This window comes from Actinoplanes sp. NPDC049598 (assembly GCF_040675435.1).
Lineage (GTDB): Bacteria > Actinomycetota > Actinomycetes > Mycobacteriales > Micromonosporaceae > Actinoplanes.
In genome coordinates this window covers 1-57,671 of the sequence record NZ_JBFAOX010000020.1, presented here as the reverse complement: position 1 = coordinate 57,671, position 57,671 = coordinate 1, and the positions used below count along the sequence as shown (strand labels likewise).

At 71.7% G+C, this 57,671-nt stretch carries 45 protein-coding genes (1 of these 45 running past the window's edge); 21 read left to right on the top strand and 24 right to left on the bottom strand.

Annotation, left to right across the window (positions count from 1 at the left end):
* The 5 genes in view from AB0J66_RS35470 to AB0J66_RS35450 are tightly spaced (each overlapping or abutting the next) and all read right to left on the bottom strand, a layout consistent with a single transcriptional unit that may run on beyond the window.
* Positions 1-891 carry the 5' portion of a glycosyltransferase gene (locus AB0J66_RS35470; RefSeq protein WP_364670371.1) on the bottom strand. Its footprint begins 330 nt before the window's first position, so only the first 891 of its 1,221 coding nucleotides appear in the window; its start codon is at positions 889-891; its stop codon lies beyond the left edge, outside the window.
* Complete coding sequence (locus AB0J66_RS35465; protein WP_364670369.1) at positions 876-1,802, bottom strand: glycosyltransferase family 1 protein; 927 nt, start codon at positions 1,800-1,802, stop codon at positions 876-878. Before AB0J66_RS35465 ends, AB0J66_RS35470 begins: the two co-directional genes overlap by 16 nt.
* Positions 1,799-3,508, bottom strand: a complete 1,710-nt coding sequence (locus AB0J66_RS35460; RefSeq protein WP_364670366.1) for an HAD-IIIA family hydrolase — start codon at positions 3,506-3,508, stop codon at positions 1,799-1,801. The genes AB0J66_RS35465 and AB0J66_RS35460 overlap by 4 nt, the downstream gene beginning before the upstream one ends.
* The gene (locus AB0J66_RS35455; RefSeq protein ID WP_364670363.1) at positions 3,505-4,653 is read right to left on the bottom strand and encodes a glycosyltransferase; all 1,149 of its coding nucleotides are present in this window, start codon (positions 4,651-4,653) and stop codon (positions 3,505-3,507) included. Before AB0J66_RS35455 ends, AB0J66_RS35460 begins: the two co-directional genes overlap by 4 nt.
* Positions 4,650-6,278, bottom strand: coding sequence for a carbamoyltransferase C-terminal domain-containing protein (locus tag AB0J66_RS35450; RefSeq protein WP_364670360.1), 1,629 nt, complete (start codon positions 6,276-6,278; stop codon positions 4,650-4,652). Before AB0J66_RS35450 ends, AB0J66_RS35455 begins: the two co-directional genes overlap by 4 nt.
* Positions 6,279-6,407: 129 nt before the next feature.
* On the opposite strand from AB0J66_RS35450, the gene AB0J66_RS35445 reads away from it, so the two are divergent.
* Positions 6,408-7,814 (top strand): aldehyde dehydrogenase family protein, encoded by a 1,407-nt coding sequence (locus tag AB0J66_RS35445; protein ID WP_364670357.1) that lies wholly within the window; start codon positions 6,408-6,410, stop codon positions 7,812-7,814.
* Here AB0J66_RS35445 and AB0J66_RS35440 read toward each other — a convergent pair whose 3' ends face one another.
* The 5 genes from AB0J66_RS35440 to AB0J66_RS35420 all read right to left on the bottom strand — a co-directional run bounded on the left by AB0J66_RS35440 (position 7,815) and on the right by AB0J66_RS35420 (position 11,549).
* Positions 7,815-8,645, bottom strand: coding sequence for a glycosyltransferase (locus AB0J66_RS35440; RefSeq protein WP_364670354.1), 831 nt, complete (start codon positions 8,643-8,645; stop codon positions 7,815-7,817).
* A 37-nt stretch (positions 8,646-8,682) separates the two neighbouring features.
* Positions 8,683-9,633 carry a TIGR03557 family F420-dependent LLM class oxidoreductase gene (locus AB0J66_RS35435; protein WP_364670351.1) on the bottom strand — a complete coding sequence of 317 codons (951 nt, stop codon included), beginning with the start codon at positions 9,631-9,633 and terminating at the stop codon, positions 8,683-8,685.
* A 64-nt stretch (positions 9,634-9,697) separates the two neighbouring features.
* Positions 9,698-10,324, bottom strand: a complete 627-nt coding sequence (locus tag AB0J66_RS35430; protein ID WP_364670348.1) for a DUF3618 domain-containing protein — start codon at positions 10,322-10,324, stop codon at positions 9,698-9,700.
* Complete coding sequence (locus AB0J66_RS35425; protein ID WP_364670345.1) at positions 10,300-10,716, bottom strand: phage holin family protein; 417 nt, start codon at positions 10,714-10,716, stop codon at positions 10,300-10,302. Before AB0J66_RS35425 ends, AB0J66_RS35430 begins: the two co-directional genes overlap by 25 nt.
* On the bottom strand, positions 10,713-11,549 hold the full coding sequence (locus tag AB0J66_RS35420; protein ID WP_364670342.1) for a hypothetical protein: 837 nt from the start codon (positions 11,547-11,549) through the stop codon (positions 10,713-10,715). Before AB0J66_RS35420 ends, AB0J66_RS35425 begins: the two co-directional genes overlap by 4 nt.
* Positions 11,550-11,719: 170 nt before the next feature.
* Here AB0J66_RS35420 and folP point away from each other — a divergent pair, with 170 nt between their 5' ends.
* Complete coding sequence (gene folP, locus AB0J66_RS35415; protein ID WP_364670339.1) at positions 11,720-12,586, top strand: dihydropteroate synthase; 867 nt, start codon at positions 11,720-11,722, stop codon at positions 12,584-12,586.
* A 4-nt stretch (positions 12,587-12,590) separates the two neighbouring features.
* Here the strand turns inward: folP and AB0J66_RS35410 are convergent, their stop codons facing one another.
* Positions 12,591-13,145, bottom strand: a complete 555-nt coding sequence (locus AB0J66_RS35410) for a TetR/AcrR family transcriptional regulator (protein ID WP_364670336.1) — start codon at positions 13,143-13,145, stop codon at positions 12,591-12,593.
* Positions 13,146-13,211: 66 nt separating this feature from the next.
* Between AB0J66_RS35410 and AB0J66_RS35405 the strand changes: the two genes are divergently transcribed.
* The 4 genes from AB0J66_RS35405 to AB0J66_RS35390 all read left to right on the top strand — a co-directional run bounded on the left by AB0J66_RS35405 (position 13,212) and on the right by AB0J66_RS35390 (position 20,480).
* Entirely contained in the window at positions 13,212-14,615 is a 1,404-nt protein-coding gene (locus tag AB0J66_RS35405) for an MFS transporter (RefSeq protein WP_364670333.1), read from the top strand.
* A gap of 1,988 nt (positions 14,616-16,603) precedes the next feature.
* Positions 16,604-16,927: a hypothetical protein gene (locus AB0J66_RS35400; RefSeq protein ID WP_364670330.1), complete on the top strand. Its 324-nt coding sequence runs from the start codon at positions 16,604-16,606 to the stop codon at positions 16,925-16,927.
* Entirely contained in the window at positions 16,924-19,119 is a 2,196-nt protein-coding gene (locus AB0J66_RS35395) for a bifunctional polysaccharide deacetylase/glycosyltransferase family 2 protein (protein ID WP_364670327.1), read from the top strand. The genes AB0J66_RS35400 and AB0J66_RS35395 overlap by 4 nt, the downstream gene beginning before the upstream one ends.
* Positions 19,120-19,148: 29 nt before the next feature.
* Complete coding sequence (locus AB0J66_RS35390) at positions 19,149-20,480, top strand: serine/threonine-protein kinase (protein ID WP_364670324.1); 1,332 nt, start codon at positions 19,149-19,151, stop codon at positions 20,478-20,480.
* A gap of 4 nt (positions 20,481-20,484) precedes the next feature.
* On the opposite strand, the gene AB0J66_RS35385 is transcribed toward AB0J66_RS35390, so the two are convergent.
* Positions 20,485-22,242: a LamG-like jellyroll fold domain-containing protein gene (locus tag AB0J66_RS35385; RefSeq protein ID WP_364670321.1), complete on the bottom strand. Its 1,758-nt coding sequence runs from the start codon at positions 22,240-22,242 to the stop codon at positions 20,485-20,487.
* 142 nt (positions 22,243-22,384) lie between these two features.
* Between AB0J66_RS35385 and AB0J66_RS35380 the strand changes: the two genes are divergently transcribed.
* A complete protein-coding gene (locus AB0J66_RS35380) occupies positions 22,385-22,819 on the top strand; it encodes a hypothetical protein (RefSeq protein WP_364670318.1) in 435 nt (144 codons plus the stop codon).
* A gap of 8 nt (positions 22,820-22,827) precedes the next feature.
* On the opposite strand, the gene AB0J66_RS35375 is transcribed toward AB0J66_RS35380, so the two are convergent.
* A complete protein-coding gene (locus AB0J66_RS35375; RefSeq protein ID WP_364670315.1) occupies positions 22,828-24,249 on the bottom strand; it encodes a gluconate:H+ symporter in 1,422 nt (473 codons plus the stop codon).
* A 59-nt stretch (positions 24,250-24,308) separates the two neighbouring features.
* Here AB0J66_RS35375 and AB0J66_RS35370 point away from each other — a divergent pair, with 59 nt between their 5' ends.
* Positions 24,309-25,937, top strand: a complete 1,629-nt coding sequence (locus AB0J66_RS35370; RefSeq protein WP_364670312.1) for an FUSC family protein — start codon at positions 24,309-24,311, stop codon at positions 25,935-25,937.
* 2 nt (positions 25,938-25,939) lie between these two features.
* Here the strand turns inward: AB0J66_RS35370 and AB0J66_RS35365 are convergent, their stop codons facing one another.
* Both AB0J66_RS35365 and AB0J66_RS35360 read right to left on the bottom strand, forming a co-directional pair.
* Positions 25,940-26,287, bottom strand: a complete 348-nt coding sequence (locus tag AB0J66_RS35365; RefSeq protein WP_364670309.1) for an EVE domain-containing protein — start codon at positions 26,285-26,287, stop codon at positions 25,940-25,942.
* A complete protein-coding gene (locus AB0J66_RS35360; RefSeq protein WP_364670306.1) occupies positions 26,287-26,442 on the bottom strand; it encodes a hypothetical protein in 156 nt (51 codons plus the stop codon). The genes AB0J66_RS35365 and AB0J66_RS35360 overlap by 1 nt, the downstream gene beginning before the upstream one ends.
* A 134-nt stretch (positions 26,443-26,576) precedes the next feature.
* Between AB0J66_RS35360 and AB0J66_RS35355 the strand changes: the two genes are divergently transcribed.
* Positions 26,577-28,061 carry an MFS transporter gene (locus AB0J66_RS35355; RefSeq protein WP_364670303.1) on the top strand — a complete coding sequence of 495 codons (1,485 nt, stop codon included), beginning with the start codon at positions 26,577-26,579 and terminating at the stop codon, positions 28,059-28,061.
* Positions 28,058-28,648, top strand: a complete 591-nt coding sequence (locus AB0J66_RS35350) for a TetR family transcriptional regulator (RefSeq protein ID WP_364670300.1) — start codon at positions 28,058-28,060, stop codon at positions 28,646-28,648. Before AB0J66_RS35355 ends, AB0J66_RS35350 begins: the two co-directional genes overlap by 4 nt.
* Here AB0J66_RS35350 and htpG read toward each other — a convergent pair.
* Together htpG and AB0J66_RS35340 are read right to left on the bottom strand one after the other, a co-directional pair.
* Positions 28,645-30,477: a molecular chaperone HtpG gene (gene htpG, locus AB0J66_RS35345; protein WP_364670297.1), complete on the bottom strand. Its 1,833-nt coding sequence runs from the start codon at positions 30,475-30,477 to the stop codon at positions 28,645-28,647. The genes AB0J66_RS35350 and htpG overlap by 4 nt on opposite strands.
* Before the next feature lie 99 nt (positions 30,478-30,576).
* Positions 30,577-31,860 (bottom strand): citrate synthase, encoded by a 1,284-nt coding sequence (locus AB0J66_RS35340; RefSeq protein WP_364670294.1) that lies wholly within the window; start codon positions 31,858-31,860, stop codon positions 30,577-30,579.
* Positions 31,861-32,024: 164 nt separating this feature from the next.
* On the opposite strand from AB0J66_RS35340, the gene AB0J66_RS35335 reads away from it, so the two are divergent.
* The 8 genes from AB0J66_RS35335 (at position 32,025) to AB0J66_RS35300 (ending at position 42,731) form a co-directional block, all read left to right on the top strand.
* A complete protein-coding gene (locus AB0J66_RS35335) occupies positions 32,025-32,882 on the top strand; it encodes a universal stress protein (RefSeq protein WP_364670291.1) in 858 nt (285 codons plus the stop codon).
* Positions 32,883-32,921: 39 nt separating this feature from the next.
* Complete coding sequence (locus tag AB0J66_RS35330) at positions 32,922-35,198, top strand: EAL domain-containing protein (RefSeq protein ID WP_364670288.1); 2,277 nt, start codon at positions 32,922-32,924, stop codon at positions 35,196-35,198.
* 229 nt (positions 35,199-35,427) lie between these two features.
* Positions 35,428-36,201 (top strand): exodeoxyribonuclease III, encoded by a 774-nt coding sequence (locus AB0J66_RS35325; RefSeq protein WP_364670285.1) that lies wholly within the window; start codon positions 35,428-35,430, stop codon positions 36,199-36,201.
* Positions 36,202-36,289: 88 nt separating this feature from the next.
* Positions 36,290-37,993 (top strand): PP2C family protein-serine/threonine phosphatase, encoded by a 1,704-nt coding sequence (locus tag AB0J66_RS35320; protein WP_364670282.1) that lies wholly within the window; start codon positions 36,290-36,292, stop codon positions 37,991-37,993.
* Positions 37,990-39,024 carry a cobalamin-dependent protein gene (locus AB0J66_RS35315; RefSeq protein WP_364670279.1) on the top strand — a complete coding sequence of 345 codons (1,035 nt, stop codon included), beginning with the start codon at positions 37,990-37,992 and terminating at the stop codon, positions 39,022-39,024. The genes AB0J66_RS35320 and AB0J66_RS35315 overlap by 4 nt, the downstream gene beginning before the upstream one ends.
* A 293-nt stretch (positions 39,025-39,317) precedes the next feature.
* Positions 39,318-39,548 (top strand): hypothetical protein, encoded by a 231-nt coding sequence (locus AB0J66_RS35310; protein WP_364670277.1) that lies wholly within the window; start codon positions 39,318-39,320, stop codon positions 39,546-39,548.
* Positions 39,549-41,907: 2,359 nt separating this feature from the next.
* Positions 41,908-42,261 carry a metalloregulator ArsR/SmtB family transcription factor gene (locus AB0J66_RS35305; protein ID WP_364670274.1) on the top strand — a complete coding sequence of 118 codons (354 nt, stop codon included), beginning with the start codon at positions 41,908-41,910 and terminating at the stop codon, positions 42,259-42,261.
* On the top strand, positions 42,258-42,731 hold the full coding sequence (locus tag AB0J66_RS35300; protein WP_364670271.1) for an SRPBCC family protein: 474 nt from the start codon (positions 42,258-42,260) through the stop codon (positions 42,729-42,731). Before AB0J66_RS35305 ends, AB0J66_RS35300 begins: the two co-directional genes overlap by 4 nt.
* 145 nt (positions 42,732-42,876) lie before the next feature.
* Here AB0J66_RS35300 and AB0J66_RS35295 read toward each other — a convergent pair whose 3' ends face one another.
* From AB0J66_RS35295 to gsmA, 6 genes are all read right to left on the bottom strand, one after another.
* On the bottom strand, positions 42,877-43,968 hold the full coding sequence (locus AB0J66_RS35295; protein ID WP_364670268.1) for a LamG-like jellyroll fold domain-containing protein: 1,092 nt from the start codon (positions 43,966-43,968) through the stop codon (positions 42,877-42,879).
* Between the two features lie 206 nt (positions 43,969-44,174).
* The gene (locus tag AB0J66_RS35290; RefSeq protein ID WP_364670265.1) at positions 44,175-44,555 is read right to left on the bottom strand and encodes a DUF6401 family natural product biosynthesis protein; all 381 of its coding nucleotides are present in this window, start codon (positions 44,553-44,555) and stop codon (positions 44,175-44,177) included.
* Between the two features lie 75 nt (positions 44,556-44,630).
* Positions 44,631-48,545, bottom strand: a complete 3,915-nt coding sequence (hrpA, locus tag AB0J66_RS35285) for an ATP-dependent RNA helicase HrpA (protein WP_364670262.1) — start codon at positions 48,543-48,545, stop codon at positions 44,631-44,633.
* Positions 48,546-48,603: 58 nt separating this feature from the next.
* Complete coding sequence (locus tag AB0J66_RS35280; RefSeq protein ID WP_364670259.1) at positions 48,604-49,377, bottom strand: aldo/keto reductase; 774 nt, start codon at positions 49,375-49,377, stop codon at positions 48,604-48,606.
* Positions 49,378-49,399: 22 nt separating this feature from the next.
* Positions 49,400-51,727 carry an ATP-binding protein gene (locus AB0J66_RS35275; RefSeq protein ID WP_364670256.1) on the bottom strand — a complete coding sequence of 776 codons (2,328 nt, stop codon included), beginning with the start codon at positions 51,725-51,727 and terminating at the stop codon, positions 49,400-49,402.
* 67 nt (positions 51,728-51,794) lie between these two features.
* Positions 51,795-52,937 (bottom strand): sporangiospore maturation cell wall hydrolase GsmA, encoded by a 1,143-nt coding sequence (gsmA, locus tag AB0J66_RS35270; RefSeq protein ID WP_364670253.1) that lies wholly within the window; start codon positions 52,935-52,937, stop codon positions 51,795-51,797.
* 229 nt (positions 52,938-53,166) lie between these two features.
* Between gsmA and AB0J66_RS35265 the strand changes: the two genes are divergently transcribed.
* The 3 genes from AB0J66_RS35265 (at position 53,167) to AB0J66_RS35255 (ending at position 56,667) form a co-directional block, all read left to right on the top strand.
* Positions 53,167-54,057 (top strand): phosphatase PAP2 family protein, encoded by an 891-nt coding sequence (locus tag AB0J66_RS35265; RefSeq protein ID WP_364670250.1) that lies wholly within the window; start codon positions 53,167-53,169, stop codon positions 54,055-54,057.
* A complete protein-coding gene (locus tag AB0J66_RS35260) occupies positions 54,054-54,617 on the top strand; it encodes a general stress protein (RefSeq protein WP_364670247.1) in 564 nt (187 codons plus the stop codon). Before AB0J66_RS35265 ends, AB0J66_RS35260 begins: the two co-directional genes overlap by 4 nt.
* Positions 54,618-56,271: 1,654 nt before the next feature.
* Positions 56,272-56,667: a hypothetical protein gene (locus tag AB0J66_RS35255; RefSeq protein WP_364670244.1), complete on the top strand. Its 396-nt coding sequence runs from the start codon at positions 56,272-56,274 to the stop codon at positions 56,665-56,667.
* An 860-nt stretch (positions 56,668-57,527) separates the two neighbouring features.
* Here AB0J66_RS35255 and AB0J66_RS35250 read toward each other — a convergent pair.
* The coding region (locus AB0J66_RS35250; protein ID WP_364670598.1) for a sigma-70 family RNA polymerase sigma factor at positions 57,528-57,671 on the bottom strand (144 nt) is incomplete at its 5' end.

Genomic DNA, 57,671 nt, shown 5'->3' with positions numbered 1-57,671 from the left:
CGCCGCCACCACGTCGGCCGAGCGGTACCAGGCCGGCATCTCGTGGGCCGGGACCGCGCCGGTCAGCCGGACCCGGTCGGCCACCCGGCACCTCTCGGCCAGGGTCAAGAGCTTGCGGGCGTACGGGTCGCCGTCGAGCTCGTCGAGCGGCGGCCCACCCACCACGACCAGCTCCGCCCGCGGGACGCCGGGCAGTGCGCGGATCAGATCCTCGACGCCCTTGCGCTCGACCAGCCGGGCCACGGTGAGGATGCGCGGCCGCTTGGCCCGGGTCCGCACCGGGCCGTCGGGCCGGAACCGCTCGGTGTTGACGCCGGAGGGCACCAGCGACATCCGCGACCGCGGCACCCCCATCCGGATCAGCTCCTGCACCTCGTCCTGGCACTGCACGACGACCCGGTCGACCGCCCGGCCCAGCTCCCGCTCGTAGGCGATCCGCCGCGCCGGGCTGGTGTCGGCCGCGCCCTGGTGACGCCGCTTGACCGACCCGAGCGCGTGGTAGGTCTGTACGACCGGCACGTCGCAGGCGTTGCCGGCAGTGACCGCGGCCAGCCCGCTCATCCAGAAGTGCGCGTGGGCCACGTCCGGCCGCCACTCGTCGCGCCAGTCGGCGGCGAGGCACTCGGCGAACCGGCCCATGTGCGGCAGCAGCTCGTCCTTGGGCAGCGGGGCGGCCGGCCCGGCGGGCACGTGCACGACGTCGATCCGGGCCGCCATCGGCACCACGGCCGGCTGCGCCGGGTCGTCCCGCCGGGTGTAGACGCGCACCTCATGGCCGTCGGCCGCGAGCGCCCCGGCGAGCTCGGCCACGTGGGTGTTCTGGCCGCCGGCGTCGATGCCACCCAGGGTGGCGAGCGGGCTGGCGTGCTCCGAGATCATCGCGATGCGCATGTTTCCTCCTCCAGCAGGCGGTCCCAGTCCGCGAGGAACCGGTCCAGGCCGTAGCGGGCCAGCGCGACCTGGCGGGCCCGGGCCCCGAGGCTGCGGGCGGCCTCGGCGTCCTCGAGCAGCCAGTGCGTGGCCTCGACGAGCGTGCTGACGCGGGTGTCGAGCACCCCGGCGTCCGGTGGCACCGCGACCACGGCCTCGGTGGTGGCCAGTCCGACGACGGGCATGCCCATCTGCATGGCCTCGATGAGGCTGAGCCCCAGCGACGTCCAGCGGGTCAGGTGCAGATAAATCCGCCGTCGGGCGACTTCCTGGTGCATGACATGCTGCGGCGGGTCGTCGTAGGGCGTGATCCGCGGCCCCCGCAACCCCTCCACACCCATGCCGAACACGTCCAGCGGCGCCACCGCGGCGAACCGCGGGAACAGGTCGGTGCCGGTGACCCGATGACGCCGGATCGGCTCGTTGGTCACCACGGCCAGGTGGGGCAGGTCCCCCGACCACCGGGCCGCGGGCTCGACGATGCCGTGGTCGATCACCGTCGTCCGGGTGCCGCCGGTGTCCCAGAACAGCGCGTTGAAGTCGGTGACGTGGGCGACGATCAGGTCGTCCCGGTCGGCCATCGGATGCCGGCTGTTGGGCACGTCGCCCTTGGGCGTGTTGTGCTCCACATAGATAACCGGCACGCCGCGCGGCACCAGCTCGAGCTCCTCGGGCCGCTGCACGATGGCCACATCGACGTCGCGGATCTCCTCCAGGGGCAGCTCCTCGGCCGAGGCCGGCCAGTCGAAGGTCCGTGCCCGCCCGCGGCCCATCGCGTCGCGTGCCTCGTTGACCGGGATCAGGTAGCGGTGCTTACCGTGGACGAACGAGGTCGTCCAGGATCCGTGCACGTGCCAGAGCAGAATGTTCACGCTGCGACCTCGGTGCTTTCGTGAGCCCCGGCGGTCAGCCGCCGGACGGCCGCCACCACCTCGCCGGGCTCGATGTCGGACAGGCAGGGGTGCCCGGCGACCGGGCAGACGGTCGCCCGGGTGTCCCGGCAGGCCGCGCCGGCGTCGCCGAGCCGCACGTTCGGGACCCGGTAGGGGCCCCACTGGCCATAGGGGACGGTGGGGGCGTAAAGACTGACGACGGGGGTGCCGACGGCGGCGGCGAGATGCGCTGGTCCGGTGTTGCCGACGACCAGGCAGCTCGCTTCCGCGAGCAATTGCGCCATCTCACCCAGGGTGGTCCGGCCGACCTCGACCCCCAGGCCCCCGGAGACGTACGCGGCCAGGTCGCGCTCCCCCGCTCCCCCGGTGACCAGCACGCGATGCCCGTCAGCCACCAGCGCGGCCACAATGCGCCGCATGGTCCCGGGCGGGCAGGAGCGCGCTTCACAGCTGGCCCCCGGATGAACCACGACGTAGCCGGCGCCACCCTGCTGGCCGCCGATCTCCCGCAAGCCACCCTGCTGGCCGCCGATCTGCCGGAGGCCGTCGCGCTGGCCGCCGATCTCCCGCAAGCCACTCTGCTCGCCGCCGACCTCCCGCAGGCCGTCGCGCTGGCCGCCGATCTCGCCCAGGCGGTCGTCGCGCACGCGGAGGCGGCCGTCGTCGCCGGGGGGCAGGGCGAAGCCGGCCGCCGCCGCGACGCTGCGGGCGCGCTCGGCCTCCGGCAGGCCCGGCTCCACGCGGTGACGGACGTCGAGCAGGGAGCCCGGGTAGTCTTCGCTGATCGCGGTGATCCGGCCGACCCCCGCCACCCGCAGCAGCAGCGCGAGCGGCAGTGCCGACTGATGGAACGACGTGAAGATCACCGCTTCATCGGCCGCCACCTGACGCAATGATTGCGTCAATGCGTCAATTGATGGCGCGTCAACCGGCGCCGGATGGGCGTCGATCCAGGGCAGCGTCCACTCGATGATCTCGTCGACGCCTGGCAGCAGCTCGGCCGCTGCCCGCCCGCGCGGCCCGCAGAGCATGACGACGCGCTCGGCGCCGTGGGCCACGGCCCGGATCGCCGGGCCGGTGACCAGCACGTCCCCGGCCGAGTCGGAGCGGACGACCAGCACGGTCCCGGCCGGGCCGGGCCGGGCGGCCGGGGTGACCAGGGCTTCGCGGCGCAGGATCAGCTCGGCCGCGTCGAGCAGGGTGGAGGCGACCGCGGGGGCGGCGGCAACCTCGGGGGCCAGGGTGACCGGGGTCGGTACGAGCACGCCCGCGGCCCCGGCGGCCTGGGCGGCGCTCATGTCGCGGCCGATGTCACCGATGACCACGCAGCGGGCGGGCGACGTGCCGAGCGCCTCGGCCGCCGCGAGGACGAGGCCGGGCGCCGGCTTGCGGCAGGAGCAGCCCGCGGTGTCGTCGTGCGGGCAGTACTGCCAGGTGTCGAAGCCGCCGAAGATCTCATCGACCCGGCGGTTGACGGCGGCCAGCTGATCGGCGGTGAAGCGCCCCCGGGCCAGGCCGGACTGATTGGTCACCACGCCCAGCCGCAGCCCCGCGGCGCGCAGCCGCTGAACCGCCTCGACGGCGCCCGGCATGGGCTCCACGAGGGACGGATCGCCGTTGTAGGGGACGTCCACGATCAGCGTGCCGTCCCGGTCGAACAGAACCGCGTCGAACAGCTCGGTCACAGGCTCGCCCCCACCGGCGTCTCCGCCGCCACGAGCGGTCGCGCCCCGCGCCACCGCCACGCCCCGCGCAGCCAATGCGTGATCGCCACGGGTGGGATGATCGTGCTGGTCACCAGCATGGTGGCTATCTCCCGCGGGGTGCGCGGCCCGGGTACGATCCGCGCCGCGGCGAACTCCGCCGTCCCGGCCGCCCAGACAAGCCCGGCCCCGATCGCGGTCGCCGCCGCGGCTTTCGACCGCCAGGAGCCGACCCCGTCACGGCCGCCAAGCCCACCTCGCGCCACCGCACCGCCAAGCCCACCTCGCGCCACCGCACCGCCAAGCCCACCCCGCGACACCACGCCACCGAACCCACCCCGCGCCACCGCGCCGCGGCGGCCGGGGGTGCCGCGCTGGGACAGGCCCCAGCTCAGCGCCGCGCCGAGCGCGACAAAACCGGCGGCAGCCACGGCGGCGTGGCGGGAGCGGCGGCCGGGTGGGATCTCCAGGAGCTCGCGCCACTGGGGGCCGTAGAGGCGGCGCAGCAGCGCGTCGTCGGCGTTGCCGCGCTGGGTGCGCACGCTGACCCACAGGCTTTCGGGGCGGACCGGGTGGGTCACCCGGCGCTTGCCGCGGGTCAGGGTCCAGCCGTCGCGGCGTACCCGGTAGGCGAGGTCGGCGTCCTCCCGGAAGGCCCGCGGCAGGCGTTCGTCGAAGCCGCCGCAGCGGGCCAGCGCGGCCCGCCGGTAAGCCATGTCGGCGGTGATCCAGGCGCCGTCGGCCAGGCCGGCGGTGACGCGCTCCCAGTCGGTGGGGCGGCGGTGGTCCGGCAGCGGCACCCGCAACTCGCCCTGCACGCCGCCGACGTCGTGGCCCGCCGAGGCCAGATCCTCGGTCAGCCGCATGATCCAGTCGGAATCGGGCACCACGTCGTCGTCGAGGAACGCGATCCACTCGCCTTGCGCGGCCCGGAAACCGGCGTTGCGGGCGGCGGCCGGGCCGCGGGCCGGGCCGGCCACCACCCGAGCGTCGATCGCCAGGGGTGGGTGCGGCGCCGGGCGGTCGTCGACCACGATCAGCTCCGCCTCGGGTGGGAGGGGGCCGAGGGCGGCGAGCAGCGCGGCCAGGCTGGGGCGGCCCAGCGTGGGCACGACTATGGAGATCACGCGGCGAACGCCTTCGCGCGGTGCACGGCGAACGGGCCGAGCGCGAGCAGGTCGACCGGGGCCGAGCCGAACAGCTCCATCGCCTCGCGCGGCGTGTCGACCATCGGCCGGCCGGCCGTGTTGAGCGAGGTGTTGACGACCACCGGCAGGCCGGTGAGCTGTTCGAACTCGGCCAGCAGCGACGCCACCAGCGGCTCGGTGTCGGTGTGGACGGTCTGCACGCGGGCGGTGCCGTCGACGTGGGTGACCGCCGGGATGCGGTCCTTCCACTCGGGCTTCACCTTGTGCACGAAGAGCATGTACGGGCTCGGGTAGACGCCTTCGAAGATGTCGGCGAACCGTTCGGCCCGGACCATCGGCGCGATCGGGCGGAACTGCTCGCGGCCCTTGACGTCGTTCATCCGGGTCTGGGTGTCCTTGTCGCCCGGGTGGGCGATCAGGGAGCGGTGCCCGAGCGCGCGCGGGCCGTACTCGCTGCGCCCCTGGTACCAGGCGACGATGCCGTTGCCGGCGAGGACGCGGGCGGCCTCGGCCGCGATCGACTCGGGCCGGGTGTAGGGCAGGGCGGCCCGCTTGAGCTCGGCCTCCAGCTCGTCGTCGCTCCAGCCGCGGCCGAGCGCGGCCGTGCCGAACGGGATGTTCTGCTTGCCGACGGCCAGGGCGGCGCCGAGCGCGGTGCCGGAGTCGCCGGCCGCGGGCTGCACCCAGACCCGCTCGTACGGGCCCTCGGCCGCGATCCGCGCGTTGGCCACGCAGTTGAGCGCCGTGCCACCGGCCATGGCCAGGGTTCTCGGGCCGCCCGCGGCGTCGTACGTCCAGCGGGCCAGATCGAGCATGACCTCCTCGAGCCGCACCTGCACGCTGGAGGCCAGGTCGGCGTGGGCCTCGGTCATCTCGCCGTCGGCCGTGCGCGCCTTGGCCAGGGCGTCCCAGTCGATGCGCTCGACGGTGAAGCCACCGTCGTCGTTGGCGTGCACGAGGTCGCGGAGAAGACCGAGGAACTTGGGCGTGCCGTACGAGGCGAGCGCCATCACCTTGTACTCGTCGCTGGAGTGCAGGAACCCGAGGTGGCGGGTCAGGTCCTCGTAGAGCAGGCCGAGCGAGTGCGGCAGCTCCTGGCTCTTGAGGATCTCCAGCTCGCCCCCTCGGTAGGCGCCGGCCAGGTGACTGGCCACCTCGCCGCGCCCGTCGAGCACGAGCACCGCGCTGTCCTCGGGCACCGACAACCCGGCCGAGGCGGCGTGGGCCACGTGGTGCGGCACGAAGGTGACCTGGGACGGGTCGAGGCCGGGCAGGGCGGTGGCCAGGAACTGCGGGGCCCGGCGGGCGTAGTCGACGCGCATCGCGTCGGACGGGTCGCTGACGCCGAGGCCCGCCAGGTCGCGGGTCATTCCGGGGTCGAACGAGTAGGCCACCGCGTCCAGGTCCCCGGGGCGCAGGCCGGCCTCCTCCAGGCACCACGCGGCGGCCTGTTCGGGCAGCTCCCAGGCGGCGAACGGGACGGGCCTCTTGCCGTGCTTGCGGCGGCTGAACCGCTCTTCCTCGGCGGCGGCCACGACGCGGCCGTCGACGATCAGCGCGGCGGCCGGATCGTGGAAGATGGCGTTGATTCCCAGGACACGCATGGGCCGCCGGATACCCCGGCGGAAGAGAAGTACTCGCATGATCATTGACTTCTCTAAAAAATAAAATCTGGCCTCCCACCTGCACTGATAGCAGGTTTGGAACCCTTGCTCCCGGGCAAACGCCCGCTCATGTATGACGTGGAGCAGCACATCGCCGGGCGCTGGGAACCGGGCAATTCGGACCGCCGACTGTCCGTTGTGAACCCGGCCGACGGCACCCCGGTGACCACCGTGCCGGTCTCCTCCGAGACCGATGTCGCGGCGGCCGTGGCGGCCGCCCGCGAGGCCGCCGCCCGTTGGGCCGGCACCGCCCCGGCCGCCCGCGCGGCCGCCCTGCACGCCGCGGCCACCGCCCTCGAGGCGGCCGCCGACGAGCTCGCCGAGATCATGAGCGCCGAGATGGGCAAGCCGGTCGGCGGCGCCCGCGAGTCGATCGGGGCCGGCGTCGGCACCCTGCGGCAGTACGCGGAGCTCGGCCCGGCCCACCGCGGCCGCTCGCTGGCCGGCGACGACGAGGCGATCGACCTGATGGCGTACGGGCCGCGCGGCGTGGTCGCGGTCATCACCCCGTGGAACGACCCGGTCGCGGTCTCCTGCGGGCTGCTCGGCGCGGCCCTGGTCACCGGCAACACCGTCGTCCACAAGCCGAGCGAGCGCACCCCGGCCACCGGCTGGCGGCTCGTGCAGGTGCTCGCCCCGCACTTCCCGGCGGGCGTGCTCAACCTGGTCAACGGCGACGGCGCGGTCGGCGCCGCGCTGGCCGCGGCCCCGGTCGACGTGGTCGCCCAGGTCGGCTCGACCGCCACCGGCCGCTCGATCGCCGCCGCGTGCGCCCGGACCGGGGCCAAGGCCCTGCTGGAGAACGGTGGCAAGGATCCGGTCATCGTGGACGCCGGTGTCGACCCGGCGTGGGCCGCGCAGCAGGTGGCACTGGGCGCGTTCGTCAACTCCGGGCAGATCTGCGTCGCCGTGGAGCGGGTCTACGTGCACCGCGACGTGGCCGGCGCGTTCCTCGACTGCCTGGCCACCGAGGCCGACCGGTGGGCGGCGGAGATCGGCCCGATGGTCGACCGCCGGATGCGCGACGCCGTCGACGAGCAGGTGCAGCAGGCGGTCAAGGACGGGGCCCGGGCGGTACGCGGCGGGGCCGTCCCCGCCGGTCCGGGCGCCTTCTACCCGCCGACCGTGCTGGCCGACTGCACCGACGACATGACTGTGATGCGTGAGGAGACGTTCGGCCCGGTCGCCCCGGTCATGGTGGTCGACTCGTTCGACGAGGGCCTGCGCCGGGCCGCCGACTCGCCCTACGGCCTGGCCGCGACCGTGCTGACGACCTCGATGAGCCACGCCCAGCAGGCCTGGCGGGCGCTGCCGACCGGCACGGTCAAGGTCAACGCGGTCTTCGGCGGAGCGCCGGCCGGGGCCGCGCACCCGCGTCGCGGCAGCGGGCAGGGCTTCGGTTACGGCCCGGAGCTGCTGGACGAGATGACGGCCACGAAGGCGGTGCACATCCAGGCGCCGCCCTCGGGCTGGTAGTCACAGCTTGCGCAGGGCCGCTTCCACCTCCGGCGGGAGCGGCCGGCGCCGGCTCAGGGCCCAGGGCAGGTCACGCAGGGCGTCGGTCACTCCGCGCGGGCTCTGCCGTACGGCTTGACGAAGCGTTCCCGCCACGACGCGGGGCGGGCGGCGCAGCAGCGCGGTCAGCACCCGGTTGCGGGTCTCCCGGCGGGCCCGGGCGCCGTTGTCCCGGCCGGCCGGCTGCGGCAGGTGCCGCACGACGAGCTCGTCGGCGTACGACAGCTCGTACCCGGCCGCCGCCAGGTCCATCGCCAGCAGGGCCTCCTCGCCGTAGACGAACAGGCGTGGCTCGAAGCCGCCCACGGTCAGGAACGCCTCCCGCCGCACGATGATCGAGCAGGCCAGGAAGCCGAGGACGGCCGGCCCGGTCTTGTTCTGGCCCAGCACGCCCTCGGCCATCGCCGCCGACACCGGGTCGAGCCGGCGGTCCTCCCCCACGAGCACGCGGGCCGCCAGCACGGCGGCCCGCGGATGCGCGTCCATGATCTCAGCGGCCCGGGCCAGCGAGCCCGGCGTCCAGTACGAGTCGTCGTCGGCGAAGGCGACGTACGGCGTACGGGCCCGCTCGACCCCGATGTTGCGGGCGGCAGCCCCGAGGTTGTCGCCGAGCCGGACCACGTCGACGCCGGGGAGGTCGGGCAGCGGCTGGTCGGAGGCGTTGTCGACCAGGATCGTCCGGGCCCGGTGCCGGGGCATCGTCTCGCGCAGACGGTCGGCCCGATTGCGGGTGGCTACCACAACGGTGACGTCGTCGGTCTCCACCATATTTTTTTGCACGTCCAGCGACATGGCGTCGCCGATACCCCGGCCGGGCCCACAAGAATCGTTATCCGAGTCGCCCTTTCAGGTCTTTTTCGAAAAAGTCGAGGAATCCGTCGGGATCGGGCCCGGCATTCATCAGGACGATGTGATCGTATCCCGCTTCCGTGTACTCCTTGACCGATTTCACGTAAGGCTCCGGATCGGGTCCGTGCGCGAAGGCCTCCGCCACGTCCTCCGGGCGTACGGTGGCCGACGCCGCCTCGAAATTGACCGGATTCGGGAGTTCGGCCATGACCTTCCAGCCGGTGACGCCCCAGCGGCTCGTCTCGTGCGCGGCCTTGATCGCGGCCTCGGCGGTCGGCGCCCACGCCACGGAGACCTCGGCGTACTTCGGACCTTTGCCGCCGCTGCGGGCGTACGTCTCGACCAGGTCCTTGCGGGGCTCGGTGGCGAACAGGCCGCCGCCGTGCGTGGCCGCCAGCTCGGCGGCGTTGTTGCCGCCGGCCGCCACCGCGATCACCGGCAGCTTCTCGGGCAGGTCGAACACCTGCGCGTCCTCGAGCTGCAGGTGCTTGCCCTCATAGGACTGGTAGCCGCCCTGCCAGAGCAGGTTGATGATGTCCAGGGCCTCCACGAGACGCTCGTGGCGCCCCCGCACGCTGGGGAAACCCTGGCCGACGACATGCTCGTTGAGCCGCTCGCCGGCGCCGATGCCCAGCGTGAACCGGTCGTCCGAGATGATCGCCAGCGTCGCCGCCGCCTGCGCGATGATCGCCGGGTGGTAGCGCACGGTCGGGCAGGTCACGCCCGTGGCCAGGCCCAGCCGGTCGGTCCGCATGGCGATCGCGCTCAGCACGTTCCAGGCGAACGGCGAATGGCCCTGCACGTCGAGCCAGGGGTGGAAGTGGTCGCTGATCTCCACGAAGTCGAATCCGGCCTGCTCGGCCCGGACCGCCTGGCGGATCAGCTCCTTGGGGCCGAAGCCCTCCGCGGCCAGCTTGTATCCGAGTTTCATACCCGTACAGCTTCCCGGCCCGGAGCCTCGCAAACGCGCTGGTCCGAGCCGGGATGATGCGTTGTCAGGATGCGGCCGAGCGCGCCTGGTCGCGTACGTCCTGGGCGTTGCCCTTGGCCGTGTCCTTGGTCGTCTGGACCGCGTCCTGGGCGGTCTCCTTGACCTGGCCGAGCGCCTCCTGGGCCGTGCCCTGAAGGTCCTCGCGCAGCTCCTGGGTGGCGTCCTTGACCTTCTCGGTCAGGTCGCCGCTGTGCTCCTTGATCGCCGCGCCGGCGTTCTTCTCGGCCTCGGTGACCGGGATCAGCGTGGCCGCCAGCATGCCCACGCCGAACGCGATGATGCCGGCCGCGAGCGGGTTGCCCTGGGTCTGCTGGACCACCGCCTGCGGCGCCTGCTTCACGGCGTCCGCCGCCTGGTGGGCCTTCTCGCTGGCCACGTCGCTCGCCTGCGAGGCCTTGTCGCTGACCGCGCTGCCGACCTGGCTCGCCTTGTCGCTCACCGTTCCTCCTACGTCCGACGCCTTGTTCGACGCGCTGTCGCTGACGCCCATGACCTTTTCCTTGACTGCCGTCCAGCGCCGCTGGGCCACCTTGGTGGGGCTCGTCTTCTCGGCGAGCAGGTCGACGTCGCGGGTCAGCGAACGCCGGGTGTTCTCGATGTCCTGCTTCAGCCGGTCGGGTTCTTCAGCCATTGGGCGTCCTCCTTGAGCGTGTCGACGGTGCGGCGGGGCATCGGGTCGACGTTCTTGAGCTTCTTCTTGCCGTTCGCGTAGAGGACGCCACCGACGATGCCCCAGACAGCGGCCACGATCAGGGCGGCCCACCCGGCGGGCATGACGGCATCCAACGCGAACACCGCGGCGAGGCTGAGGAACAGCACCGCGAGGTATCCGGCGAAACCGGCGCCGCCGAGCATCCCGGCGGCCTTGCCGGCCTTCTTCGCCTCCTGCTGCACCTCGGCCTTGGCCAGCTCGACCTCTTGCCGGAAGAGCTGGGACAGGTCGTTGCTGATGTTGCCGATCAGCTCGCCGACCGAGGTCTCGGAGACCTCCTCGGCCCGGTCGTGCTGGTACGGGGTGGTCATCGTGGACGCTCCGGGCTGTCCACGACGTACTCGTTGGTCACGGCGGGCGTGCCGGTGCCGGTCGAGGTGTACTCGGTGGCGCTGGCGTAGCCGCCGGTCGGCGCGGTCGTCACCGGCCCGGACGCCGGGTAGGTCGGCGTGGTCGGGTAGCCGGTGGCGTACTCGGCCGTGGTGTCGGTCTGCGTGCTGGACACGAAGGAGTCGCTGTCCGGCTTCGGGGCGCTGCTCGCGCTCGGCTCGGCCTTGGCCACGCTCTTGCCCAGCCGGCCGACCACGAAGCCCGCGGCCAGCGCGGTGGCCAGGAACGCGCCGGGACGCCGGCGGGCGAAGTCCTGCACCTCGCGCAGCACGCCCTCGGGACCGTTGCGGTCCAGGTAGTCGGCGAACTGGCGGCCGCCGTCGGCGATCCGGGTCACGACCTGCGCGGCCGGGGTGTCGCCCCGATCGCCACGCATCTGGTCGAGCTGGTCGGCCGTGTCCCGGATCGACCCGACGAGCTTCTGGTTCTGGGTGTGGGCCTGCTCGTTGACGCGGCCCTTGACGTCCGAGGCGAGGTTGCTCACCTGCGCCTTGGCCTCGGAAGCGACCCGGCCGGCCTGCTCCTTGGCGGTGTCCTTGACGTCGGCGGCGGCCTCGCCGGCCGCGTGGCCGGTCTGGGAGGCGACCTCCTTGGCCTTCTCTTTGGCCCCACCGCCGGAGCTCTGGCCTCCGGAAGGCGCGGAATAGGTCTCGGCGTAGGTCTCAGTCGTATACGTCTCGGCCGGGTACGTCGCCGGCACCTCGACGGGATCGACGGCGCCCGGTCCGCGAACGCCCGATGGCACGTCACTCATGTGATTCCTCCAGAGGGGATTTCGACGACCAATCAACTACCCTTCCCCGCGACCGTCCATTCTCAATTCGCGCCGCAGAATTAAGCGAATTTTGGTCCGCATGATTCGCTCCACGACGGGTACGCGACCGCTTCTGCCCTGCGTACGGCCGCCTGTTACGCTCGCGAATCGTGAGCGAGAAGAACGGTCGGCGGGTCATCGGCGGGCGCCCATTTGATTTCACCCGGCAGGTGGCCGTGATGGCGATCGTGAACCGGACGCCCGATTCGTTCCACGATCGCGGCCGCACGTTCGCCCTCGGCCAAGCGGTGGAGGCCGTGCAGACCGCGGCCGACGCCGGCGCCGACTGGATCGACGTCGGCGGAGTGCCGTTCGCGCCCGGCCCGGAGGTCAGCCCGGCCGAGGAGCTCGAGCGCGTCCTGCCGGTGGTGGAGGCGGCCCGCTCCCGGACGGTCGTCTCGGTCGACACCTACCGGCCGGCGGTGGCGGCCGAGGTGATCAAGGCCGGGGCGGCGGTCGTCAACGACACGTCGGGGCTGCGTGACCCGGAGATGGCCGACGTGGTCGCCGGCACCGGGGCCCAACTGGTCATCACCCACAGCCTGGCCGCCCCGCGCACACCGTGGCCGAGCCCGCGCTACGACGACGTCACCGGCGAGGTCGCCGCGTTCCTGCGGGCGCGGGTACGGGTCGCCCTCGACCGGGGCGTACGACCGGATCAGATCATCGTCGATCCGGGCCCCGACCTGAACAAGAACACCCGGCACACGCTCGAGCTGACCCGCCGGCTGCCCGAGATCGCCGCGATCGGTTACCCGGTGCTGGCCGCCGTCAGCAACAAGGACTTCATCGGCGAGACCATCGACGCCCCGCAGCACGAGCGCCTGGCCGGCACGCTGGCCGCTTTGGTCTTCAGCATCGAGCGCGGCGCCCGCATCGTCCGCGTCCACGATGTCCGCTCCGCGGTCGACGCCGTCCGGATGACCGAGGCCCTGCTGGGCTGGCGCGAGCCGGCCTACCTCAAGCACAACATGTAAGGCGTCAGTCGAACTTGGCCGCCGGATAGGTGCTGGCCAGGTCGGCCGACCAGGGCTGCAGGGGCACGGCCTCGCGGCCGATCACCCGCATCGAGGCCAGGCAGGTGAGCAGCATGCCCTCGGCGAAGAAGGCGCGGGACTCCTCGGCGGTGCAGCCGGTCAGGGCGCGGACGGTCTCGTAGAGGCGGCCGAAGCCGGTGCGCACGTGCTCGCCGATGGCGGGGTCGGCGCTGGCCGCGAAGCCGTGCAGCAGCATCGTCATCAGCTCCTGCTCGCTCAGCAGCTCGTAGTAGGCGTGGCCGAGGCTCTCCAGGGTGGGCTCCTGGTCGGCGGCGGCCCGGAAGGTCGCGTCGATCCGGTCGACCGTGTGCTGCATCGCGGCCAGGAAGAGCTCCTGCTTCGTACGGAACAGGCGGATCACGTACGGCTGGGAGACGCCGGCCAGACGGGCCACCTGGTCGGTGGTCGTGCCGGCGTAGCCGCCGCTGCTGAACGCGGTGACGGCGGCCGCCACGAGCTGCTCCTGGCGCTCCTCGGCGGTGAGACGGGTGCGAGACATGTTGACAGGTTATCAGTCGATAACTACTTTGGTTATCAGTCGATAACAACTTCTGGGGAGACGATGATGACCGCCGTACAGGAAGCACCCGCCGCCGCGCCCCGGCGCAACGCCCGGCCGCTGGCCGCGGTGCTCGCCGCCGTCGGCATCCCGACCTTCATGGTCGCGCTGGACAACCTCGTGGTCAGCACGGCGCTGCCGGTGATCCGCACCGACCTGGGCGCCTCGCTGACCGACCTGCAGTGGTTCGTGAACGCCTACACCCTGCCCTTCGCCGCGTTCCTGCTCACCGCGGCCGCCCTCGGCGACCGGATCGGCCGCCGCCGCATGTTCGTGGCCGGCCTGGTCGTCTTCACCCTGGCCTCGGCCGCCGCCGGCCTCGCCTCCGAGCCGTGGCAGCTCACCGCGGCCCGCGCCATCCAAGGTCTGGGCGGCGCCGCCGTGGCCCCACTGGCCCTGACCCTTCTCTCAGCCGCAGTGCCGGACAACATGCGTACCGCCGCCATCGGCATCTGGGGCGGCATCAGCGGCCTCGGCGTCGCGGTCGGCCCGGTCGTCGGCGGCGCGGTCGTCGAGGGACTCGACTGGCACTGGATCTTCTGGCTGAACGTCCCGGTCGGCGTGGTCGCCGTCTTCCTGGCCCGCACCGTCCTGAGTGAATCCCGCGGCGGCGCCCGCCGCCTCGACCCGCTCGGCCTGGTCCTCTCCGCCGCCGGCATGCTGCTCGTCATCTGGGGTGTCGTCGACGGCCCGGACCACGGCTGGACCTCCGGCCGCGTCCTCGGCATGCTCGTCGGCGGCGGCCTGCTGATCGCCGCGTTCCTGGCCTGGCAGACCCGCAACCCGGCCCCGATGATGCCGCTGTCACTGTTCCGCTCCCGCGGCTTCGGCCTGGTCAACCTCGTCACCCTGGCCTTCTCGGCCGGCGCCTTCGGCTCGGTCTTCCTGCTCGCCCAGTTCTTCCAGGTCGTCCAGGGCCTGAGCCCGCTCGACGCCGGCCTGCGAACCCTGCCCTGGACCGCTGCCCCGATGATCGTCGCCCCGCTGGCCGGCATCTTCGGCGACCGCATCGGCCAGCGCAACCTCATCCTGGCCGGCCAGGTCCTGCTGGCCGCCGGCATCCTCTGGATCGGCCTGGCCACCGGCACCGACGTGACCTACTCTTCGCTGGTCGGCGCGTTCGTCCTGGCCGGCATCGGCATGGGCCTGACCTTCGCCCCCGTCAGCACGGTCGCCATGGCCAGCGTCACCGATGAGCAGCGCGGCGTCGCCTCCGGCGTCAACAACACCATCCGCGAGCTGGGCGTGGCCGTCGGGGTGGCCGCCCTGGCCTCCATCTTCAGCTCGTACGGCAGCTACACCACCCACCAGTCCTTCGTGGACGGCATCCGACCGGCCGTCATCGTCGGCGCCGCCATCGTCGCCGCCGGCGCCGTGGTCGCCCTCTGGCTCCCCCGCCGCCGCTCCTGACCCACTGGGCACCATACGGGCCGAGCCGTTTCGACGGCTCGGCCCAGACCGTGCGGGCGGCCTGGGTCGTGGCGCCTTCCCGCCACGGGCCGCCGGCTGGGGCACCCCCAAGCGGATGGCAGGCCCGCTCGCCACGGCCCGCCGCGCACGGGATTGCGCCACGCGGCCCGGGTCACCCCCAGCGGACGGCCAGGCCCGCACCCCACGGCCCGCCGCGCACGGGGTTGCGCCGGGCGGCCCGGGTCACCCCCGGCGGACGGCCGGGCTCGCTTGCCACGGCCCGCCGCGTGCCGGGTTGCGCCCAGTGGCCCGGGCTACCCTGAGCGGACAGCCAGGCCCGCACACCACGGCCCGCCGCGCGCCGGGTAACGCCAGGCGGCCCGAGTCACCCCAAGCGGACAGCCAGGCCCGCACCCCACGGCCCGCCGCGCGCGGGGTTGCGCCGGGTGGCGCGGGTCCCAAGCGGACGGCCGGCCCGAACACCACGGCGTGCCGGGCGGCCGGGTCGCGCTGGTCCGCATCAACGTCGAGAGCTGTTTTCCTGCCCCGCCTGAAGCGTTCCTCCGACCTCTGCATATTGGCTCCGACAGTAGAATAGCGCGCCCAGAAATGGTGCCGACAAGCCCTTTTGGACAGTCCCTGGGATTGGCATGATCCAGAGTGGCCGGCGGGTGGTTTCTCCGGTCTGGCGGCGGGATAATTGGTCATGCGTTATCAGCAGCTTGGGCTTTTTACTCGTGAGCAGATGTCGGTCCTGCGTGACCGGACTCGTGCGCGTAATTGGTCGCCGGGAAATGATGAGGAGCGTCGTGAGCTCGATCGTCGCCGAGAGCGGGGGCTCGCGCAGCGCCACGGCCTCAAGCTGTATCGCCTTCGGCGCGAGGCGAGCCTGGCCCGGTATCCCGCCGAGGCTCGGCAGCCGGCGCCACGGCCAGTCGCGCCTACGTCCATGTCGCGGCCGGCGGGGCGGTCCGCGATTCGGGCGAGCAGGTCGACGGCCGCCGCACAGGATGTAAAGCCAGATCAGCCGAGTGGAGCTGAGCCGATTTTGCGACCGGCGGGGACGCCGGCGCGGGCCATTGAAGTTGTCGGCTCACCACAGCCGGGCAACGCCGACCAAGACATCTCGGCGGACGCGAGCCGTGACGCGGGCCGGGACCCGAGCCGGGACTCGAGCCGGAACGCATGCCAAGCGAACGTCGCTCGGCCGGCCCATTCGCTGCCGCACTTTCCATGGTCGGAGCCGGCTCGGCCCCGACGATCCCGCTTGCCGCGGGGTGGCGCCTTCTGCCGCGGCCGAGCTGATCGCGAATTGCGGCCGGCCTCCCAAATCCATAGTGGCGAAAGTCGTCACGAGATCCGAAATACAGCAACAGACAGCCGCGGCGGCGCCTTTTCTTTCGCTTCCCGAATACGGCACCCATTTCAGGACGCCGCGGAGGCGCAAAGGTCGAGGGGAAACAGCTGCCGGCTCGCGATCGTTGGGGCGGGTCACCGGTGGCGGGCCGCTGAAGACGGGTGGCTCGGGTCGCGGTGCGCAGGCGCGCGTGGAGAGTCAGGACTTGCTGTCCCGGCACACGCGCTTAGTGGTCCGATGTCGACCGGCCGACCGCAGCCGGGCCGTCTAGGCGGCGCGGATCAGTTTGCGTCTTGGGCTTCGACGCCGAGGCGGGCCTCCTTAGAAGCGCGGACGGACGGGGACGGGGACGGACGACGGCGGGGCGCGTGAGGGCCGCGCTTACGCCATGGCGTGGAATCGCGTGATCGGCCGGATGGGGTGGGTGCATCGGGGAAAGGCTTGAGATTCCGTCGGGTGGGTGACAGCGATCGGAAAAGCTTGGCCAAGATCGATTGGGGTGGATGATCTAGCACCCCCGGCCTACCTGGGCAGCTGCGCGGAGGCGGAGCCGAACGGCCTGGACAAAAGGGGGAATGCGGGCGCGGCGTCCGGGGTGCGTCTCATTGACGCGTCTCTTAGCGTCGGAGGGGTGGGAGACGAACCCAACATCGGACGAGCGCCGGTCCAGCGGCCGCCGCGTGGGCAAGCGCGCGTCGGCAAGGCGGTGGGCAAGGCCCGCACGCCGGAGAACGCGCCGACCCACTTCATCCCGATCGGGTCGCAGGAGCCGGCGCCGGTCTTCGTCGACCCGACGGGTGGGCGGCGGCGGTGGATCAGGCGTACGGCGTACGGCATCGGTGTGCTCTTGATCTTGACCTTGGTCGTGGTGTGGCTGAGCCAGCTCGGTGGGTCGGCGCGGCCGCCGGAGCGGACCCCTGAGCCGAGCAAAGCGGTGGGGATGGCCACGCGGTGACCGTCTACCGGGCCACGCAGCCGCCGCAGGATCCGGCCGAGTCGACCGGGCGGCTGCCTCCGCTGCAGCGCAAGCGGCGGATCCGCCGGCGCCGGGTCATGTCGGGCGTGCTGGCCCTGGTGACGCTGCTCCTGCTGGCCACGGTCATCCTGGTCGAGGTCTACACCGACGCCGGCTTCAGCCCGGACGGGACCACCTCGGAGAACGCCTCGTCGGACGACGTGCCGGACACGATCAGCAACGGCGGGCCGATCATCGAGGTCAACGACGAGGGTGACGTACGGACCCTCGGCATGCCCGCCAAGACGATCGCGCTGACCTTCGACGACGGACCCGATCCGATCTGGACTCCGAAGATCCTGGACGTGCTGAGCCGCCATCACGCGCAGGCCACCTTCTTCGTGGTCGGGTCGCAGGTGGCGCGGCACCCGGGCATCGCCGACCGGATCACCCGCGAGGGCCACGAGATCGCCGGGCACAGCTTCACCCACCCCGACCTGGCCAAGCTGCCCGACTGGCGGCGCGAGATGGAGAACTCGCAGACCCAGCTGGCCATCGCCTACGCCACCGGCCGGTCGAGCTCGCTGATGCGCCCGCCCTACTCCTCGTTCGCCGACGCGATCACCGACAAGGACTGGGAGACCGTGCAGTCCGTCGGCGCGCAGGGCTATCTGACCGTGCTCGACACGATGGACAGTGAGGACTGGAAACGCCCGGGCGTCGACGCGATCGTCCGCAACTCGACGCCGCGCGGCAACGGCGGGCAGATCCTGCTCATGCACGACGCCGGCGGTGACCGCGCGCAGACGGTGGCCGCCCTCGACCAGCTCATCCCCCAGCTGCAGAAACGCGGCTACCGGTTCAACACGGTCAGCCAGGCGATGGGCCAGGAGGTCAACCCGGCGGCCGGCAGCGACGAGATCTGGCGCGGGCGTACTTTGGTGTGGACGATCCACGTGGCCGACTTCGTGCTCGACATCCTGTGGGTGCTGCTGATCGTTGCGGGCGGCCTGATCGTGATCCGCACGCTCATCCTGTTCGTGTTCGCCTGGCAGCACTCGCGGCGCCGGCGCAGCCCGCACTGGTCGTGGGGCCTGCCGGTGACCACGCCGGTGACGATCATCGTGCCGGCCTACAACGAGGAGCTGACCATCGCGCCGGCCGTGCGGTCGCTCGCCGCCTCGGCCCATCCGCAGGTCGAGGTCCTGGTGGTCGACGACGGGTCGACGGACGGGACGGCCGACGCCGTGCGCGAGCTGAACCTCCCCAACGTCCGGATCGTCAAGATCCCGAACTCGGGCAAGGCGAACGCGCTGAACGCGGGTGTGGCGCTGTCCCGCAACGAGCTGGTGGTGATGGTCGACGCCGACACGGTGGTCGAGCCGGAGGCGATCCACCGGCTGGTGCAGCCTTTCGCCGACCCGATGATGGGCGCGGTCGCGGGCAACGTGAAGGTGGCCAACCGCCGCAGCCTGATCGGCAAGTGGCAGCACATCGAGTACGTGATCGGCTTCAACCTGGACCGCCGCCTCTACGACACCTTCGGCTGCATCCCGACCATCCCGGGTGCGCTCGGCGCGTTCCGCCGCAAGGCGCTGACCGAGGCCGGCGGGCTGAGCACGGACACCCTGGCCGAGGACACCGACCTGACCATGGCCATCCACCGCGCCGGCTGGCGCGTGGTCTATCAGGAGAACGCGCGGGCCTACACCGAGGCCCCGGCCACCCTGCACCAGCTCTGGAAGCAGCGCTACCGCTGGAGCTACGGCACCATGCAGGCGATGTGGAAACACCGCCACGCGGTCGTCGAGTCGGGGGCGTCCGGCCGGTTCGGGCGGCGCGGGCTGCCGTTCATCACGCTCTTCAGCGTGCTGCTGCCCCTGCTGGCCCCGCTGATCGACTTGATGGCGGTCTACGGCCTGCTCTTCCTGGACCGGCAGATCACCGTCATCGGCTGGCTGGCCATGCTGGTCGTGCAGGTGCTGACGGCCATCCTGGCCTTCCGGCTCGATCGCGAGCCGCTGCGCCCGCTCTGGACCCTGCCACTCCAGCAGATCGTGTATCGCCAGCTGATGTACCTCGTTCTCCTGGTGTCAGCGCTCGCCGCGGTGACCGGCCGGCGGCTGCGCTGGCAGACGATCCACCGGACGGGCGACCTCAGCTCGGCCCCGAGCCCGGCCCGCGGCGTATAGCCTGATCGCCGTTCGGGTAGAGGAGGGCTATGCCGTCTCCAGGAGAGATGTACGGGGGTCGCTACCGTCTCGACGAGAGGATCGCGGCCGGGGGCATGGGCGAGGTCTGGCGGGGCACCGACACGGTGCTCGGCCGCGACGTCGCCGTCAAGACGCTGCACGCCGACCGGGCCAGTGATCCCAACTTCCAGACGCGCTTCCGCAACGAGGCGCGGGCCATGGCCGCCCTGCACCACCCGGGCGTGGCCGACGTGTACGACTTCGGCGCGACCGAGGCCGGCACCGACGCGTTCATCGTCATGGCCCGGGTCGACGGCGAGGCGCTCAACCAGCGGATCGCCGCGCGCGGGCGGCTCAGCGTGGACGAGACGCTGTCGGTGGTGTCGCAGGCCGGGCGCGCGCTGGAGGCGGCCCACCAGGCCGGCATCGTGCACCGCGACGTCAAGCCCGGCAACCTGATCATCAAGCCGGACGGCACGGTGGTGCTGGTCGACTTCGGGGTCGCCCGGCAGGCCGACACGGCCACGATGACCGCGGCCGGCGAGGTGGTCGGCACGGCCATGTACATCGCGCCCGAGCAGGTGTCGAAGGAGCCGATCACCCCGGCCGTGGACGTCTACGCGCTGGGTGCGGTCGCCTACCACTGCCTGGCCGGCAACCCGCCGTTCCTCGGCGACAACCCGGTCGCGATCGCCATGCAGCACCTCAACGATCCGCCGCCGCCGCTGCCGGACGACGTCCCGCCGGCGGTCCAGGCGCTGGTCATGCGGGCCCTGGCCAAGCGGCCGGCCGACCGTTTCCCGTCGGCGGCCGCGATGGCCGACGCGGCCGATCAGATCCTGGCCGGCGTCGACACGACCACGGTGCTGGCCGCCATCGCTCCACCGCCGCCGACCACGACCGTGCTGCCCGGCGGCGCCGGCCGCAAGACCAGCCGTACGCCGTGGGTGCTGGCCGCCGCGGCGGTGCTGGTCCTGGCCGCGGCCGGCGTGGCGCTGGCCCTGACCTGGCCGGACGACAAGAACACCCCACCCGGCACCCAGCCGTCGGCCACCTCGCCGGCCTCGGCCGGCACGGGCGACGCCCCGCCCAAGACGACCACCCGGGCCCCGCAGCGGACGTCGAACCCGACCAGCTCCCGTTCGCAGCAGCCGGCGCCGGGAACGACCACCACGCGCACCACGCCGTCGGAGTCGCCCTCGACCACGCCGAGCACCACCCCGTCGACCACGGTGACACCACCACCGGATCCGGGCACCAGCGACACTCCCCCGCCGCCGGACGGCGACGACGGGGGCGGCGGCGAGGAGCCGCCGGGCGACGGCCAGCAGCCCGAGGAGAACGCGTCCACCCCGCCGTGAGGCGTCAGCCGATGTGGATCCAGACGTCGTCGAGCGACCCGTGGAACTGGTCGTTGTTCCGGCCGACGCCCTTGCCGCCCAGGCTGAACGGCTGACCGGACACGATGGACAAGCTCTCCGGGACGGCCGAGGTGGCCTGCACCCGGTCGTCGACGACGACGGCCAGGGTGGGGCCGGTGCGGCGGCACTCGAGGATGTGCCAGTCGTCGTCCAGGATCGACTCGCGGCTGCGAGCCACGTAGGAGGCGCCGCCGTCCCGGCCGGTGAGCACGCAGCTGGGCTTGCCGGTGGCCCCGTCCATCTGCAGCTTGTACTGCCCGCCGGCCCCGGCGACGCCCTTCTGCAGGATGTTCTGGCTGGTCCTGGACGTGCCCGCGCGCACCGTGGCCCCGTACCGCAAGGGTTTGTCGCCGGGGTTGAGGTCGGCGGTGTCGGCGGCCTGGAGCACCAGCTTGGGACAGGCCTCGCCGGCGCAGCCGGGCGGGAAGGAGAGGGCCTGGCCGGCGGCGTGTGGGGTCATCGCCACCTTGCCGCCGTCGCGCATGACCGCGCGCAGCAGGTGGCCGTGGCCGGAGCCGTCGTCGAAGGTGCCGTCGGCGATCGTCGTGTCGAAGTTGTACGACGCGACCGGGCCGGTCGTGGGCCCGGCCTTCTCACGCGGGGTCATGCCGGTGAAGGCCACGTAGCGTTTGCGGGTGACCGCGTTGACCATGGTGAAGTCGCCGACCGCGCTGATCGAGCCGAGGGCCGGGCTGGTGGCGATCTGCCGGGTGCCGGCCACCCCGTTGGCCTGCGGCGCCCACTCGAGCAGGTTGCCCTGGGCGTCCACGGCGGCCAGCTTGCCGCGCGGCACCGAGCCGTCGGTGCAGACGCCCCGGGCGCCGTTGTTGCCGGTCGTGCACGCCTTGTCGAAGTGCCCGCCGACGTAGGTGATGCCGTCGAGCACGGCGACGGCCTGGGCGTCGCCGTCGAAGACCCGGGTCCAGCGCGTCGCCCCGGTCCTGGTGTAGGCGACGGCCCGCCCGCCCTGCCCGCCCAGCGCGGCGTAGACCCCGGAGGCGTCGGCCGCGAGGGCGAAGACCTGCGAGACCGGCTTCGGTACGAACGACGGGTCGGTCACGCCCGTCGCCGGGTCGACCGCGGAGAGCCGGATCGTCGAGCTCACCTTGTTCGTGCGGTGGAAACGCCCGCCCAGGTAGACCCGGTCGGCGGTGACGGCCAGGGCGTTGACCGTGTCGTCGGTGGCCGGCGCCCACGGGTCCAGCGCCCCGCCAGCCAGCGCGAAGGCGGCCACGTTGGCCCGCGGCACCCCGTCCACGGCGGAGAGCCGGCCGGCCAGGTAGAGCCGGCCGTTGCCGGTGGCCAGGGCGTTCGGCTGGCCGGTGACCGAGTGCCGCATCGAGGTGAGCTGGCCGCTGGTGGCGCCGATCCCGGCCACCGCGTCGCGGGGCTCGCCGTTCACCGTGTCGAAGTCGCCGGCCGCGTAGATCACGTCACCGGCGACGGCCAGGGCCCGGACGTTCGCGTCGGCGCTGGGCGACCAGTCGAGCAGCGTGCCGGTGCGGGCGTTGAAGGCGGCCAGCCGGTTCCGCGCGACGTTGCGGCCGTTGACGATCGCGGTGGTGAAGTTCCCTCCCACGTAGACGTTGTCGCCGCGGTAGACGACCGCGTAGACCGGGCCGTTGAAGGAGGGGGCGGCGGACGGCTCGGAGGTGACCACCCCGGCGAGGGCGGCGCCGGCCGCGACGACGACCCCGGCCACCGCGAGGAGGGCACTTTTTCGGAGGTTGCGCACATTGGTCGTTAACTACGCTTTTCGCGCGAGGATGCGGCGGCGGCCGGGTGGCGCGCGTGACGGCGGACACTATGCTTCCTGCGTACGGGAATCGACGAGGGAGAATGCTGTGCCGCGACGCCACCTCGCCCTGCTGCCGCTGCTGGCGACGGCGGCCCTGGCCGCCGGCTGCGAGGTCGACCTCGCGCCCGGGGCCGTGCCCGCCCCGATCAGCATCAACCCGACGCCCTCGGAGTCGGCCGGCGTGCCCAAGTACGTGTGCTCGGCGGTCTACAAGACCCTGACCGAGGGCGCGCTGAAGGTGGCCCAGTACGCGGCGAGCTCCTCCGACGAGGCCAAGGCGAACATCAAGCAGACCTTCACCGACATGGCGGCCGAGGTCGACGCCGAGGTCACCCGCACGACCGACGCGTCATTGAAGACGGCGCTGCAGGACATCTCGAGCGACCTGAAGGGTGGGGCCCAGCAGAGCGACCCCACCGCGTACCTCAAGGGCGACTTCCAGACCGTCGGCCAGAAACTCGACGGGAACTGCGACGCCTGAAGAAGGCCTCAGACGAAGATGCTGAGGATCATCACGCAGGCGAAGCCCACCACCGAGATGATCGTCTCCATCACCGACCAGGTCTTGATGGTCTGGCCCACGGTCATCCCGAAATACTCCTTGACCAGCCAGAACCCGGCGTCGTTGACGTGCGAGAAGAAGAGCGAGCCGCTGCCGATGGCCAGCGCCAGCAGCGCCACCTCGGGCCTCTCCAGGGTGGTGGCCAGCGGAGCCACGATGCCGGCGGCGGTGATCGTCGCGACCGTGGCCGAGCCGGTGGCGACCCGGATGCCGACCGCGACCAGGAAGCCCAGCACCAGCGCGTTGATGTTCGCGTCCTGAGCGGCGTCGGCCACCACGTTGCCCACGCCGGCGTCGACCAGCACCTGCTTGAAGCCACCACCGGCGGCCACGATGAGCAGGATGCCGGCCACCGGCGGCAGGGCGCCGCCGACCACGGCCGAGGTCTGCTGCCGGTTGAAACCGGCCCGCTTGCCCAGCGTGTACATCGCGATCAGCACGCCGGCCAGCAGGGCGACGATCGGCTCGCCGATGGTCTCCAGCGCGTTACGCAGGCCGGAGCCCTCATCCATGGTCAGCTCGGCGATCGCCCGGGCCAGCATGAGGACGATCGGCACCAGCACGGTGAGCACGGCCGGCCAGAAGCCGGGGTTGCGGGTGGGCCGCGGCTTGCCGTCGTCCTCGACCACGTCGCCGAGGTCGTCGTTGGCCGAGACGCTCTGGCCCCCGCCGGTCGCGGCCAGGGCGGGCACCGGCAGCGGGACCCGCTTGGCGATCCAGTTGCCGAAGACCGGGCCGGCCACGATCACCGTCGGGATCGCGCAGATGATGCCGAACAGCAGCGTGAGGCCCAGGTCGGCGTTCAGGTTGGAGATCGCGACCAGCGGGCCCGGGTGCGGCGGCACCAGGCCGTGCAGCACGGAGAGGCCGGCCAGGGCGGGGATGCCGAGCCGGAGCAGGCCGATGTCCGTACGCCGGGCCACCAGCAGCACGATCGGCACCAGCAGCACGACGCCGACCTCGAAGAACAGCGGCAGGCCGATCAGCGCGGCGACCCCGGCCATGGCCCACGGCAGGGCCGAGCCGGAGACGCTGTTGACGATCCGGTTCACGATGCCGTCGGCCCCGCCGGAGTCGGCCAGCAGGGCGCCGATCATGGCCCCGAGCGCGATCAGCACACCGACGCTGCCGGTGGTGCTGCCCAGCCCGGCCGTGAACGACTTGATGGTGGACTCGGCCGAGGCGCCGGCGACGATGCCGAGCACGCCCGAGCCGATGATCAGCGCGAGGAACGGATGCCATTTGGCCCAGGCGATCAACAGGACCACGGCGATGATCCCGAGCACGGCGGCCAGGACCAGCTGCGTGGTCCCGGCGTCCGTGATGGCCTCGGCGGCGAGGGACGTCATGCCCGCGCGGTTACCCAAGGTGAGTCGTTTTCAATCTTGACTGGGTAAGGTCGAGCCTGGTGAGCCGCTCTCCCGTCACGAGTGATCTGCGCGCCGCCGTCCGGGTCCGCCCGGCCGACGCGGCGTGGGCTTTCGCGCTGCGCGCGGGCCTCGCGGTGGCGGTCCCGCTGGTCGTCCTGGTCGCCTCCGGGCGTACGGAGTGGGCCGGCGCCGCCACCTTCGGGGCCTTCACGGCGCTGTACGGCCGGGACGAGCCCTACCGCCGCCGCGCGATCACCCTCACGGCGAGCGGTGCCGGCCTGGTCCTGTGCGTGACGGTCGGAACGCTGGCCGCCCTCGCGCCGCACCCGGAGATCGTCGGCGTCGTGGTGATCGCCCTGGTCGGCGGGGTGGCCACCCTGCTCTGCAACCGCTACCGGGTGGGCCCGCCGGCCGGCCTGATGTTCACCTTCGCCGCCGCCGTGGCCGCCGCCCTGCCCGCCACCGCCTCGTCGGTGCCCCGCAACGCCGCCCTGACCGCCGCCGCGGCCGTCGTGGCCTGGCTCATCGTCATGTCCGGGGCCCTGGTCAGCCCGGCCGGCCCGCGCCGCCTGGCCATCGCCCGGGCCCTGCGCGCCGCGGCCGCCCTGCACACCGCCCCCGACGGCCCCGCCGGCCTCCAGTCCCGCCAGCAGGCCGCCCTGGCCGTCGACCGCGCCTGGCGCGCCGTCGCCACGCCGGGCGGCGAGCTGCACGATGAGGAGGTTCTTGTCGCGCACGCCGAGACCGAGCTCAGCGGCATGCACGGGCACACGGCCGAGGCCGCCGCCCACCTCCGGGCCCTGGCCGCCCAGGTCGCCCCGCGCGGCCCTCTCCCCCATCTGGCCGCCACCCCGGCCGAGAACGCCCGCATCGCCGAACGCCGCCTGGCCGCCCTGCTGCTACGCGACCTCCCGGCCCCGGGCCCGGGCGCTCCGCGCCGCCCGCTGTGGCCGGCCGCGGCCCGGGTCGCTTTCGGCGCGCTGATCGCCGGCGCCGCCGCGGGCGTCCTGGTCCACGTCACCGGTCTCAGTCACCCTTATTGGGCGGCCGTCTCCGCGGTGGCCGTCCTGCAGACGGCCTCGCTGCGCCTGTCCTCTCAGAAGGCCATCCAGCGGGCCGGTGGCACGATCCTCGGCCTGATCATCGCGGGCGCGGTCGTCTCCGTGCCCGGCGGCCCGTGGGTCATGGTCGCCGGCATCGTCCTGGCCCAGGTCATCGCCGAGCTGCTGGTCATCCGCAATTACGGCCTGGCCATGCTGGCCATCACTCCCCTGGCCCTGCTGGTCGGCGAGCTGGGCCACCAGACCCCGCCGCTGGATCTGATCGGCGACCGTCTGGTCCAGACCGTCCTCGGCAGCCTCCTGGGCCTGGCGGCCGCCCTGCTCGTCCGCAACCGCGCCGCCAACCGCCACCTCGACGAGGCCATCACCGCCGTCGAGACCGGCACCGGCACCCTCCGCCGCGGCCCCGCCGACCCCATGCTCGAGGCCCGCCGCCTGGCCCTGCTGGTCGCCACCCTCCGCGAGGCCTACGACGTGGCCGCCGGCGAGCCCGGCCTCCAGCCCGAGGTCACCGCCCGCGTCCTCGAGGCCGAGCAGTCCGCCCGCGCTTCCTTGGCCGCCCTCTCCCACCGCAACCCACCGAACCCGCAGCCGTCCGCCGCATAGCCTCAACCACGCTCGGAGATGGCCTGCCACTGATCCGGCTCGACGGGGAACGGGTTGCCGCCGGCCGGCATGCGCAGGATCAGCGCGTCGTGGAAGCGGGGATCGCGCTGGAGCTCCTCGCGCGCAACGGGGAACCAGCGCTCGAACCGCACCCCGACCGCCGTCCCACCAGCGCTTTCGTGGGGTCCGGAAACGACCTTGCCGATCGCGGCCACCCCGCCCGCCCGGCCGCTGTGCCACAGGGCCACGTCGTCGCCGGCCGCGATCCGGTCGCGGTAGCGGCGGATCACCCAGTCGCCGTCGCCGCAGTGCCCTCGCGCCGGGTTGTGCTGCAGCAGCCAGTGCGCCATCAGGTGGCGATCTCCCGGAAGAACACCCCGACGTTGCGGAACACCTCGGCGATGCCGTCCCCGAGTCCCTGTGCGATGTCCGCCGCCGGCCCGGGGTTGGTGCCGATATAGAAGATGATCAGGATGAGCACGATCCAGCCGAGGGCCTTCTTCACGAGATCGGTTCCCTTCCTGACGTGGCCTTACATGATCGTGGCACGTCCCCGCACGCTTTTCCCGCATCATCACCCGCGCGGCGCTCATCCCAACGACTTGACAGTCACTACTAAGTGAGAGCTACTGTCAAAACATGGTTACTTCCACTTCGCGCTGGTACGCGCTGGCCGCGCTGGCCCTGAGCACCCTGGCCGTCGGCCTGGACACCACCGTGCTCAGCGTCGCGCTGCCCACCCTGTCGCGGGATCTGTCCGCCTCCACCGGTGACCTCCAGTGGTTCACCTCCGCCTATCTGCTGGTCCTGGCGGCGGTCCTGCTGCCCGCGGGCCTGCTCGGCGACCGGCTCGGCCGCAAGCGCATGCTCATCGGCGCGCTCGTGCTGTTCGGCGCGGCCTCGATCGCCTGCGCCTACGCCCAGGGCTCAGGTCAGCTGATCGCCGCCCGGGCCGCGCTCGGTCTGGGCGCGGCCGTGATCATGCCGATGTCGGGCGCGGTGCTGACCACGCTCTTCGACGCCGAGTCGCGGCCCCGGGCCATGTCGATCTGGGTCACCGCGAGCGCCCTCGGCATCCCGCTCGGCCCGCTGCTGGGCGGCTGGCTGCTCGACAACTTCTGGTGGGGCTCGGTCTTCCTGATCAACGTGCCGGTCGTGGTGATCGGCGTGGTCGCGCTGCTGTTCTGGATGCCCGAGTCGCGGGGCACGGGTGGCCGCCTCGACCCGCTCGGCATCGTCCTGTCCGCCACCGGCCTGGTCGCCCTGACGTACGGCATCATCGAGGCCGGCGACCGCGGCTGGTCCGACGCCCGGTCCCTCGTCACCATCGCGGGCGGCCTGGTGCTGCTCGGCGCCTTCGTGTGGTGGCAGCGCCAGGCGAAGAGCCCGCTCATCGAGCTCGCGCTGTTCCGCAACCGGGCCTTCACCGGCGGCACCGTGCTGGCCACGGTCGCCAGTTTCGGCATGCTGGGTCTGCTCTTCACGCTGCCGCAGTTCTTCGCGGCGGTGGGCGGCCACGACGCGTTCGGCTCGGGCCTGCGGCTGCTGCCGGTGATCGGCGGCCTCCTGGTCGGCGCCCGGGTGGCGGGGAAGTTCGCCAACACCAAGATGATCATCGGGAGCGGTCTCGCCTTGATCGCGGTGGCGTCGTTCCTGGGCACCCGCACGGAGGTGGACACCGGCTACGGGTACGTGGCCGTGTGGATCACGCTGGCCGGGGTCGGGCTCGGCCTCACCTTGCCGCCCTCGATGAACGCGGCGCTGGGCGCCCTCGACCCGTCGCGGGCCGGCGTCGGCAACGCCGTGATCCAGGCGATGCGCCAGGTCGGCGGCGCGATCGGTGTGGCCGTGCTGGGCACGGTGGTCAACGCGGGTTACCGGGACGCCCTGCCCGCCGCGGCGCCCGAGGCGGCCCGGGAGAGCGTCTCGTCGGGTGTTCAGGTGGCGGGCAACTTGCTGGGTGACGTACAGCGCGCCTTCGTCCACGGCATGAACGACTCGCTGCTGGTCACGGGGGCGATCGCGGCCGTCGGCGTCGTGCTGGCGCTGCTCGTCCTCCCGGCCCGCACCCCGCGGCCACCGGCCGAGGTCAGCGAGACGGCTTTGGCAGAATCGACTTTATGACCTCACAGCCGCTCGGCCTGCGCGAGCGTAAGAAGCTCCGGACCCGGGCGGCGATCAGGACGGCCGCGATGCGGCTCTTCGAGGAGCAGGGGTACGCAACCACGACCGTCGAGCAGATCGCCGAGGCGGCCGAGGTCTCGCCGAGCACGTTCTTCCGCTACTTCCCGACCAAGGAAGACACGGTCCTGACCGACGACTACGACCCGCTGATCGTCGCGGCGATCCGGGCCCAGCCGCCGGAGGTGCCCGTGGTCCGGGCGATCCTGCTCGGCATGCGCGACGTGTTCGCCAACCTCTCCGAACCGGAGTGGGCGGCCGAGCGCCGCCGCCAGCGCCTGATCGAGACGGTGCCCGAGCTGCGCAGCCGTCAGCAGCAGCAGACCGTGGCCGCGGTGGGCATGCTGGCCGAGCTCATCGCCGAGCGCGAGGGCCGGCCGGCCGCCGACGAGGACGCCCGCGTGGTCGCGGGCGCCCTGGTCGGCATCATCCTGGCCGCCGCCCCGCCCGGGGCCGGCTTCCAGGCGCACGACTTCGAGCGGATCGAGGGCGCCTTGAGCGCCCTCAAGCGCAGCCTCGACGGCTTCTAGACGGTCCGGGCCAGGCGGTCGGCCAGCAGCTTGGCGAAGCGGGCCGGGTCCTCCAGGTCGCCGCCCTCGGCCAGCAGCGCGGTGCCGTACAGCAGCTCGGCCGTCTCCGGCAGGGCCTCGTCCGCAGCGTCCCGCTCGTGGGCCGTGCGCAGACCGCTGACCAGCGGGTGGTTCGGGTTCAGCTCGAGGATCCGCTTGACCCGCGGCCCCTCCTGGCCCATCGCCCGGTACATCTTCTCCAGCGTCGGTGTGATGTCGTCGGCGTCGCTGACCAGGCAGGCCGCGCTGGTGGTGAGCCGGTGCGACAGCCGTACGTCCTTGACCTGCTCCTCCAGACGCTCCTTGAGGAACCCGAGCAGCGGGCCGAAGTCACCCTCCGGCTCCTCCTTCTTGGCGGAGTCCGAAGGCAGGTCGACCGAGCCGCGCGCGATGGACTGCAGCTTCTTGCCGTCGTAGTCGGGCACGGCCTCGACCCAGATCTCGTCGACCGGGTCGGTGAGGATCAGCACCTCGTACCCCTGGTCGCGGAAGGCCTCCATGTGCGGCGAGTTCTCGACCTGCGAGCGCGACTCGCCGGTCAGGAAGTAGATCTCCTCCTGACCCTCCTTCATCCGCTCGATGTAGGCGGCCAGCGTGGTCGGCTCGCTGCCGGCGGTGGAGGCGAAGGTGGCCACGTCCAGGATCGCCTTCTGATTGTCCTGGTCGTTGAGCAGGCCCTCCTTGACCGCCCGGCCGAACTCGCGCCAGAACGTCGCGTACTTCTCCGGGTTGTTGTTGAGCAGGTCCTTGATGGTCGACAGCACCTTCTTGACCAGCCGGCGGCGGATCATCTGGATGTGCCGGTCCTGCTGGAGGATCTCCCGGGAGATGTTCAGCGACAGGTCGGCCGCGTCGACCACACCCTTGACGAAGCGCAGGTAGTCGGGGATCAGCTCACGGCTGTCGTCCATGATGAAGACGCGCTTGACGTAGAGCTGCAGCCCGCGGGCCGAGTCGCGCTGGAACAGGTCGAACGGGGCCCGGGACGGGATGAACAGCAGAGCCTCGTACTCGAAGGTGCCCTCGGCCCGCATGTTGATGATCTCGAGCGGCTCGGACCAGTCGTGGCTGATGTGCCGGTAGAACTCGTTGTACTCCTCGTCGGACACCTCCGAGCGCGGCCGCGCCCAGAGCGCCTTCATGGAGTTGAGCGTCTCGTCGCCCATCTTGATCGGGAACGAGATGAAGTCCGAGTACTTCTTGACGATCTCCTTGATCTTCCACTCGTCGGTGTAGTCGTAGAGAGCGTCCTCCTCGTCCTTCGGCCGCAGGTGGACGGTGACCGTGGTGCCGACCGGCGCGTCAGGCGCGTCGTCGATGGTGAAGGTGCCCTCGCCGGCCGACTCCCAACGGGTGCCGTGGCCCTCGGTGCCCGCCTTGCGCGTCACCAGGGTGACCTTGTCGGCCACCATGAAGGTCGAGTAGAAGCCGACGCCGAACTGGCCGATCAGCTCGGGGCTCTCCTTGGCCTCCTTGAGCTTGCGCAGCAGCTCGGCCGTGCCCGACTTGGCGATCGTGCCGATCAGGTCGACGACTTCCTCGCGGGTCATGCCGATGCCGTTGTCGCGCACGGTCAGCGTGCGGGCCTCTTTGTCGGCCTCGATCTCGATGTGCAGGTCGGAGGCGTCCGCCTCGAGACCGTCCTGCAGCGTGGCCAGGCGCAGCTTGTCCAGCGCGTCCGAGGCGTTCGAGATCAGCTCCCGCAGGAAGATGTCCTTGTTCGAATAGATCGAGTGGACCATCAACTGGAGCAGCTGCCGGGCCTCGGCCTGGAACTCCAACGTCTCCATCGCTCTCTTACTCTCCCTGTGAAGTTGGTGGAAGCTCGATCGTATGACGAACGCCCCGCCCGGCATCGGCCGGACGGGGCGTTGTCGTCAGTGCGAGGCTCAGCGCTTGTCGATCGCGACGAACTCACGCTCGGGCGAGCCCGTGTAGAGCTGCCGGGGCCGGCCGATCTTGTTGGCCGGGTCGTTCATCATCTCGGTCCACTGGGCGATCCAGCCGGGCAGGCGGCCCAGCGCGAAGAGCACGGTGAACATCTTGGTCGGGAAGCCCATGGCCTTGTAGATCAGGCCGGTGTAGAAGTCCACGTTCGGGTAGAGCTTGCGCGAGACGAAGTAGTCGTCGCTGAGCGCGATCTCCTCGAGCTGGAACGCGAGCTCCAGCAGCGGGTCGGGCTTGTCGAGCGTGGAGAGCATCTCCTGGGCGGCCTTCTTGACGATGGCGGCCCGCGGGTCGTAATTCTTGTAGACCCGGTGGCCGAAGCCCATGAGCTTGACGCCCTTTTCCTTGTTCTTCACCCGGGTGACGAACGAGTTGACGTCGCCGCCCTCCTTGCGGATCTGCTCGAGCATCTCGAGCACGGCCGCGTTGGCGCCGCCGTGCAGCGGGCCGGAGAGGGCGTTGATGCCGGCGGAGACCGACGCGAACAGGTTGGCCTGGGCCGAGCCGACCAGGCGCACGGTCGACGTGGAGCAGTTCTGCTCGTGGTCGGCGTGCAGGATGAACAGCATGTCGAGGATCTTGGCGATCTTCGGGTCCACGTCGTACTGCACGGTGGGCAGCCCGAAGGTCATCCGCAGGAAGTTCTCGACGTAGTCGAGGGTGTTGTCCGGGTACGGCAGCGGGTGGCCGATGGACCTCTTGTACGCGTATGCGGCGATCGTCGGAAGCTTCGCCATCAGGCGGATGCCCGAGATCTCGACCTGCTCGGCGTCGAGCGGGTCGAGCGCGTCCTGGTAGAACGTCGACAGCGCGGTCACCGCGGAGGAGAGCACGGCCATCGGGTGCGCGTCGCGCGGGAAGCCGGAGAAGAAGGCCCGCATCTCCTCCTGCAGGAGGGTGTGCACCCGGATCTTGTCGCCGAACTCCTTGAGCTGCTGCGGCGTCGGCAGCGCGTCGTGCATCAGGAGGTACGAGACCTCCAGGAAGGTGGACTTCTCCGCCAGCTGCTCGATCGGGTAGCCGCGGTAGCGGAGGATCCCGGCGTCACCGTCGATGTAGGTGATCGCCGAGGTGGTGGAGGCAGTGTTGACGAAACCCTGGTCGAGGGTCACATAGCCGGTCTCCTTGAGGAGGGCGCTGACGTCGATGCCACCCGGGCCCTCGACCGCCTCACGTACCGACATCGACAGTTGCCCGCCGGGATGGTCGAGCTTGACATCCGTCATGTATTTCCCTCGCTTCACCGGCAGATGTCCTACGAATTTTGTCGTTTACCGTAAACCCTCAACCTGAATGGGTCATCAGGCGGCTCCCTGCTGAGGGATTGATCACGAAGAGTGGCGTTCCTGCATAGATAATGGTTGGTATCAGAACCCGGAGGTGCAACCTGATGCGTCGTCCGAGTCCGTCGCCCGTCGTCGTTGGAGTCACCGGCACGTCGGCCGGCCTGGCCGCCGTACGCCTGGCCGCGCGCGAGGCCCTCTCGCGCGGCCGCGAACTACGAATCGTGCACGCGTTCACCTGGCCCAGTCCGCAGCTCCCCGCGAGCCCGGGCCTTGATTACGACCGAGCCCGCCAAGCCGCCTCCCGCGTCATCAACGAGGCGATCTCCACCGCCAAGCGTTCCACACCCGGGGTGCGCGTGACGGGACAACTGGTCGACGGGTTGCCCGATCGGGTGCTGCTGCGCCTGGGCCACACCGCCGAGCTGCTGGTCGTCGGGGACGACGACCTCGCCACGACCCCCTGGCTGCCCGAGATGTCGGTGCTGGTCCAGGCGGTCTCCCGGGCCTGGTGCCCGGTCATGGTGGCCCGCGGGCCACGACCTCCGGCCGGGCCCGTGCTGGTCGCGGTCGACGGGTCCGCCCACTCTCTCGTCGCGCTCCGGCATGCGGCGACCGAGGGCGTACGCCACCAGGTAGCTGTCCATGTAGCCCACGTGTGCACCGATCCGCGCGAGGGCGAATTGCTGGTCACCAAGGCCGTGAACGCCGTGCCCGAACTCGACGACCACGAGGTGCACCTGCTCACCGGGGCGCCGGGCCCCACTCTGGTCCGCCAGTCCGGTCACGCCCGGATGCTGGTGCTCGGGCATCGCGGCTCGGACGGGGCCGGCCTGATCGGCTCCGTGGCCCGCGAGGTGCTGCACCACGCCGCCTGCCCGACCGTCTTCCCGCACGGCCGCCCGATCCCGGCCCCGCGCCGGGCGTCCGGAGCGGGCCGCAAGGGCAGCGCTCTGGCCCGCTAACCGCTCAGCCCGGCCGCTCCGGGGTCGAAATGGTCAGTGATGACCGAGAAATGGCGGCTCTTCGGAGTGGCCGGGCTGGCGGCGACGGCCGCGTACACGGCGAACCTGAGCACCGTGGTCAATGCCGTGTGCCTGCTGGCGATCGGCGCCGGCACCGTCTGGGCCTGTTTCACCGGTCCGCGCCGCTTCGGCGCCGAGCCGCGGGTGGCCTGGCGGCTGATGGCCTTCGCGGCCTCCAGCTTCCTGGTCGGCGTGCTCGTCCGGCCGCTGGTCGACGACCTGGACCAGCCGCTGCCGCTGCTGGCCGACGCGGCCACCATCCCCGGCTACATCATGCTGGCCGCCTTCCTGGTCATCCTGTTGCGATGGCGGGTCAGCATCGACCGGCACGCGGTCCTCGACGGCCTGATCTTCTGCCTGGCCGGCGGCCTGGCCGCGGCGCTGCTGCTGGCCGCGCCCGCCGCGGAGATCCAGGAGCGGCCCGAGCTGCAGAACCTGCTGGCCGCCTTCTATCCGCTCTTCGACGTCATCCTGCTGCTGCTCGTGGTCAATCTGACCTTCACCGCCCGGCAGTGGCCGCCGAGCCTGTTCACCCTGCTGGGCGCGATGACCATGCTGTTCATCGGCGACACGGCGTACGCGATCATCGGCACCACCGGCCGGACGTACGCGTCGCCGCTGCTGGACGCGCCCTTCCTGATGGCCTACGCGCTGCTCGGGGTGACCGCCCTGCACCCGTCGATGGCGCAGCTGAGCCGGCCGGCCCGGCCCCCGGTGCAGGCGTGGTCGGTCCGCCGGGTGGCCGTGCTCGCGCCCGCCTCCATCACCCCGTTCGTGCTGCTCGTGGTCATCTCCGAGCCCACCTCGGCCGAACGGCTCACCATCGCCGCGGCCGGGGTGCTGGCCACCGCGCTGCTGCTGGTGCGGGCCGTCTTCGCCGTCCGGGCCCAGGTCGTGGCCCAGCTGCACACCGAGCACCAGGCGCTGCACGACCCGCTGACCGGCCTGCCCAACCGGCTCATGCTCACCGAGGAGATCGAACGGCTGCTGGGCCGGGCCACCCCGGGCGACCTGCAGCGGGTCTGGGTGTTCGTGCTCGACCTGGACGGCTTCAAGTTCGTCAACGAGAGCTGGGGCCACGACACCGGCGACCAGCTGGTCATCGAGCTCAGCCGCCGGCTGCGCACGGCCGCTCCGGCCGCGGTGCCGGTGGCCGCGCTCGGCGGCGACGAGTTCGCGCTGGCCTACCTCGGCGAGCGGGAGGGCGCGCTGCTGCTCTCCGACGAGATCAGCCGGTGCTTCACCCGGCCCTTCTCCATCCGCGGCATCGACGTCACCATCACCGCCTCGGTCGGCGTCGCCTCGGCCCCCACCGGCACCGAGTTCAGCAAGTTCGCCCAGGTCACCGAGGCCCTGCTGCGGGACGCGGACACGGCCATGTACCGGGCCAAGTCCGAGGGCCCGGGGCACGTCACGATCTTCGACGCGTCCATGCACGAGGAGGTCCGGGAGCGCATCGAGCTCGAGGTGGCGCTGCGCCGCGCCATCGACGAGGGGCAGCTCCACGTCGCGTACCAGCCGATCGTGAAGGTCCGGACCGGCGTGCCGGTCGGCGCCGAGGCGCTGGCGCGCTGGACCCACCCGGAGCGCGGGGCGATCTCGCCGGCCGTCTTCATCCCGATCGCCGAGGACGCCGGGCTGATCGGGGCGATCGGCGACCTCGTGCGCCGGGAGTCGCTGCGCCAGCTCGGCCAGTGGCGGCGGGACGGCACCGTCGGCGACGACTTCTACCTTTCCATCAACGTGTCGGCCCGCCAGCTCACCGACCCCGAGCTGCCGCTGATCGTGTCGGCCGAGCTGCTGCAGCACGGCGTGCCGGAGCGCTGCGTGGCCCTCGAGATGACCGAGTCGGTGCTGGTCGACCCGAACAGCACGTCCGGCCGGGTGCTCTTCGAGCTGCGCGAGCTCGGCGTCCAGCTGCTGATCGACGACTTCGGCACGGGCTTCTCGTCGCTGTCCTACCTGCGCCGCTTCCCGGTGACCGGGGTGAAGCTGGACCGCTCCTTCATCACCGGGCTCGGCCAGGGCACCGAGGACGACGAGATCGTGCGGGCCGTGACCGCGATGAGCTACGCGCTCGGCCTGACCGTGATCGCGGAGGGGATCGAGACCCGGTTGCAGCGCGACGTGCTCGACGCCATCGGGGTGACCCGCGGGCAGGGCTGGCTCTGGGGCCCGGCCGTGCCGGCGGCCGAGTTCGCCGCGCACTGGCACGTGGCCGGGGCCGTCTCTTTGCACACTTCTCTTGATTCCTGAACGCGTACTGGCGGTTCGGGTCCGGCTGAGGCATTATTCGCTGATCGAGTGGTGGTAACGGGGATCACACTCGGGTCAGGTTTCGCTACAGACTTGATAACAAAGGAGCGACATGTCGGGCCTCGTGGTCGTGCTTCTCGTGCTCATGGCCGGTCTCGCCGCCGCCCTGATCCTCGCCACGGCCCGCCCCAGTAACACGAGGCGCCCGAACATGTAGCACCCTGGGTTGATGCGCTTCGCCACGTGGAACGTCAACTCGGTCAAGGCCCGGCTGCCGCGCCTGCTGGAGTGGCTCGACACCACCAAGCCCGACGTGCTGTGCCTGCAGGAGACCAAGGTCGCCGCGGACGGCTTCCCGAGCGATGAGGTCGGTGAGCTGGGGTACGCCACCGCAGCGTACGGCCAAGGCCGTTGGAATGGTGTTGCCCTGCTCTCGCGGGTCGGCCTGGAGGACGTGCGCCAGGGCTTCCCCGGCGAACCGGGCTATCCGGAGCCGGAGGCGCGCGCGATCGGGGCGACCTGCGGCGGTGTCCGGTTCGTCTCGGTCTACGTGCCGAACGGGCGCACCCCCGAGGACCCGCACTACGAGTACAAACTGCGCTGGCTCGCCGCCCTGCGCGACGCCCTGGCCCCGGAGGTGGCGGCCGGTCCCGTCGTGGTCGCCGGCGACTTCAACGTGGCGCCGACCGACGCCGACGTGTGGGACCGCAGCGTGTTCGTCGGCGCCACCCACGTGACGGCTCCGGAACGCGACGCCCTCACTGCCATCCGTGACATCGGCCTGCGGGACGTGATCGCCCGGCCGATGAAGGGCGACCACCCGTTCACCTATTGGGATTACCGGGCCGGGATGTTCCACCAGAACAAGGGCATGCGGATCGACCTCGTCTACGCCACCCCGGCGATCGCCGATCGGGTGACAGATGCGGTGGTGGACCGCGAGGCGCGCAAGGGCAAGGGCCCCTCCGACCACGCCCCGATCGTCGTCGACCTAGGCGATTGACACCCGGCGGCCGTCGTGCGTTCCGCACGAATGCACGTAGGCTCTAACGGATCAGAGCTGTATCCGGCGGGGAGAGACGGGAGGGATCATGACAGCGCAATCGCCGGTCACCACCGGCGACCGGCTCGTCGACACACCCGCACCGGCCCTGCTGCGCGCCGCCCTGGACGCGGCGAGCGAGGCGGTGCTGCTGTGCGGCGCCGCCGACGACAAGATCCTGCTGGTCAACGCGGCCGCCTCGGCGCTGGTGCCGGAGCTCCGGCCGGGTCTTGCCGCCGGCGCCGGCCCCCTGCCCGGTCTGGCCGCCGCCATCGCGGCCGGCCAGGACAGCTTCACCGACGAGTTCGCCGGCCGCCACCTGCACGGGCAGCGCCGGCCCCTCGGCGACGACCACTACGGGTGGTACCTGCGCGATCGCACCGACGAGGTCGCCCGGGCCGGCGCGCTGCAGGCCGAGCGCGCCCGCACGGCCTTCCTGGCCGAGGCCGGGCGCCGCCTGTCGGCCTCCCTGCACCAGGGCCGCTGCCTGCGCATCACGGCCGAGCTGGCGGTGGCCCACCTGGCCGACGCCGCGATCGTCGTGCTGCCGGTCAAACGCCGGCAGAGCATGTGGGTCCGCCTCGTGGCCGGCGGCCCGGTCGACGAGGGCCGGCTCCGCGAGAACGTGCTGCCCGACGTGCCCGGCCTGGTCGAGGTGCTCGGCGGCTTCCCGCCGATCCCCAGCAAGTGGCTCGACGCCGCCCAGGCGCCCGACTGGCTGCTGCCCGGCGACTTCGGCCCGGTCGGCGCCCTGCTGGTCACCCCGCTGCCCGGCAACGCCGAGCCGGCCGGCGCGCTGATCCTGGCCCGCCGCGGCGCCGAGGCCCAGTTCAGCCCGGACGACGAGATGCTCGCCCGGATCTTCGCGGCCCGGGCCGGCGCCGCCATCTCGGCCGCCGGGCTCTACCGCGAGCAGGTCGACACCACCGCCGTCCTGCAGGCCGACCTGCTGCCGCCCGAGCTGCCCCAGCCCGACGGCATCGAGCTGGTCGGCTCCTACCAGGCGGCCAAGGAGGCGCTGCGCATCGGCGGCGACTTCTACGACGTCTTCGGCCCCACCGAGCACAGCTCCGACACGGTCATCGCGCTCGGCGACGTCTGCGGCAAGGGCCCCGAGGCGGCCGTGCTCACCGGCAAGGTCCGCCAGACCCTGCGCGCGCTGCGCCTGGTCGAGGCCAAACCCGACGAGATGCTGCGGGTGCTCAACCAGGCCCTGCTCCAGTCGGCCCGCCAGCACCGGTTCGTGACCATGGTGGTGGGCTCGGTCAGCCGGGCCGACCACGGCCGGGTCCGGCTCAACCTGGCCACCGGCGGCCACCCGCCGCCGCTCGTGCTGCGCACCGACGGCACGGTCGAGGAGGTGCCGACCAGCGGCACTCTGATCGGCGCGGTGGCGCGTACGGTCGTACACCCGGCCGAAGTGGAACTTGCCCCCGGCGAGCTGTGCCTGCTCTACAGCGACGGCCTGACCGAGGCCCGCGGCGGCCCCACCGGCGCCGAGGAGTACGGCGAGGCCCGGCTCCGCGACGCCCTCTCCGGCTGCCGCGGCATGCCCGGGGCGGCCGCCGTCGAACGCATCCGCCAGCTCGTCTCCGACTGGGTGCACGGCGGGGCCCGCGACGACATCGCCATGCTGGCCGTCCGAGCCCCCGACCGCACCCAGCTCAGCCTCCGCACGGGCGCCCGCAACGCCTCGCCGTTCGCCCTCGACGCGCCCCGGCGAGGTGACCGTCGCGTCAGGCAGCGCTCATGACGGTCCCGGCCCCGTTCCGCTCCCTCGACGACCCCGGCCTGGCCGGCGAATACCTGCGCCTGGTCGGCGACAGCGACGAGCACGGCGCCGTCCGGCTCGTGTGCGAGCTGCTCGACGCCGGCGTCGCCCCGCAGCGCATCATGATGGACCTGATCGCCGCCACCCAGGCCCGCGTCGGCGAACTCTGGGCGGCCAACGAATGGTCGGTGGCCCGCGAACACGCGGCCACGGCGATCAGCGAGCGAGCGCTGGCCGCCGTGGCCACCCGCACGTCGGTCAAGCCCTACCGGGGCAGCATCACCATCGCCTGCGTGGACGGCGAATGGCACGCCCTGCCGGTCCGGCTGCTGGCCGAGATGCTGCGGCTGGACGGGTGGCGAGTCGACTTCCTCGGCGCGAACGTGCCCGGCCAGCACCTGGTCACCCACCTGCATCAAACCGGCCCGGACGCGATCGCCCTCAGCTGCATGATCGCGACCCGGCTGCCGCGCGCCCACGCGGCCATCACGGCCTGCAAGGCGGCCGGCGTCCCGGTGATCGCCGGCGGCCGCGGCTTCGGCCCCGGCGGGCGCTACGCCCAGGCACTGGGAGCGGACGCCTGGGCGGCGGGGGCCGAGGAGGCCGTACGCCGGCTCGCGCGCAACTGGCCGCCACACTCCCCCGACCCGCAGTTGTCGGCCTTCCTGGGCGACGAGGAGTATACGTACGTCGTCCGCCAGCGCGGCGCGCTGATCAGCACGGCCATGGCGACCCTGGCGGAGACGTATCCCCGCGTACGCGACTACAACCCCCGGCAGCTGGACGCCACCACCGAGGACATGACCCACATCGTGGACTTCCTGGCGGCCGCCCTGTACGTCAGCGAAACCCAGATCTTCACCGACTTCATCGAGTGGACCGCCGCCGTCCTGGAGGCCCGCGGCGTGCCACCGGTCGCGCTGCGGGTCGGCCTGGAAGCCGTACGGACCCAGTTGCAGGACTTCCCCACCGCGACCGCCATGCTCACCGCCGGCACCCAGCTGGTGAAGTAGCCACCTCTCCCGTTCGCGAATTAAATCGCTCGCGCTGGATCGCGAGGCCGGATAGCGTGCTCCACATGATCTGATGCTTCCTCCGGCCCGCCCTTCCGGCCCGCCCGGCGCCTTTCCGGCCCGGCGCCGCCGACCGCGGGTGGCTGCCGTTGATCGTGCTCGGTTCCGGGTGTTCCGGTGGTTGTCCGCCGTGGAGACGCCTCAGCGCCGACACCCGGAGCACGCCCACTTCTTGTCGCCACGGCTTCGCACTGCCCGGCCCGGCCTCCACGCCGGGCCCCGAGGAGGCCCGTATGCCTGCCCAGCCCTTCACCGTCCACGTGGACGCCGACGACCTCGCCGCCCACGACCTGGCGGCCGGCCTGTTCACCCCGACCACCCCCGGCACCCCGCCCCGCCGCGACACCACCGCGGCCACCCACCACGGCGCCCGCGACTCCCGGCAGGACGCCCGGGACCGCTCCGGCCGCTCCCGCTCCAACCGCGCCGCCCCAGCCCGCACCTACGCCTTCCGGCGCAGCTAGGCCACCACCCGGCCGACAGCGCGGCTCCCGGTCGCCTCTCACACTTCCGGACAGCCCTGTCGGCCAACGGCCCGGCCCCTCCCCACAGGGGCCGGGCCGTCCTGCGTTCGCCAGCGAGCCACCCTCTTCACGCCACCCCGGGCCGCTCCTGCCACCCCCCTCCGGCGAGCTCTCCCCAGCTGGTCCACCCAGCCAGCTCGGGCCGCGCCTCCCGCCGCTCCGGCCAGCCCTCTCAGCTCTTCCACCACGCTCGACCCGCACCCGCACCTTGTCGGGCCGAGCTCCGGCTTGGCGTCGACCGTCTCCGGAAGCCGCTCCTGACATCCACCTCCGGCAATCTCCCCAGCCGTGCCACCTGGATACCTCAGGCCAAATCCCCCGCCGTTCCTGCTACCCATCTCCGGCGATTCCTCCCGAAGACCCGTCAGGTCCTGCCCTCCGCGTCGCCCAGCATCCGGCCCCGCCTCTCGTGCCGTGCATCGTGGCTATGTCGGGAGTTTTCGCACCACAACCTCTCACTTTTCTCGATGTCGGCGAGCTCAGGCGATGCCTATTAGCGGACCGGCTCCGTGTCCTCGACGAGTGCACGACTAACGCAAAGTGACGGGCGGCGGAGACGCGCATGCCTCATCTACGGATAGATCCATGCACTCTAATGTGGCCGCGATATACCTTATTCGCGAATGGCGATACGACCGAGGGCGTGGACCGGTAACCAGAACTTCGTGGAGGTTGGCATGATCCCGGATTGCCGCCACCGGTCCGGGTGCGGGACAAATCTTAGATGCGAGGGCAGATATCATTGTTCGGCCGGGCCGAGACGGCAGCGATGCGCGATCGAACCAGGGCGAAAATTCCGGCGTGCCCAGAAGAAGCGCCGCGATTGGGGATTAGCGCAACGGTACGCCGAGAAGCAGCGCCGCATGTATGGATCCGTGGAGGCGGCCAAGGCTGAGTTCGCCCGGTGCGCCCGCGAGCGGCGCATGCCCCAGCCTCCGGCGGGCTCGACCACTGCCGCCGAGCCCGCCGCCGCGAGCACCACCACGACGCAAGTGCCCCTCGCCTCAAACCCGGGCGCCCCGCAGCCGGCAACGCTCACGCCGACACCTCCGGCGCCAGCTGCGATCGAAGCGACAGCATCCAAGCCCGCGCCCCAACTGCCGACGGCGATCCAACCGGCAGAGTCCGTACCCGGATCGCAGCTGCCGGCGGAAGCGGAACCGGAAGTACTCCTGCCCGCGCCCCAATTGCGAGCGGCGACCGAACCGCCAGCACCCCGACCCACGCCCCAACTGTCAGCGGCGACCGAACCGCCAGCACCCCTGACCCACACCCCAACTGCCAGCAGCGACCGAACCGCCAGCACCCCAACCCACACCCCAACTGCCAGCAGCGACCGAACCGCCAGCACCCCTGACCCACACCCCACCGCCACCGCCACCGCCACCGCCACCGCCACCGGCGACCACACCCGCACCGGCACCGGCACCGGCACCGGCACCGGCACCGGCAATCAAACCGATAGCATCCGAGCCCACGCCGCATACGCCGGTGGCGATATTGGAACCGGCGCTCAGCGTGACCGCCTCTGCTTTCGGCGGGCCCGTCACGTCGGGGCCGGCCAGCGGCTCGGGCGCCGCGGTGATCACGCCGGGGCCTGCACAGCCGCAAGTCAGGCGGACCGGGTCTATTCGGAGATCGCCGTCGCGGACGCACGCCACGCTTTCACCCACTTATTCGAAGCAGCCCGGGCGCGTCGACGCCACCCCGCAACCAAAAATAGATGCAACGGCGTTCAGAACACGGCAACGGGTCGCTTTCTTTGCAGACGGCCACACCGGCGGACGGGCCCGCCACAATCAAACCGAATTTTCCATGCCGAACCAGCGGGAAGGCATGTTCGAACGAGCTGACACAAGCATTTGGCGAAGATATGGAATCCACCGACCGACCCCGGCGCATTCAATTGGCGAATCCGCGCTCGCGTCCTGCGGGGCTTCGTGATCGATTACACGGAGCGTGGAGGGAATCGGACGACGCGGGCCCCAGCGCTACCGGGGCAGCAAAGATCAGGGGTGATGCCGGTTCTCACGAACATTGCGACGCGCGGCGCCAACAGGAAGGCGCCGAAGCGGCGATCAGCCTGACGGGCGGCGACGGTCCGCGGGCTGGGCCGTGCCCGCCGCGCGTTTCCTCCGGGCCGGGCCTTTGCGTCACTTCCAACCCGGCCTGCCACCGCGGCCCGGCCCCACGCCCGCTTACCGGCCTCGGCGCATACGAGTCTTTCAACCTAATGGTTGACGCTCGTCGGGGAGCGGTCTACCGTGGCTTTCAACCGATGAGTTGAAAGAAGGGGCACATGGCGGCGGATGGGCTCTCGCGGGTGTTTGCCGCCCTGGCTGATCCGACGCGGCGGGACATGGTGGCGCGGCTGGCTACCGGGGATGCGACGGTCAATCAGCTGGCTGAGCCCTACCAGATGTCTCTGCAGGCGGTCTACAAGCACCTCAAGGTGCTGGAGGAGGCCGGCCTCGTCAGCCGGCCACCCGGGCCGCAGCCGCGTTCCGTGCGGCTGGAGCGGGAGGTCTTCGAGCAGATCGGCGGGTGGGCCGAGCAGTACCGCCGCCGGGCCGAGGCTCGCTACCAGCGTTTGGACGCGGTGCTCGCGGCGATGGACGACGACCGAATCGACACGAAGGGCGAAGAGAAATGACCGAGGCACGGATCGAAGCAGACAAGAACCTTCCGATCATCCGGATCACTCGCGACTTCACGGCCACTCCCGAGCAGCTGCTGCGGGCGCACACCGATCCCGAGCTGTTCGCCCAGTGGGTCGGGCCGGACTCCACCACGGCCCGCATCGAGCGCTGGGACGCGCAGACCGGCGGGGCCTGGCGCTACGTCGCCGTGCACGGTACGGACGAGTTCGGCTTCCACGGCTCGTTCCATGAGGTCAGCCCGGGGCGCATCGTGCAGACCTTCACCTTCGAGGGGCAGCCCGACGGGGTGGCGCTGGAGACCCTGACGTTCGAGGACCTCGGGGACGGCCGCACCCGCCTGCACGCGCAGTCCCTGGTGGACAGCTTCGAGGGCCGCGACGCCTGGCTGCAGAGCGGCATGGAGACCGGCGTCAACGAGGGCTATGCGAAGCTCGACACCCTGCTCGCCAAGGGCACCGTCTGACCGCCTGGCGTCGGCCCGGCCGCGGAAACCACGAACACGAGCAACACCCGTCTGGACGTCTGCCGCGGGGAGCAGGGGTGGGCGTCCAGCGGGCGGAAACGGAACAGGGCGGCTTGGGCCGCCCTGTTCCCCTTTGGTGCCCGGGTCAGCCGAGTTCGGCGTACACGTCGTCGAGGCGGCCGTGGTACATGTCGGTCTTGGTGTTGAAGTTGGGGCCGCCCAGGCGGAGCGGCAGGGGGTTGCTGATGTTGAGGGTGCTGGGGATGGTGGCGGTGCCGCGGACGACATTGTCGACGTAGACCGAGAGGGTGGAGCCGCTGCGCTGGCAGAGGATCTTGTGCCACTGGCCGTCGGCGACCGAGGTGGTGGAGCGGGCCACGTAGCGGGTGGCGGAGCCGGTGCCGACGACGACGCACTGGGCCTTGCCGTTGGTGCGGCCGACCTGCATCTTCCACTGGCTGGCGGTGGTGGCGACGCCCTTCTGCATGATGTTGGCGGAGCCGGTGATCTGCGTCTTGGTCAGCTGGATGCGGGCCGACCAGCGGAACGTCCGGGTGCCGGGGTTGAGGTCGGCGTCGTCGGGGGCCTCGAGCAGGGCCCGCGGGCAGGTGGTGGCGTTGCTGGCACACGCGGCCGGGAAGCTCGCGTAGCGACCGGAGGGCGTGGTGGTGTCGAAGCGGATGACACCGGAGTCGACGGCGCGCACGGTGAGCGAGGTGCCCCGGCCGGACGTGTCGGCGATGCGGCCGTTCACGGCGCCGGCGTCGAAGGTGTAGCGCGCGACCAGCGCGGGAGCAGCAGTCGTGGCCGCCGGCTTCGGGCCGGCAGTGGCCGGAGCAGCAGGCGCGGCCGCAGCAGCCACCGGAGCACCGACAGGAGCCGCGGGAGCGGCAGCCGCGGCCGCGGGAGCGGGAGCGGCAGCCGCGGGAGCGGGAGCGGCAGGCGCGACAGGAGCGGCGGGCACTGGGGCGGGAACGCCGGCGGGAGCGGCAGCGACGGCGGCCGGGGCCGCGGCGGGAGCGAGAGCGGGCGCGGCGGCCAGGACAGCGGGCGGCAGGGCGCCGGAGCGGGCCGCAGCGGGGGCCGTCGTGGCGACGGGGGCGGCGCCGGGGCGTACGGCCACGGGGGTGGTCACCGCGGCCGGCGGGGTGGTGGCGCCGGGAGCGGGGATCCCGGGGGCGGCCAGTGCGGGCGCCGGTACTGCGAGGCCGGCGACTGCGACGAGGGCGAAAGCCATTTTCATAGGTATAACTTCACGCATCCGCCACAAAAGGGCAAAGGACCCCTTTCGGCGTTTCGGGGGGATTCCCCCGCCCGGACGGGCGAGCCCGTCCGGGCGACGGGGATCATCCCGTCCGAGGGATCAGCACCAGCCCGACCGGGTTACGGAGAGCCCGGCCACAACAGCGGAGGCACCGGCCGGCGCCACAAACCGCGCACCCGTCAGAGGGCCTCGTTCTCCAGCGCGATCCAGCAGACCGCCACCAGGCGCAGCACGTGCCACTCCGCGGTCAGCCACTCGGCCGTACGGACCGGGGCCGTGCCCGGCGTCGGCAGCGAGCGCCCCATGCGGCGGGCGCCGGCGACGATGGAGCGGACGTAGGACGCCAGGCCGTCCGCGTCGAGGGCCTGGTCGGCGTCGGCCAGGGCGTCGCGCACGCCGGCCGCGTGCTGGTCGACGAGGGCGAGGACGCCGGGGTCGGCCAGCGCGGCGACGATCCCGTCGACGCCCACGCGAGCCATCATCTCGTCGAGCGTGCCGGCGGCCGGCGAGGTCGGGACAAGGGCGGAAAGCGGGGCGAAGGCCAGGAATTCGTTCGTCATGCGGAAGAACTTATGGCCTCCGCCGACCCCGCGACAGGGGGGTAACCGAACGGCACCTGAGCGTCAACAAGCCTGCTACGCAGGCAGTTGGTCCATCGCCTTGTAGATCCTTTTGTCCGAAATCGGATAGGCAGTTCCCAACGATTGAGCGAAGAAGTTGATCCGCAACTCCTCGATCATCCAGCGGATCTCGGCCAGCCCCTCGGCCGCCGCCGACGACGACGAGGAACGCAGCTCGCGGTACTCGGACTCGATCTCGTGGAGCTGCGCCATCAGCTGCCGGTCGCGGGCCAGGTTGCCGCCCAGCCGGTCCAGCCGGTAGACGATCCCCCGCAGGTAGCGCGGCAGGTGGTGCATCTGCCGGAAGCCGGTCTCGGTCACGAATCCGGCGTGCACGAGCCCCTTGAGCTGCTGCCGGATGTCGGCCAGGGCCGGGAGCAGCGAGGGGTCACGCAGGGATTTCAGCCTCTGCTCGACGTCGTACGCGGTGGCGAGCACCGCCTGCACCTGGGTCACCACGTTGGCCACGGCGTCGACCAGGTCCTGCCGTACGGCGTCGCGCAGCGAGGCGAACTCGATGGACGACCAGACGGGACCGCCCGCGTCGGCCACCAGCTTGTCCACGGCCGCCCCGGCGCAGTCGTCGAGAAGATCGGCGATCGACCGGTACGGGTTCGCGCGCGACAGCTCGAGTTTGGCCCGGTTGTCGAGCCGCCCCTGCAGGTAGCGGGCGGCCGGCGGGAGGGTGAGGAGCAGCAGTCTGCGCGTGCCGGCGACCATCGCCGTGCGCTGTTCGGCCTCGGTCTCGAAGACCTTGACGGCCACGCTGTCGCCCTCGTCGGCCAGCGCCGGGTAGACGTTGACCTCGTACCCGCCCCGGACCTGAGCCACCCGGCGCGGCAGCAGGCCGAAGTCGTTGGTGGTGATGCCGCGGCGTTCGATGTCGCCGGCCGCCTTGGAGATGGTGGCCTGGACCTTCGGGGCGAGGCTGCGGCGGAGCACCTCGAGGTCGCGGCCCTCCCCCAGCACCTTGCCCTGCTCGTCGACGACCCGGAAGTTGACCCGCAGGTGGTCGGGCACCTGGTCGGGGCGCCAGGCGTCGCGGGGCACGATGGTGCCGGTGAGCCGGCGCAGCTCGTTGCCGATGGCGTCGGGCAGCGGGCCGCGGCGTACGGGCACCCGGTCGAGGACGGCCTCGGCCCAGTCGGGCACCGGCACGAAGTTGGTCCGCAGGGCCTTGGGCAGGGCCCGGATCAGCGCGATGACCACGTCCTTGCGGAAGCCGGGGACCGACCAGCCGAAGTCCTCGGGGTCCAGTTTGTTCAGCAGCGGCAGGGGCACCTCGACGGTGACGCCGTCGGCCGCCGTGTTCGGCTCGAACTCGTACGTCAGGGGCAGTTTGACGCCGTTGGCCAGCCACGCGTCGGGGTAGGCGTTGGGGTCGACCGAGTCGCGGCCCGCGTTGACCAGCAGCTCACGGGTGAAGGTGAGCAGATCGGGGTCGGTGCGGCGGGCGTTCTTCCACCACGCGTCGAAGTGGCGGGCCGAGACGACGTCGGCCGGGATGCGCGCGTCGTACAGGGCGTAGACGGTCTCGTCGTCGACCGCGATGTCGCGGCGCCGGGCCCTGTTCTCGATCTCCTCGATCTGCAGCAGCAGCTTGGCGTTGTCGGCGAAGAACTTGTGGTGGGTCTCCCAGTCGCCCTCGACCAGCGCGTGCCGGATGAACAGCTCCCGCGACACCACCGGGTCGATCTTGGCGTAGCCGACCTTGCGCCGCGGCACGATGGGCAGCCCGTAGAGGGTGACCTTCTCGTACGCCATGACGGCGCCCTGCTTCTTCTCCCAGTGCGGTTCGCTGTAGCTGCGTTTGACCAGGTGCGGGGCGAGTTTCTCGGCCCACTCGGGCTCGATGCGGGCGTTGACCCGGCCCCACAGGCGGCTGGTCTCGACCAGCTCGGCCGACATGACCCACCGCGGCTGCTTCTTGAACAGCGCCGACCCGGGGAAGATGGCGAACTTGGCCCCGCGGGCCCCGAGATATTCGCGCTTGTCGGTGTCCTTGAGCCCGATGTGGCTGAGCAGACCGGACAGCAAAGCGGTGTGCACGTGCTGCCCCTCGGCCACCTCCTCGCGGTCCTCGGCCAGGGTCAACCCGAGGGTACGGGCCGTCTGGCGCAGCTGCGCGTAGATGTCCTGCCACTCGCGCACCCGCAGGTAGTTGAGGAACTCCGAACGGCACAGGCGCCGGAACTGGTTGCCCGACAGCTCCTGCTGTTTTTCGCGCAGGTAGCGCCAGAGGTTGAGGTAGCTGAAGAAGTCCGATTCCTTGTCGGTGAAGCGGGCGTGCTTCTCGTCGGCCTGCTGCTGCTTGTCGGCCGGGCGCTCACGCGGGTCCTGGATGGACAGCGCGGCCGCGATCACCATGACCTCGGCCACGCACTGCTGCTTGTCGGCCTCCATGACCATGCGGGCCAGCCGGGGGTCGACCGGCAGCTGGGCCAGCTGACGGCCGAGCGGGGTGAGCCGCCGGTCGTCGAGCGCGCCGAGCTCCTCGAGGAGCTTGACGCCGTCGGTGATGTTGCGCCGGTCCGGCGGGTCGATGAACGGGAACTTGGCCAGGTCGCCCAGGCCCAGGTTGGTCATCTGCAGGATGACGCTGGCCAGGTTGGTCCGCAGGATCTCCGGCTCGGTGAACTCGGGGCGGCCCTCGAAGTCCTCCTCGGAGTAGAGCCGGATGCAGATGCCGTCGGCCACCCGGCCGCAGCGGCCCTTGCGCTGGTTGGCGCTGGCCTGGGAGACCGGCTCGATGGGCAGGCGCTGCACCTTGAGCCGGCTGGAGTAGCGGCTGATACGCGCGGTGCCGGGGTCGATGACGTAGCGGATGCCGGGGACGGTCAGCGACGTCTCGGCGACGTTGGTGGCCAGCACGACCCGGCGCTGCGAGTGGCGTTCGAAGACCTTGTGCTGCTCGGCCGCGGAGAGGCGCCCGTACAGCGGGACGATGTCGGTGTTGCGCAGGTTGCGCTTGGCCAGCGCGTCGGCGGTGTCGCGGATCTCCCGCTCGCCGGAGAGGAAGACCAGGATGTCGCCGTCGCCGTCGCGTCCCAGCTCGTCGACGGCTTCCGCGATGCCGTCGACCTGGTCCATCGGCTCTTCGGTCTCGTCCTCGCGCTCGGTGAGAAGCGGGCGGTACCGGACCTCGACCGGGAAGGTCCGGCCGGAGACCTCGATAACCGGAGCGGGTTTGCCCGATTTGTCGGCGAAGTGCTCGGCGAACCGGGCGGTCTCGATGGTGGCCGAGGTGATGATCAGCTTGAGGTCGGGGCGGCGCGGGAGCAACTCCCGCAGGTAGCCCAGGATGAAGTCGATGTTGAGGCTGCGCTCGTGGGCCTCGTCGATGATCAGCGTGTCGTAACGGCGCAGCATCCGGTCGTTCTGGATCTCGGCCAGCAGGATGCCGTCCGTCATCACCTTGACCATGGTGTCGTCGCTGACCTGGTCGGTGAAGCGCACCTTGTAGCCGACCGTGCTGCCCAGCGGCCGGTCGAGCTCCTCGGCGATCCGCTCGGCGACCGTGCGGGCGGCGATCCGCCGGGGCTGGGTGTGCCCGATCTGCCCGCGCAGGCCCCGGCCCAGCTCCAGGCAGATCTTGGGGATCTGGGTCGTCTTGCCGGAGCCGGTCTCGCCGGCCACCACGACCACCTGGTGGTCGCGGATGGCCTCGGCGATGTCGTCCTTGCGCTGGCTCACCGGCAGCGACTCGGGATAGGTGATCGGGGGTACGGAGGCGAGCCGCGCGGCCAGACGGGCCGCCGCGCGGTCGACGTCGCCGGCGATCTCGGTGAGCACGGCCGTACGGGCCGCCTCGTCCTTGATCTTGCGGGTGCCCTCGAGCCGGCGGCCCAGCCGGTGCTCGTCGGGCGGGAGAAGCTCGGCGATGCGGGTGCGCAGCTCGGCGACGGCCGGTGGGGCAGGTGTTATCGACATGGCGCGACAAGAATAGGCGGATCAGGGCGTGATTGCCTGGTGATTAAAGCCGCGACGTTTACTTGCCCACAGAATCCAAGGCCGCCATCTCCTCGTCGGTGAGCTCGAAGCCCGCGATGTCGGCGTTGCGGGTGATCCGCTCCGGCGTGGCCGACTTGGGGATGACGACGATCTCGTGCTGGATGTGCCAGCGCAGCACCACCCGGGCGGTGTCGACGCCGTGGGCGGCCGCGATCTTCGTCAGGACCGGGTCGTTCAGGTTGGTCGTCTTGAACGGCGAGTAGCCCTCGAGGACCACGCCGCGGTCCCGATGCGCCTGAAGGACCGACGCGTCGTACAGCGTGGGCCCGAACCTGATCTGGTTGACCGCCGGCGTGACCCCGGTCTCGGCGGTGAGCTCGTCGATCTCGCCGGCGCCGTAGTTGCTGACGCCGATCGCCCGGGCCAGCCCGGCGTCGCGGATCGCGATGAACTCCTTCCAGACGGCGACCGAGCGGCCGCGGTGCGGCGGCCAGTGGATCAGCCACAGGTCGACGGCGTCCAGGCCGAGGGCGTGCAGGCTGGCCTCGATGGTCCGGCGCTCCTGGCCGGCCCGCTCGGGCGGCAGCTTGGTGGTCACGAAGACCTCGTCGCGGGGCACGCCGGAGTCCTTCAGCGCGCGGCCGACCTCGTCCTCGTTGCCGTACATGGTGGCGGTGTCGAGGTGCCGGTAGCCGGCCTCGAGCGCGTCGCGGACGGCCTGATAAGCGTGGTCACCACGGAGCTGCCAGGTGCCGAAGCCGAGCAGCGGCATCTGGGCCCCCGAGGACAGCGGGAGGGCAGGAATCGTCATACGACTCATCCTGCCCCACATCTCACTCCGCGGTGGCGGGCGGCCGCTCGGGCACCGGCGCCCGCAGCGGCACCGCCGCCGGGTTGTGGCCCGACGGCGCCGATGAGGGCAGCGCCCCCAGCCCGGGCAGCCGGGTGTTCTCGATCGCCGCCCGCTCCGCGAGCGCGCGCTCCAGCGCGGCCCGGGTGGCCGCCTCGTCGTCCGTGTCGGTCCTGCTCATGCCTGGTTCCTCCGCCGGTACGAAAATGGGAACGGTGAAGTGGAAGCGGGTGCCTCCACCGGGGTTGTCAGCCACGCCGATCTCGCCGCCGTGGCGCTCGACGATGCGCTGGCAGATGGCCAGGCCCAGCCCGGTGCCGGCGTACCCGGCGGCGGTCTGGGCCCGGTGGAAGCTCTCGAAGATCCGCGGCTTGTCCTCGTCGGGGATGCCGATGCCGCGGTCGGCGACCTCGATGCGGGCCCAATGCGCGGTGAGGGCCTCGCCGGTCACGTCGACGCGGGGCGTGACGCCCGGGCGGACGTACTTGAGGGCGTTGCCGACCAGGTTGTCCAGGACGTGCCGGAGCATGGCCGGGTCGGCCCGGACCTCCGGCATCGGCCCCGCGTAGATGTCCGGCCGCTCCTCCGGCTTCAGGTGCTCGACGCGGTCGCGGACGACCTCGGCGATCAGCGCGCCGAGGTCGACCCGGCGGGTGTGCAGCGGGGCGTCCCGCGCGGTGCTGTAGGCCAGCAGCGTGTCGATGAGCCCGGCCATCCGGTCGACCGCCCGCACGATCCGCCCCAGGTCGTCGCGCACCACGTCGCCCGCCGCCGAGGCCGGCGCGTCGGCCAGCTCCTCGATCGCCGCCTCGCAGTGCCCGCGGATGACGGCCAGCGGCGCCTTGAGGTCGTGGGCGACCACGCCGGCGAAGACGGCCAGGTCGTTCTCGTAGCGGCGCAGCTCGGTGATGTCGTGGAAGACGGCGACCGCGCCCCGCAGCCCGGCGCTGGTACGCAGCGGGCGCCCGTCGACGCTGACCAGGATGCCCTCGGGCCGGCGGGAGTTGCGCACGATCATCTCGACGCCGTCGGACGACTCGCCCCGCAGCGCCCGGATCAGCGGCAGGTCGGCCATCGGGAACGGCGTGCGCCCGTCCGGCTCGTACAGCCCGTAGTGCTGCTGCCAGGAGCCCGGGTCGTCGGCGTCCTCCATGCCGCCCAGCAGTTGCCGGGCGGCCGGATTGTGCAGCAGGAAGGCGCCGCGCTCGTCGACCACGCCGACGCCGTCGCCGATGCTGTCCATGATCGCCCCGAGCAGGCCGGCGTGCCGGCGGCTCTCGGCCTCGGCGTCGCGCAGCTCGGCCGTGGCCTGCTCGACCCGGGTCAGGGCCCGGGCCCGGCTGGTGGCCAGCGTGTAGACGAGCCCGGACAGGATCAGCGACAGGGCGATGCCGCCGAGCAGCACGATGAGCGGCAACGGGCTGGTCGCCCCGGGCAGCAGCCGGGCGTCGGCCTGGGTGATCAGCGTCCACTCGCGGTCGGCGACCTGGATGTCGCTGCGCCGCTCGAGGTCGGCCGCCCCGCCGGCCTCGAAGCGGGCCACCGCCGGCCGTTCGCCGTCGCGGTCGGCCGCCAGAAGCGTGGCCTCGAGCTGGCCCTGGCTGACGGTGGCCAGCACGCCGCGGAGGAAGTCCTGCCCGCGCAGGCCGAGCACCATCCAGCCGCGGAAGACCGGGGACGAGGTACGGGTCCAGACCGGCGCCGCGAAGACGAACGAGTGCTGCTGCCGGGCCGCCGGCAGGTTCCGGTCGCGCAGCAGCACGTACGTGCCGGAGACGCTGGGCCGGCCGGTGCGGCGGGCGTCCTGCAGGGCCTCGGCCGCCTCGGGCGCGGCGCTGGCGTCCAGTCCGTTGAGCGCCGGGCCGGCCGTGTTCAGGGTGCGCGTGAAGATGGTGAAGTAGTGCTCGCCGTCCCCGGCCGGCCGCAGCACGAGGCCTTTCGCCCCGCGCCCGCGCCAGAACTTCTGCACGTCGGGGATGTCCACGGTGCTGGACGGGACGATGAAGGCCAGCGAGGCCGCGCCGATCAGCTCGGCCGACGACAGCGGCGCGGTCGCCGCGTTGAAGTCGTCCCAGGTCAGGTGTGCGTCCGTGCCGAGGCCGGCCGCGGTCGCCTCGACCAGGGAGCGGAAACGCTCGGTCTCGGACTGCACGGCGGCCCGGGCCATCGCCGTCCGCTGGTCCATCACCCGCTCGGCGGTCTCCTCCTGGGCGGAGCGCATGCCCACGTACACCAGCCCGAAGATGACCAGGCCGACCAGCGCGACAGAGACGGCCAGGGCGAGGCCCCTGCTCTCCCCGTTGATTCTCACCAAATCGAGCATAGTTCGCAAAACGCCCCCGCCGACCGGAGTTCCGGTCAACGGGGGCGGATCAAGCTCACTTCCAGGTGTCGTACTGGTACAGATCGCGCTGCGCCATCAGGGTGGTGATCTTGGTGTAGTAGTTGGGGTCGGTGGCGTAACCGGCCTTCCACACGTTCCAGATGAACTTGTTCGCGTCCTTGGTGTAGGTGAACGCGGGCTTGTACCGGCTGTTCACCCGCAGGAAGCTGCCGTGGTCACGGAACGAGTTCGCCATCGACGCGTACGTCCGGAAGCTCGCCACGGTCGTGAAGCAGGCCCCGGCCTTGGTGCACTCCTGGGTCGTGTAGTCGTGGCAGCCGCTGGCCAGCGTTCCGTACCGGCCGCTCTGGCACTTGATGCCGAAGTAGTTGCGGTCGACCGAGGCCAGGCCGCTCTTGCCCCAGCCCGACTCCAGGATCGCCTGGGCGATGGTGACCGACGCCGGGACGCCGTACTCGCGCCAGCCGCGCTGCGCGCCCGGCACCGCCGCGGCCAGGAACTGCTCGGGGGTGACCGAGGTGACCGGCGTCGCCGGCGCGGTCGTGCCCGGGCACGGGGTCAGGGCGGCGGTGACGACGTACGCGTGCGAGATGTAGGAGCCGTCGGAGAGGCGGTTCCACTGCGAGGTCGTACGGACCGTGCCGCTCACCGTCGGGCCGGCGACCCCGCAGACGCCGTTGACCTTGGCGCCGGTCAGCACGGAACGCTTGACGGGGGCGGTGGTCGACGGGGCCGTACGGATGTTGACCTTGCCGTCGGAGCTCTTGACCGTGCCGACCTTGTACGTGGCCGTCGGCGCCTTGACCGTCGGCTTCTTGGCCTTGACGGCCTCGGCCTGCGGGCTCGCGGTGGCGCACTTCTTGACGGCGCCACTGCGCAGGTACGAGTGGGTCACGTACCCGCCGGTGGTGAGACGGTCCCACTGGGTCGTGGTGCGGACCGAGCCGCGCACACTCTGCCCCGCCACCGAGCAGGCGACGGAGATCTTCTGGTTGTCGCGCAGCGAGCCGACCACCTTCGACGCCAGCGACGGCGCGGAGCGGACCTTCAGCGTGCCGCGGACGTCGACCGTGGCCGTCACCCCAGCCGCGTAGGCCGCTTGGGGTACGCCGAGAAGGCCGGCCCCCACGGCGAGCGCGAGCATCGGTCCGGCGAGCCGGCGGGTGTACTGCCTCATGAAAAGTGTCCCCCTCGTTCGGACGGCGTCCGTGTCCGTTCGAAGTTCGCGGGCGCGCGTTGCGGGCCAAGAGCGATCTCGGGTGCAGAAACGTTGCCGAGGGCTCCCGCTGTGGCCAGAATGTGCCGCAGGTGACGTTGTGACTTATGAGGCGCGCGCTTGAAAATTTGCCCGGCTGGGCAAAGCGCGTACCGCCGTTGACCGCGACTCGCAGAAGGGCAGCCTGCCGATGACGGCCCTGGCGTCCCCGTCGTTACCCGACACCGACCCCGAACCCCGCCCCCGCGGGGCCGGTCACCTCGTCGCGCCGCTCGTGGTGTTCGTGCTGTCGGTGGCGGGCCTGTACGCGCTGTGGCGCGTCGCCCTGCGCACCACGGTCGGCCAGCGGGTCGACACGGCCGCGATGAACGGCGCCGACGTGCACCACACCCGCGTCGTGGAAGTGCTCGACCGGACGCTCAACGGCACCAGCCTGGCCAGCCTCGTGCTGGTCTGCCTGTTCGCGGCGATCTTCGGGGTGCTGCGCCGCCGGGCCGACCTGGCCATCGGGGCCGCCCTGCTGGTGATCGGGGCCAACGTGACCACCCAGCTGCTGAAGATGCGCCTCTACCGCCCCGACCTCGACGGCGCCGACATGCCGAACAGCTTCCCCAGCGGCCACACGGCGGCGGCCGCCTCGGTCGCCTTCGCGGTGATCCTGGTGCTGCCGCAGGCCCTGCGCGGCACCATCGCCCTGGTCGGCTTCGGCTACGTCACGATCATCGCGGTGGCCACGGTCTGGGCCGCCTGGCACCGCCCCAGCGACACGGTCGGCGCCCTGCTGGTCACCCTGGCCTGGGGTTCGCTCGCGGTCTTCTTCGTACGCCTCCGCCGGCTCCGCCAGCCCGGCATCACCCGCCGCCCGAGCCGGGTCGCCACCATTCCCCTGATCTTCGGCGGCCTGCTCACCGGCCTGGCCGGCGGCCTCGGCCTGGCCGTCGTGGCCGGCTTCGCCGACCCGACGGGCCGGCTCGCGTTCTTCTCCGGCTCGGCCGCCATCACGGCCGCCGCCGCCGGCGCGTTTCTCGTCTGGGTGTGGCTGACGGCCTCACCGGGCGCCATCCAAGGAGGCACGAAGTGACCACACCATCCACCCCTTCCTCTTCCCCTTCCCCCGAGGGCGGCGTGCCGTCCGGCCCGTCCGGCGTACCGACCCTGCCCGCCCAGAACGTGGCCGCCGGCCCCATCCCCACCGTCGTGGTCGGCACCTTCCCCGAGTACGCGCAGGCCCAGCAGGCAGTGGACCTGCTCTCCGACAATAAGTTCCCGGTCGAGCGCACCGCCATCATCGGCACCGACCTGCGCCTGGTGGAGAACGTCCTGGGCCGCCTCACCGTGGGACGAGCGGCCCTGGCCGGCGCCGCCTCCGGCGCCTGGTTCGGCCTCTTCATCGGCCTGCTCTTCGGCCTGTTCAGCGACTCGAACTGGTTCGCCGTCATCCTGAGCTGCCTGCTGATCGGCGCCGTCTGGGGCGCCATCTTCGGCGCCATCGCCCACGCCGCCACCGGCGGCCGCCGCGACTTCGCCTCACGAAGCTCCCTCCAGGCCGGCCAGTACGCGGTAACCGCCGACGCCGAGGTGGCCGCCCAGGCCCAGCAGCTCCTGGTCCAGCTCAACTGGCGCGCCTCCGGCGCCCAATAGCTCACCCCCGAAAGCCCGGACCGCGTTTGGTCCGGGCTTTTCGCATTCCCCACCAAACACCATTACGCCTGCACGACACTTTCCCCCGCCGCGGACCATTCTTTCCGAATCCGCTCCCAGCCGGGCCCCCATCCCAGCAACAATCGCGCACTTCGAATGCGGCTCGCTTTTGAACGCCGCCCGCTCACACCATTCACGCAGCGACAGCCGTCACCACCCCAGCCCCACTCGCCGGTGGTTGCACCCACAACGACCGCCGGCATTGCGGGCCGGCGGCCGCGGCCGCACCCGCGACAGCAGCGAGGATGACCGTCTTGCTGGTGCAACCGCCACAGATGCCGATACCCAGCCTGCGATAAGAGCAACGGCGGCGCCCTTGCCGGCAAACTGCCGCGCACACCGGCGCCCGCCCCCGACCGCAGCCAGGGGCGGCGGCCTCACCGAAGCAACTACCGCAGACACCGACGCTGCGCCTGCGATAGCAGCCAGGCCGGCGACCCTGCCGAACCAACCGCCGCCGACACCCACGCCCACCCCCGACCGCAGCCAGGGGCGGCGGCCTCACCGAAGCAACTACCGCAGACACCGACGCTGCGCCTGCGGTAGCAGCCAGGCCGGCGACCCTGCCGAACCAACCGCCGCCGACACCCACGCCCACCCCCGACCGCAGCCAGGGGCGGCGGCCTCACCGAAGCAACTACCGCAGACACCGACGCTGCGCCTGCGATAGGAGCCAGCCGGATCAACCGCCGCGGACACCTACGCTCCACCCCGACAAGAGCCAGGCCGGCGGCCCTGCCGAAGCAACTGCCGCGGACGCCGCTGTGTCTCCGATGCAGCAATGACGGTGGTCTTGCCGGTGCAACTGCCGGGGATACTGCTGCTGCGGACGCGACCAGCTCCGCCCGCGACTCCGCGGGCGCGGGAGCCGCAGCTGCCGCGGACGCGATCCCAGCGAGGGCTGCAGGTTCGACGACTGTGCCCACGACTGGGAACGCGGAACCTGATGATGCGGGATCAACAGATCTCCCAGTACCGCCGCTGGGACAGGCAACGGCTGCAGGCGCAACCGATCCGCTCGCGCTTGCAACCGCCCAGGGCCTGCCACGGGCCTGGGGGCAGGTCGCGGAACCCGCGAATACGGCAACCGCAACCGCCGCGGGTGCGATAGCTGCAACGGTCGCGGGAGTGCGGATGCCGGCCCTACCACCGAGGGCCTGGCGGCGGTAACCACGACTCCCTTCGCAACTGCGAACACCCCAGCCGCAGGTGTTGGCGTCGCCGGTATGGACGCAACAGTCATGGCGGCTGCGACTGAACGCCGACCGGCTCCTCCCACCCGACGAGCCGCGCCAGCAACGCTTACGACTGCGGCCGCCCCAGGTGCCACCGGTGCCACCGCTTCAAGCGCGGCCTCCGTTCCCGGCGCGACGGGCAGCGGTCCGACTTCAGAGACCGTGACCGCGGCACCGGTCGCAGACGGTGCAGGTGCAACCGCCGCAACCGCCGCATGCGACTGCGGCTGGAAGCGCGACGCCTGGAGCTGGGAGCGCGACGCCCGGAGCTGGGAGCGCGACGCCCGGAGCTGGGAGCGCGACGCCCGGAGCTGGGAGCGCGACGCCCGGAGCTGGGGCCACGGCTGGGAGCGCGATGCGTGCGGCTGCGGCTGCGGCTGCGGCTGCGGCTGCGGCTGCGGCTGCGGCTGCGGCTGCGCCTTAGCCCTCCGTTCCAGCAGACAGGAAGGACCATGCTGAAGCCGGTGAAGTTTCATCCCATGGCGTTGGGCAAGACCCCCTGCCCGACGACGGTCGAGCTCTCGGCGATCATCGTCATGCTCAGGCGACCAATTGCGAGCCAGAGTGCGATCGCGCATGGCGTTCATTTGCTTCCGCGAGAAAAGCCCAAGCTGCTGGAACCTCATAATCAATTATCCCGCGACAGAGCCGCCATTGCTATCGACAAAACAATGTCGATCATGCCAATTAAAAAAGGCGCCACGCGCCGCGCGGGACATTATCGATATCACATGAGGCGCTCAAAGAGCGTCTGATAGAACACCGAAAAGCAACGCCATCCCACCAGCCCGAGGCGGGAAGCCAAGCGCAAGACGACACCCACCGGCCCTGGCGAGCAGGCGCAACCAGGGATCCGCGCGCAACTCCGTCCGGCTCGCTCGCCACGGACTACAGCCGGACCTGACCTTGGCGCCCACATGGCGCGAGCCGAGGCCAGCGCCGCTGATCGCGGACCGGCAGCTGCGGGCGAAGCCGACGCCGCCTATCACAGACCGGCAGCTGCGGGCGAAGCCGACACCGCCGATCACAGACCGGCAGCTGCGGGCGAAGCCGACACCGCCGATCACAGACCGGCAGCTGCGGGCGAAGCCGACACCGCCGATCACGAACCGGTGGGCGCGAGCCGAAGCCGGCGCTGCCGATCACGGACCGATGGGTGTGGGCAGGTCGGAGCAGCTGGTCACGAACCGGTGGGTGTGGGGCGAGGTCGGCCTCCGCCTTGCGCGAGTCGATGGCTGGTGCCACGGCTCAGCCGCCAGGAGCCGGACTCGGCCGCCGCCTCCCGCGAGCCGACAAGCGGCGCCACAACCTAGGTGAGGAAATCGCAGTGAGCTTCAACGACAGATGGCGTGGCGCCGCAATCTACGAGCACCCGTTCAGGCCAGAGCGTCACTGTCACCGCCTGTGGCCGAGCGGCCCCGAGTCGAGCTCGACCGGGCCTGACGTGAGCCGAAAGGCGGCACCACGGCCCGCCCCGCGGTCCGACAGCGACCGGTCCGGTGGGCTGGCTCGCACTGACAGACGGTCGACCGCCACGAGTGGTCGTGGGCGCCCCTCTCGTGATCGAACGCAACGAACCCCACACCCGAGGGCGCGGGGTTCGAAATGCGAAGGTCTACAGGCCGGCGCGGAGCTCCTGGCGGAGCTTGGTCAGGGCCTTGGTCAGCAGCCGGGAGACGTGCATCTGGGAGATGCCGACCTGGTCGGCGATCTGCGACTGGGTCAGGTTGCCGTAGAAGCGCAGCGTCAGGATCTTCTG

Coding starts and splice junctions, on each gene's coding strand:
- AB0J66_RS35450 (WP_364670360.1), bottom strand. CDS start 6,278: ATGCGTGTCCTGGGAATCAACGCCATCTTCCACGATCCGGCCGCCGCG.
- AB0J66_RS35445 (WP_364670357.1), top strand. CDS start 6,408: ATGTATGACGTGGAGCAGCACATCGCCGGGCGCTGGGAACCGGGCAAT.
- AB0J66_RS35440 (WP_364670354.1), bottom strand. CDS start 8,645: ATGTCGCTGGACGTGCAAAAAAATATGGTGGAGACCGACGACGTCACC.
- AB0J66_RS35435 (WP_364670351.1), bottom strand. CDS start 9,633: ATGAAACTCGGATACAAGCTGGCCGCGGAGGGCTTCGGCCCCAAGGAG.
- AB0J66_RS35430 (WP_364670348.1), bottom strand. CDS start 10,324: ATGGCTGAAGAACCCGACCGGCTGAAGCAGGACATCGAGAACACCCGG.
- AB0J66_RS35425 (WP_364670345.1), bottom strand. CDS start 10,716: ATGACCACCCCGTACCAGCACGACCGGGCCGAGGAGGTCTCCGAGACC.
- AB0J66_RS35420 (WP_364670342.1), bottom strand. CDS start 11,549: ATGAGTGACGTGCCATCGGGCGTTCGCGGACCGGGCGCCGTCGATCCC.
- AB0J66_RS35410 (WP_364670336.1), bottom strand. CDS start 13,145: ATGTCTCGCACCCGTCTCACCGCCGAGGAGCGCCAGGAGCAGCTCGTG.
- AB0J66_RS35405 (WP_364670333.1), top strand. CDS start 13,212: ATGACCGCCGTACAGGAAGCACCCGCCGCCGCGCCCCGGCGCAACGCC.
- AB0J66_RS35390 (WP_364670324.1), top strand. CDS start 19,149: ATGCCGTCTCCAGGAGAGATGTACGGGGGTCGCTACCGTCTCGACGAG.
- AB0J66_RS35375 (WP_364670315.1), bottom strand. CDS start 24,249: ATGACGTCCCTCGCCGCCGAGGCCATCACGGACGCCGGGACCACGCAG.
- AB0J66_RS35365 (WP_364670309.1), bottom strand. CDS start 26,287: ATGGCGCACTGGCTGCTGCAGCACAACCCGGCGCGAGGGCACTGCGGC.
- AB0J66_RS35355 (WP_364670303.1), top strand. CDS start 26,577: ATGGTTACTTCCACTTCGCGCTGGTACGCGCTGGCCGCGCTGGCCCTG.
- AB0J66_RS35350 (WP_364670300.1), top strand. CDS start 28,058: ATGACCTCACAGCCGCTCGGCCTGCGCGAGCGTAAGAAGCTCCGGACC.
- htpG (WP_364670297.1), bottom strand. CDS start 30,477: ATGGAGACGTTGGAGTTCCAGGCCGAGGCCCGGCAGCTGCTCCAGTTG.
- AB0J66_RS35340 (WP_364670294.1), bottom strand. CDS start 31,860: ATGACGGATGTCAAGCTCGACCATCCCGGCGGGCAACTGTCGATGTCG.
- AB0J66_RS35335 (WP_364670291.1), top strand. CDS start 32,025: ATGCGTCGTCCGAGTCCGTCGCCCGTCGTCGTTGGAGTCACCGGCACG.
- AB0J66_RS35330 (WP_364670288.1), top strand. CDS start 32,922: ATGACCGAGAAATGGCGGCTCTTCGGAGTGGCCGGGCTGGCGGCGACG.
- AB0J66_RS35325 (WP_364670285.1), top strand. CDS start 35,428: ATGCGCTTCGCCACGTGGAACGTCAACTCGGTCAAGGCCCGGCTGCCG.
- AB0J66_RS35320 (WP_364670282.1), top strand. CDS start 36,290: ATGACAGCGCAATCGCCGGTCACCACCGGCGACCGGCTCGTCGACACA.
- AB0J66_RS35315 (WP_364670279.1), top strand. CDS start 37,990: ATGACGGTCCCGGCCCCGTTCCGCTCCCTCGACGACCCCGGCCTGGCC.
- AB0J66_RS35310 (WP_364670277.1), top strand. CDS start 39,318: ATGCCTGCCCAGCCCTTCACCGTCCACGTGGACGCCGACGACCTCGCC.
- AB0J66_RS35305 (WP_364670274.1), top strand. CDS start 41,908: ATGGCGGCGGATGGGCTCTCGCGGGTGTTTGCCGCCCTGGCTGATCCG.
- AB0J66_RS35300 (WP_364670271.1), top strand. CDS start 42,258: ATGACCGAGGCACGGATCGAAGCAGACAAGAACCTTCCGATCATCCGG.
- AB0J66_RS35295 (WP_364670268.1), bottom strand. CDS start 43,968: ATGGCTTTCGCCCTCGTCGCAGTCGCCGGCCTCGCAGTACCGGCGCCC.
- AB0J66_RS35290 (WP_364670265.1), bottom strand. CDS start 44,555: ATGACGAACGAATTCCTGGCCTTCGCCCCGCTTTCCGCCCTTGTCCCG.
- hrpA (WP_364670262.1), bottom strand. CDS start 48,545: ATGTCGATAACACCTGCCCCACCGGCCGTCGCCGAGCTGCGCACCCGC.
- AB0J66_RS35280 (WP_364670259.1), bottom strand. CDS start 49,377: ATGACGATTCCTGCCCTCCCGCTGTCCTCGGGGGCCCAGATGCCGCTG.
- gsmA (WP_364670253.1), bottom strand. CDS start 52,937: ATGAGGCAGTACACCCGCCGGCTCGCCGGACCGATGCTCGCGCTCGCC.
- AB0J66_RS35265 (WP_364670250.1), top strand. CDS start 53,167: ATGACGGCCCTGGCGTCCCCGTCGTTACCCGACACCGACCCCGAACCC.